This is a genomic window from Micromonospora sp. WMMD980 (assembly GCF_029626035.1).
Lineage (GTDB): Bacteria > Actinomycetota > Actinomycetes > Mycobacteriales > Micromonosporaceae > Micromonospora.
Map to the genome: position 1 here is coordinate 6,323,077 of NZ_JARUBE010000003.1, position 57,671 is coordinate 6,380,747.

General features: G+C 72.6%; 50 protein-coding genes and 1 pseudogene (2 of these 51 only partly in view). 30 read left to right on the top strand and 21 right to left on the bottom strand.

Going from position 1 to position 57,671, the window contains the following annotated elements:
* From O7618_RS30015 to O7618_RS30025, 3 genes and pseudogenes are all read right to left on the bottom strand, one after another.
* A protein-coding gene (locus tag O7618_RS30015) for a substrate-binding domain-containing protein (protein WP_278109494.1) crosses the window boundary here: on the bottom strand, nt 1-876 show its 5' portion. It extends 225 nt beyond the left edge of the window; the window shows 876 of its 1,101 coding nt (coding positions 1-876); its start codon is at nt 874-876; the stop codon falls past the left edge of the window.
* Between the two features lie 186 nt (nt 877-1,062).
* Nucleotides 1,063-1,541, bottom strand: a pseudogene (gene ybaK / locus O7618_RS30020) (Cys-tRNA(Pro) deacylase).
* Nucleotides 1,542-1,612: 71 nt separating this feature from the next.
* Nucleotides 1,613-2,845, bottom strand: coding sequence for a class I SAM-dependent methyltransferase (locus O7618_RS30025; RefSeq protein ID WP_278109495.1), 1,233 nt, complete (start codon nt 2,843-2,845; stop codon nt 1,613-1,615).
* A gap of 256 nt (nt 2,846-3,101) precedes the next feature.
* On the opposite strand from O7618_RS30025, the gene groES reads away from it, so the two are divergent.
* The 3 genes from groES to O7618_RS30040 all read left to right on the top strand — a co-directional run bounded on the left by groES (nt 3,102) and on the right by O7618_RS30040 (nt 6,955).
* The gene (gene groES, locus O7618_RS30030; protein ID WP_088998427.1) at nt 3,102-3,416 is read left to right on the top strand and encodes a co-chaperone GroES; all 315 of its coding nucleotides are present in this window, start codon (nt 3,102-3,104) and stop codon (nt 3,414-3,416) included.
* Between the two features lie 70 nt (nt 3,417-3,486).
* Nucleotides 3,487-5,133 (top strand): chaperonin GroEL, encoded by a 1,647-nt coding sequence (groL, locus tag O7618_RS30035; protein ID WP_278109496.1) that lies wholly within the window; start codon nt 3,487-3,489, stop codon nt 5,131-5,133.
* Nucleotides 5,134-5,257: 124 nt separating this feature from the next.
* Complete coding sequence (locus O7618_RS30040) at nt 5,258-6,955, top strand: sulfite oxidase (protein WP_278109497.1); 1,698 nt, start codon at nt 5,258-5,260, stop codon at nt 6,953-6,955.
* Nucleotides 6,956-7,541: 586 nt separating this feature from the next.
* On the opposite strand, the gene O7618_RS30045 is transcribed toward O7618_RS30040, so the two are convergent.
* A complete protein-coding gene (locus tag O7618_RS30045; RefSeq protein ID WP_278109498.1) occupies nt 7,542-7,925 on the bottom strand; it encodes a WhiB family transcriptional regulator in 384 nt (127 codons plus the stop codon).
* 252 nt (nt 7,926-8,177) lie between these two features.
* On the opposite strand from O7618_RS30045, the gene O7618_RS30050 reads away from it, so the two are divergent.
* Entirely contained in the window at nt 8,178-8,993 is an 816-nt protein-coding gene (locus tag O7618_RS30050) for a response regulator transcription factor (RefSeq protein WP_278109499.1), read from the top strand.
* A gap of 12 nt (nt 8,994-9,005) precedes the next feature.
* On the opposite strand, the gene O7618_RS30055 is transcribed toward O7618_RS30050, so the two are convergent.
* The gene (locus tag O7618_RS30055; RefSeq protein ID WP_278109500.1) at nt 9,006-9,410 is read right to left on the bottom strand and encodes a DUF5319 domain-containing protein; all 405 of its coding nucleotides are present in this window, start codon (nt 9,408-9,410) and stop codon (nt 9,006-9,008) included.
* A gap of 197 nt (nt 9,411-9,607) precedes the next feature.
* Between O7618_RS30055 and guaB the strand changes: the two genes are divergently transcribed.
* The 4 genes from guaB to O7618_RS30075 all read left to right on the top strand — a co-directional run bounded on the left by guaB (nt 9,608) and on the right by O7618_RS30075 (nt 15,444).
* Complete coding sequence (gene guaB / locus O7618_RS30060) at nt 9,608-11,170, top strand: IMP dehydrogenase (protein WP_278109501.1); 1,563 nt, start codon at nt 9,608-9,610, stop codon at nt 11,168-11,170.
* A gap of 36 nt (nt 11,171-11,206) precedes the next feature.
* The gene (locus tag O7618_RS30065; RefSeq protein ID WP_278109502.1) at nt 11,207-12,325 is read left to right on the top strand and encodes a GuaB3 family IMP dehydrogenase-related protein; all 1,119 of its coding nucleotides are present in this window, start codon (nt 11,207-11,209) and stop codon (nt 12,323-12,325) included.
* A gap of 95 nt (nt 12,326-12,420) precedes the next feature.
* Nucleotides 12,421-13,824, top strand: coding sequence for a M1 family metallopeptidase (locus O7618_RS30070; RefSeq protein WP_278109503.1), 1,404 nt, complete (start codon nt 12,421-12,423; stop codon nt 13,822-13,824).
* Nucleotides 13,825-13,983: 159 nt separating this feature from the next.
* Nucleotides 13,984-15,444, top strand: a complete 1,461-nt coding sequence (locus O7618_RS30075; RefSeq protein WP_278109504.1) for a M1 family metallopeptidase — start codon at nt 13,984-13,986, stop codon at nt 15,442-15,444.
* Between the two features lie 53 nt (nt 15,445-15,497).
* On the opposite strand, the gene O7618_RS30080 is transcribed toward O7618_RS30075, so the two are convergent.
* Complete coding sequence (locus tag O7618_RS30080) at nt 15,498-16,598, bottom strand: LCP family protein (RefSeq protein WP_278109505.1); 1,101 nt, start codon at nt 16,596-16,598, stop codon at nt 15,498-15,500.
* 133 nt (nt 16,599-16,731) lie between these two features.
* Here O7618_RS30080 and O7618_RS30085 point away from each other — a divergent pair, with 133 nt between their 5' ends.
* Both O7618_RS30085 and guaA read left to right on the top strand, forming a co-directional pair.
* Nucleotides 16,732-18,414: a GMC family oxidoreductase gene (locus tag O7618_RS30085; RefSeq protein WP_278109506.1), complete on the top strand. Its 1,683-nt coding sequence runs from the start codon at nt 16,732-16,734 to the stop codon at nt 18,412-18,414.
* A 118-nt stretch (nt 18,415-18,532) separates the two neighbouring features.
* Nucleotides 18,533-20,089, top strand: coding sequence for a glutamine-hydrolyzing GMP synthase (gene guaA / locus O7618_RS30090; protein WP_278109507.1), 1,557 nt, complete (start codon nt 18,533-18,535; stop codon nt 20,087-20,089).
* A gap of 7 nt (nt 20,090-20,096) precedes the next feature.
* On the opposite strand, the gene O7618_RS30095 is transcribed toward guaA, so the two are convergent.
* A complete protein-coding gene (locus O7618_RS30095; RefSeq protein WP_278109508.1) occupies nt 20,097-20,414 on the bottom strand; it encodes a PspC domain-containing protein in 318 nt (105 codons plus the stop codon).
* A gap of 144 nt (nt 20,415-20,558) precedes the next feature.
* On the opposite strand from O7618_RS30095, the gene O7618_RS30100 reads away from it, so the two are divergent.
* The 3 genes from O7618_RS30100 (at nt 20,559) to O7618_RS30110 (ending at nt 23,786) form a co-directional block, all read left to right on the top strand.
* On the top strand, nt 20,559-21,506 hold the full coding sequence (locus tag O7618_RS30100) for an NUDIX domain-containing protein (protein WP_278109509.1): 948 nt from the start codon (nt 20,559-20,561) through the stop codon (nt 21,504-21,506).
* Nucleotides 21,507-21,616: 110 nt separating this feature from the next.
* Nucleotides 21,617-22,528, top strand: coding sequence for an NUDIX domain-containing protein (locus O7618_RS30105; protein WP_278109510.1), 912 nt, complete (start codon nt 21,617-21,619; stop codon nt 22,526-22,528).
* A gap of 346 nt (nt 22,529-22,874) precedes the next feature.
* On the top strand, nt 22,875-23,786 hold the full coding sequence (locus O7618_RS30110) for a CDP-alcohol phosphatidyltransferase family protein (protein WP_278109511.1): 912 nt from the start codon (nt 22,875-22,877) through the stop codon (nt 23,784-23,786).
* Nucleotides 23,787-23,853: 67 nt separating this feature from the next.
* On the opposite strand, the gene O7618_RS30115 is transcribed toward O7618_RS30110, so the two are convergent.
* The 3 genes from O7618_RS30115 to O7618_RS30125 all read right to left on the bottom strand — a co-directional run bounded on the left by O7618_RS30115 (nt 23,854) and on the right by O7618_RS30125 (nt 27,724).
* The gene (locus O7618_RS30115) at nt 23,854-25,101 is read right to left on the bottom strand and encodes a phosphatidylserine decarboxylase (RefSeq protein ID WP_278109512.1); all 1,248 of its coding nucleotides are present in this window, start codon (nt 25,099-25,101) and stop codon (nt 23,854-23,856) included.
* Nucleotides 25,102-25,283: 182 nt separating this feature from the next.
* Nucleotides 25,284-25,847, bottom strand: coding sequence for a hypothetical protein (locus O7618_RS30120; protein ID WP_278110259.1), 564 nt, complete (start codon nt 25,845-25,847; stop codon nt 25,284-25,286).
* Complete coding sequence (locus tag O7618_RS30125; RefSeq protein ID WP_278109513.1) at nt 25,844-27,724, bottom strand: PspC domain-containing protein; 1,881 nt, start codon at nt 27,722-27,724, stop codon at nt 25,844-25,846. Before O7618_RS30125 ends, O7618_RS30120 begins: the two co-directional genes overlap by 4 nt.
* Nucleotides 27,725-27,895: 171 nt before the next feature.
* On the opposite strand from O7618_RS30125, the gene O7618_RS30130 reads away from it, so the two are divergent.
* The 7 genes from O7618_RS30130 to O7618_RS30160 all read left to right on the top strand — a co-directional run bounded on the left by O7618_RS30130 (nt 27,896) and on the right by O7618_RS30160 (nt 36,236).
* A complete protein-coding gene (locus O7618_RS30130) occupies nt 27,896-29,152 on the top strand; it encodes an ATP-binding protein (RefSeq protein ID WP_278110200.1) in 1,257 nt (418 codons plus the stop codon).
* A 2-nt stretch (nt 29,153-29,154) separates the two neighbouring features.
* On the top strand, nt 29,155-29,832 hold the full coding sequence (locus O7618_RS30135) for a response regulator transcription factor (RefSeq protein ID WP_278109514.1): 678 nt from the start codon (nt 29,155-29,157) through the stop codon (nt 29,830-29,832).
* Between the two features lie 567 nt (nt 29,833-30,399).
* Complete coding sequence (locus O7618_RS30140; protein WP_278109515.1) at nt 30,400-32,043, top strand: ABC transporter substrate-binding protein; 1,644 nt, start codon at nt 30,400-30,402, stop codon at nt 32,041-32,043.
* A 144-nt stretch (nt 32,044-32,187) separates the two neighbouring features.
* Nucleotides 32,188-33,114, top strand: coding sequence for an ABC transporter permease (locus O7618_RS30145; protein WP_278109517.1), 927 nt, complete (start codon nt 32,188-32,190; stop codon nt 33,112-33,114).
* A gap of 75 nt (nt 33,115-33,189) precedes the next feature.
* Nucleotides 33,190-34,173 (top strand): ABC transporter permease, encoded by a 984-nt coding sequence (locus tag O7618_RS30150; protein WP_278109518.1) that lies wholly within the window; start codon nt 33,190-33,192, stop codon nt 34,171-34,173.
* A 25-nt stretch (nt 34,174-34,198) separates the two neighbouring features.
* Complete coding sequence (locus O7618_RS30155; RefSeq protein WP_278110201.1) at nt 34,199-35,227, top strand: ABC transporter ATP-binding protein; 1,029 nt, start codon at nt 34,199-34,201, stop codon at nt 35,225-35,227.
* Nucleotides 35,220-36,236, top strand: coding sequence for a dipeptide ABC transporter ATP-binding protein (locus O7618_RS30160; RefSeq protein WP_278109519.1), 1,017 nt, complete (start codon nt 35,220-35,222; stop codon nt 36,234-36,236). The genes O7618_RS30155 and O7618_RS30160 overlap by 8 nt, the downstream gene beginning before the upstream one ends.
* 77 nt (nt 36,237-36,313) lie before the next feature.
* On the opposite strand, the gene O7618_RS30165 is transcribed toward O7618_RS30160, so the two are convergent.
* Nucleotides 36,314-36,667 (bottom strand): chorismate mutase, encoded by a 354-nt coding sequence (locus O7618_RS30165; RefSeq protein ID WP_278109521.1) that lies wholly within the window; start codon nt 36,665-36,667, stop codon nt 36,314-36,316.
* A gap of 287 nt (nt 36,668-36,954) precedes the next feature.
* On the opposite strand from O7618_RS30165, the gene pcrA reads away from it, so the two are divergent.
* Nucleotides 36,955-39,345 (top strand): DNA helicase PcrA, encoded by a 2,391-nt coding sequence (gene pcrA / locus O7618_RS30170; protein WP_278109522.1) that lies wholly within the window; start codon nt 36,955-36,957, stop codon nt 39,343-39,345.
* Nucleotides 39,346-39,405: 60 nt separating this feature from the next.
* Here the strand turns inward: pcrA and O7618_RS30175 are convergent, their stop codons facing one another.
* Together O7618_RS30175 and O7618_RS30180 are read right to left on the bottom strand one after the other, a co-directional pair.
* Complete coding sequence (locus O7618_RS30175) at nt 39,406-40,179, bottom strand: M23 family metallopeptidase (protein WP_278109523.1); 774 nt, start codon at nt 40,177-40,179, stop codon at nt 39,406-39,408.
* Between the two features lie 249 nt (nt 40,180-40,428).
* Nucleotides 40,429-41,145, bottom strand: a complete 717-nt coding sequence (locus O7618_RS30180; protein WP_278109524.1) for a M23 family metallopeptidase — start codon at nt 41,143-41,145, stop codon at nt 40,429-40,431.
* A gap of 386 nt (nt 41,146-41,531) precedes the next feature.
* On the opposite strand from O7618_RS30180, the gene O7618_RS30185 reads away from it, so the two are divergent.
* The 3 genes from O7618_RS30185 to sucD all read left to right on the top strand — a co-directional run bounded on the left by O7618_RS30185 (nt 41,532) and on the right by sucD (nt 44,418).
* Complete coding sequence (locus O7618_RS30185; RefSeq protein WP_269690000.1) at nt 41,532-41,936, top strand: cobalamin B12-binding domain-containing protein; 405 nt, start codon at nt 41,532-41,534, stop codon at nt 41,934-41,936.
* Between the two features lie 412 nt (nt 41,937-42,348).
* Nucleotides 42,349-43,527, top strand: coding sequence for an ADP-forming succinate--CoA ligase subunit beta (gene sucC / locus O7618_RS30190; protein WP_278109525.1), 1,179 nt, complete (start codon nt 42,349-42,351; stop codon nt 43,525-43,527).
* A gap of 3 nt (nt 43,528-43,530) precedes the next feature.
* A complete protein-coding gene (gene sucD / locus O7618_RS30195; RefSeq protein ID WP_278109526.1) occupies nt 43,531-44,418 on the top strand; it encodes a succinate--CoA ligase subunit alpha in 888 nt (295 codons plus the stop codon).
* A 56-nt stretch (nt 44,419-44,474) separates the two neighbouring features.
* Here the strand turns inward: sucD and O7618_RS30200 are convergent, their stop codons facing one another.
* Nucleotides 44,475-44,744: a DUF4190 domain-containing protein gene (locus O7618_RS30200; protein ID WP_278109527.1), complete on the bottom strand. Its 270-nt coding sequence runs from the start codon at nt 44,742-44,744 to the stop codon at nt 44,475-44,477.
* 161 nt (nt 44,745-44,905) lie between these two features.
* Here O7618_RS30200 and O7618_RS30205 point away from each other — a divergent pair, with 161 nt between their 5' ends.
* Entirely contained in the window at nt 44,906-46,240 is a 1,335-nt protein-coding gene (locus O7618_RS30205; RefSeq protein ID WP_278109528.1) for a DUF6350 family protein, read from the top strand.
* 125 nt (nt 46,241-46,365) lie between these two features.
* On the opposite strand, the gene O7618_RS30210 is transcribed toward O7618_RS30205, so the two are convergent.
* Both O7618_RS30210 and O7618_RS30215 read right to left on the bottom strand, forming a co-directional pair.
* The gene (locus O7618_RS30210) at nt 46,366-46,932 is read right to left on the bottom strand and encodes a DUF4190 domain-containing protein (protein ID WP_278109529.1); all 567 of its coding nucleotides are present in this window, start codon (nt 46,930-46,932) and stop codon (nt 46,366-46,368) included.
* Nucleotides 46,933-46,966: 34 nt separating this feature from the next.
* The gene (locus tag O7618_RS30215) at nt 46,967-47,266 is read right to left on the bottom strand and encodes a CD225/dispanin family protein (protein ID WP_091072139.1); all 300 of its coding nucleotides are present in this window, start codon (nt 47,264-47,266) and stop codon (nt 46,967-46,969) included.
* Between the two features lie 178 nt (nt 47,267-47,444).
* Here O7618_RS30215 and purN point away from each other — a divergent pair, with 178 nt between their 5' ends.
* The 3 genes from purN to O7618_RS30230 all read left to right on the top strand — a co-directional run bounded on the left by purN (nt 47,445) and on the right by O7618_RS30230 (nt 50,356).
* Nucleotides 47,445-48,065 (top strand): phosphoribosylglycinamide formyltransferase, encoded by a 621-nt coding sequence (gene purN, locus O7618_RS30220; RefSeq protein WP_278109530.1) that lies wholly within the window; start codon nt 47,445-47,447, stop codon nt 48,063-48,065.
* Nucleotides 48,062-49,633, top strand: coding sequence for a bifunctional phosphoribosylaminoimidazolecarboxamide formyltransferase/IMP cyclohydrolase (gene purH, locus O7618_RS30225; protein WP_278109531.1), 1,572 nt, complete (start codon nt 48,062-48,064; stop codon nt 49,631-49,633). Before purN ends, purH begins: the two co-directional genes overlap by 4 nt.
* A 315-nt stretch (nt 49,634-49,948) precedes the next feature.
* Complete coding sequence (locus O7618_RS30230) at nt 49,949-50,356, top strand: hypothetical protein (protein ID WP_278109532.1); 408 nt, start codon at nt 49,949-49,951, stop codon at nt 50,354-50,356.
* 130 nt (nt 50,357-50,486) lie between these two features.
* On the opposite strand, the gene O7618_RS30235 is transcribed toward O7618_RS30230, so the two are convergent.
* The 5 genes from O7618_RS30235 to O7618_RS30255 form a co-directional block, all read right to left on the bottom strand.
* Nucleotides 50,487-51,515: a dipeptide ABC transporter ATP-binding protein gene (locus O7618_RS30235; protein WP_278109533.1), complete on the bottom strand. Its 1,029-nt coding sequence runs from the start codon at nt 51,513-51,515 to the stop codon at nt 50,487-50,489.
* Nucleotides 51,499-52,536 (bottom strand): ABC transporter ATP-binding protein, encoded by a 1,038-nt coding sequence (locus O7618_RS30240; protein ID WP_278109534.1) that lies wholly within the window; start codon nt 52,534-52,536, stop codon nt 51,499-51,501. The genes O7618_RS30235 and O7618_RS30240 overlap by 17 nt, the downstream gene beginning before the upstream one ends.
* 6 nt (nt 52,537-52,542) lie before the next feature.
* Nucleotides 52,543-53,499: an ABC transporter permease gene (locus O7618_RS30245; protein ID WP_278109535.1), complete on the bottom strand. Its 957-nt coding sequence runs from the start codon at nt 53,497-53,499 to the stop codon at nt 52,543-52,545.
* Between the two features lie 72 nt (nt 53,500-53,571).
* On the bottom strand, nt 53,572-54,510 hold the full coding sequence (locus O7618_RS30250) for an ABC transporter permease (RefSeq protein WP_278109536.1): 939 nt from the start codon (nt 54,508-54,510) through the stop codon (nt 53,572-53,574).
* 90 nt (nt 54,511-54,600) lie between these two features.
* A complete protein-coding gene (locus O7618_RS30255) occupies nt 54,601-56,199 on the bottom strand; it encodes an ABC transporter substrate-binding protein (protein ID WP_278109537.1) in 1,599 nt (532 codons plus the stop codon).
* A gap of 243 nt (nt 56,200-56,442) precedes the next feature.
* Between O7618_RS30255 and O7618_RS30260 the strand changes: the two genes are divergently transcribed.
* Together O7618_RS30260 and mdh are read left to right on the top strand one after the other, a co-directional pair.
* Complete coding sequence (locus O7618_RS30260; protein WP_278109538.1) at nt 56,443-57,306, top strand: bifunctional methylenetetrahydrofolate dehydrogenase/methenyltetrahydrofolate cyclohydrolase; 864 nt, start codon at nt 56,443-56,445, stop codon at nt 57,304-57,306.
* Between the two features lie 99 nt (nt 57,307-57,405).
* Nucleotides 57,406-57,671, top strand: partial view of a malate dehydrogenase gene (gene mdh / locus O7618_RS30265; protein WP_278109539.1) — the start only. It continues 685 nt past the right edge of the window; only the first 266 of its 951 coding nucleotides appear in the window; it begins with the start codon at nt 57,406-57,408; the stop codon falls past the right edge of the window.

Sequence of the window (57,671 nt, forward strand, 5' to 3'; positions counted from 1 at the left end):
GTCCGCCTCCTTCTTGACCGCCTTGTAGACGGTCATGCACTGGTCACCGGCGAGGATGTTCTGCAGGCCCTCCTTGGTGGCGTCCTGACCGGTCACCGGGACCTTGCCGTTGAGCTTGTTTTTCTTCAGCACCGAGATGGCCGCGTTGCCGAGACCGTCGTTGGCGGCGAGCACGCCGTCGATCTTGCCGCGGGCCTTGGTGAGCTGCTGCTCGAAGATGGTGGCGGCCTGCGCGTTGTCCCACGCCGGCACCGAGTCGTCGGCGACCTTGGTGTATTCGTTGGCGTCGAACTTCGGCTTGAGCACCGAGTCGTACCCGTTCTTGAACAGGGTGGCGTTGTTGTCGGTCGGCGAGCCGTTCAGGTAGGAGATCGCCGGGTTCTTGACGCCCTTGTCGGTCAGGCACTTGACCAGGCCCTCGCCCTGGAGCCTGCCGACGGCCTCGTTGTCGAAGCTGACGTAGTACTGGGCGGAGCCGCCCAGCGTCAGCCGGTCGTAGTCGATCGTGGCCACGCCCTGCGACTTGGCCTTGTCGAGCACGGCCTTGCCGGTGCCGGAGTCCAGGTTGACGATCATCAGCACGTTCACGCCGTTGGTGATCATCTGGTCGGCGATGGTCTGGAACGCGGTCTTGTCGTTCTGCGCGTTCTGGATGTCGGACTCGACCCCGGCGGCGTCGAACGCGGCCTTGAGGAACTTGCGGTCCGCGCCCTCCCAGCGGGCGGAGGACTTGCTGTCCGGCAGGATCACGCCGATCTTCGGCTTCTTGTCGTTCGAACCGCCGGCCTGGTCGGAACCGCCGTCGTCACCGCAGGCGGTCAGGCCGCCGGTCGCGAGGAGGCCGACGGCCGCGAAGGTGAGGAAGCCCTTGCGCATGTGCACGGGTCCTTTCGGGGTGGGGGAGTTGCGTCCGGTTGTTTTGTTGTGTCCGGCAACGTATTCCGCGCTTCCCGCGCTCCGCAAGAGTGTCGAGGTCAGAAGTTTGTTGGCGGCGGTAACAATTCAGCAACGCGGTTGTCACCCCACCGACACCGGCTGCGGAAACGCTTCCAGGCGTCCGGTTCAGCCGGCCGCGATCGGGGCGGTCACGGCCCCGATCAGCGCCACCAGATCCTCCGGCGCGAGCCGCAACTGGAGACCCCGGCGGCCAGCCGAGACGTACACCGCCGGAAACGCCGACGCGGACGCGTCGACCACTGTCGGCAACCGCTTCCGCTGCCCCAGCGGGCTGATCCCGCCCCGCACGTACCCGGTGGCCCGCTCGGCGGTGACCCGGTCGGCCAGCACGGCCCGCTTGCCGCCGACGGCCGCGGCCAGCGCCTTCAGGTCCAGTTCCCGGTCACCGGCACCACCGCCACGGTCAGCCCGCCGTCCACGTCGGTGACCAGCGACTTGAACACCTGCTCCGGTGGCACCCCGAGGGCGTCGGCGACAAGCGCGCCATAGTTCGGCGCGTTCGGCGACACGTCGTACGGATGCGTGGTGAACGCGACCTTCCGCCTGGTCAGCAGCGCGGTCGCCGGAGTGCCCTGTCCCGCCATGACCGTCAAGCTAACCCGGCCGCCGGGTCGCGGCGACCCGGCACGGGCGCCGCGGCGGCGGGTGCCGCCGGTCAGCCGGCGGCCGGCACCGGGCGGCAGATCAGCACGGTGGGCGCGCCGGCCACCCGGGTCAGCACCAGGCTGGCCGGCTCGTCGCCGGCCAGCCGCAGGTCGCGGCGCAGCTTCTCCGGCTCCAGCGCCGACCCCCGCTTGAGGATCTCCACCCGGCCGATCCAGCGCTCCCGCAGCAGGGCGCGCAGCCGCTTCAACGAGAAGGGCAGCACGTCGGTGATCTCCAGGCAGCGGGCGAACGGGGTGGGTCGCGCCACGTCGGCATAGAGGTAGGCGATCGACGGGTCCGCGAGTGTGGCGTCGAGGTCGGCGGACAGCTCCGCGACCAGGTGGGCGCGCACCACGGCCGGGTCCGGGTCGTACAGGAACCGCCGGGCCGGGCCCACCGTCGCCTCGTCCGCTCCGGTGCCGGTGAGGTGATAAAAGGGGGCCCCTCCTCTACCGGAGGCGTTAACCGGGGGCCCCTCCTTGCTCCGCAGCACTGTGGCGCGGCGGGGGACGCCGGCGAGCGGGCCGCACCAGAGCGCGGCCTCCACCAGGTCGCCGTCCACGCTCACCCACTCGGCCTCGGCGCCGGCCGGGATCAGCGCGTGGTCCAGGCCGGGCGCCACCTTGACCACGGTGTGCGGCACCCGCGCGGCCAGCCCGGTGACGAAGTCCCACGGCGGCGAGTAGGCGTTCGGGTCGAAGATGCGCCGGCCGGTGCCGGCCCGCCGCCGCGCCGGGTCGCAGAACGCGCCGTCGACCCGGGACACGTCGAACGCGGTGGCGTCGCCGCACTCGACCGTGACCAACTCCGCCAGCCCGGCCGCCTCGGCGTTCGCGGCGGCCATCGCGGCGGTCACCGGGTCGGCCTCCACGCCGTACACCCGGATGCCGGCGCGGGCCGCGGCGAGCGTGTCGGCGCCCAGCCCGCAGCCCAGGTCGGCGAGGCGGGTCACGCCCGCGTCGCGCAGCCGGGCGGCTCGCCGGTCGGCTACCGGCCGGCGGGTGGCCTGCTCCAGCCCGGCCCGGGTGAGGAACATCCCGGCTGCTGCGGCGCCGAACTTGCCGGCGGCCCGGCGGCGCAGCTCCGCCTGGGTCAGCGCCGCCGCCGCGAGCCCACCCGGGATCCCGGCCGAGCGCAGCGCGGCCGCCGCCGCCAGCGGGTCGCCGCCGGCCACCTCCGCCGCCGCCGCGAGCGCGGCCGACCCCTCGGGGGTACGCAGCGCGGTGAGCTGGTCGAGATCCACCCGACCATTCTCCCGACCCGCCGTGGAGGCGACACGGTGGGCGTGGCGCTGGCACTCTCCTTGACGGAGTGCTAGCCGAGGAATAACCTGCGATTAGCACTCTCACCCTGAGGGTGCCAACCCTCGGGCTCTGGTGCCCGCGGGTTGAACGCCAGGCGGACCGGCACCCGCGACGACGGCCCCGCCCGGTGGCATGTGGCAGATTGACGCTGGTCGGCACGCCGACCGGTAACGACACCAAGTACCCCAGGAGGGTATGCCCGTGACTACCGCGACCAAGGTTGCGATCAAGCCGCTCGAGGACCGCATCGTGGTGCAGGCGAACGAGGCCGAGACCACCACCGCCTCGGGCATCGTGATCCCCGACACCGCCAAGGAGAAGCCGCAGGAGGGCACCGTCCTCGCTGTCGGCCCGGGCCGGATCGACGACAAGGGCAACCGCGTGCCGGTCGACGTGAAGGTCGGCGACACCGTTCTCTACTCGAAGTACGGCGGCACCGAGGTCAAGTACGCCGGCGAGGAGTACCTGGTGCTCTCCGCCCGCGACGTCCTCGCGGTCATCGAGAAGTAAGCAACCGATCAGTGTCGTTGCCCCGGTCCGGCTCGCCGGGCCGGGGCAACGTCGCTTCGAAGGGATACTGATGGCAAAGATCCTGAGCTTCTCGGATGACGCCCGGCACCTGCTCGAGCACGGTGTCAACGCCCTCGCGGACGCGGTCAAGGTCACCCTCGGCCCGCGCGGGCGCAACGTCGTCCTGGACAAGAAGTTCGGTGTGCCCACGATCACCAACGACGGCGTGACCATCGCCAAGGAGATCGAGCTCACCAACCCCTACGAGAACCTCGGCGCGCAGCTGGTCAAGGAGGTGGCGACCAAGACCAACGACGTCGCCGGCGACGGGACCACCACCGCGACCGTGCTGGCCCAGGCCATGGTCCGCGAGGGCCTGCGCAACGTGGCCGCGGGCACCAACCCGACCGGCCTGAAGCGGGGCATCGACGCGGCCGCCGCCAAGGTTTCCGAGGCGCTGCTCGGCAAGGCCGTCGAGGTCGCCAGCAAGGAGTCGATCGCGCACGTGGCGACCGTCTCCGCGCAGGACGCCACGATCGGTGAGCTGATCGCCGAGGCGATGGAGCGGGTCGGCCGCGACGGCGTGATCACCGTCGAGGAGGGCTCCGCGCTCACCACCGAGCTGGAGGTGACCGAGGGTCTGCAGTTCGACAAGGGCTTCATCTCGCCGAACTTCGTCACCGACGTGGAGTCGCAGGAGTCGGTCCTGGAGGACCCGTACATCCTGATCACCACGCAGAAGATCTCGGCGATCGAGGAGCTGCTGCCGCTGCTGGAGAAGGTCCTCCAGAACAACAAGCCGCTGCTCATCATCGCCGAGGACGTCGAGGGTCAGGCCCTTTCCACGCTGGTGGTCAACGCCATCCGCAAGACCGTCAAGGTCTGCGCGGTGAAGGCCCCCGGCTTCGGCGACCGCCGCAAGGCGATGCTGCAGGACATGGCGGTGCTGACCGGCGCCGAGCTGGTCGCCCCGGAGCTGGGCTACAAGCTCGACCAGGTCGGCCTGGAGGTGCTCGGCACCGCCCGTCGCGTCGTGGTCGACAAGGAGAACACCACTGTCGTCGACGGTGGCGGCCAGTCCGCCGAGGTCGCCGACCGGGTCGCCCAGATCCGCAAGGAGATCGAGGCCTCGGACTCCGAGTGGGACCGGGAGAAGCTCTCCGAGCGGCTGGCGAAGCTCTCCGGTGGCATCGCGGTGATCAAGGTCGGCGCGGCCACCGAGGTCGAGATGAAGGAGCGCAAGCACCGCATCGAGGACGCCATCGCCGCGACCAAGGCCGCGGTCGAGGAGGGTACGGTCCCGGGCGGCGGCGCCGCGCTGGCCCAGATCCTCCCGGTGCTCGACGACGACCTGGGCTTCACCGGCGAGGAGAAGGTCGGTGTCTCGATCGTGCGCAAGGCGCTCGTCGAGCCGCTGCGCTGGATCGCCCAGAACGCCGGCCACGACGGTTACGTGGTGGTGCAGAAGGTCGTCGGCCAGGAGTGGGGCACCGGCCTCGACGCCGCCACCGGCGAGTACGTCGACCTGGCCAAGGCCGGCATCCTCGACCCGGTGAAGGTGACCCGCAACGCGGTCTCCAACGCCGCCTCGATCGCCGGCTTGCTGCTCACCACCGAGAGCCTCGTGGTGGAGAAGCCGGCCGAGCCGGAGCCGGCCGCCGCCGGTGGCCACGGCCACTCGCACGGCCACGGTCACCAGCACGGCCCGGGCTTCTGACCCGAGGAGCACGGCCCGACGTCAGGGCACACCGCCACCCGGCGGTGTGCCCTGACACGTATCCGCCTTACGGAACGCTGACGAGATTGGCGGTCGGGCCGACCGGTCGACCACACTGGGCCGGGTGAGCCCGATCTCCCGCCGCCACGCGGCACTTTCCGGTGTCGTCGCCGCCGCGGTGGCGCTCGGCGTCGCCGAACCGGTGGCCGTCCTGACCGGCCCCCGGTCCGCCCCCCTGATCGCCGTCGGCGGCCTCGTGGTCGACCTGGTACCCGAGGCGCTCAAGCAGTTCGCCATCGACGTCTTCGGCACGTACGACAAGATCGCCCTGCTGGTCGGTACGGCGCTGCTGCTGGCCGGCTTCGCGGCGCTGCTCGGCCTGGCGGCGGCCCGACGCCTGGCGTTCGGCCTGGCCGGCATCGCCGCGTTCGCCGCGCTCGGCGTGACCGCCGCGCTGACCCGGCCCGGCGCGGACGCGTTCGACGCGCTGCCCTCGCTGGTCGGTGCCGGCCTCGGTGGGCTGACCCTCTGGGCCTTCGTGGCCGGCCCGCTGCGCGCGGACCGCGCCCCGGCCGGCTCCGCGACGTCCTCGGGTGTCACTGCTGCGACGGCGACGCGACCGGGGCCCGCACCGCACCCGGGCGACCCGGAGCCGGTGTCGCCTCCCGGACCGACGCCGCCGCCGATGGTCGCCGCGCTCGCCCGCGAGGAGGAGAAGCCGGGTGGTTGGGAGCCGTCGGAGAGCGGAGGTGACCAGGAGTCGCGCCGCCGGTTCCTGCGCGGTGCCGGCCTGCTGACCGGCGCGGCGGCGGTGGCCGGCCTCGGCGGGCACTGGCTGGCCGGCCGGCGCGGCGTCTCGGCGGCCCGGAAGGCGGTGACGTTGCCCGCGCCCGCCGGTCCCGCCCCGCAGGTGCCGACCGGGGCGGACCTGTCGCTGCCCCGGCTCGCCCCGTACGTCACCCCGAACCGGGAGTTCTACCGGATCGACACCGCGCTGGTGGTCCCGCAGGTGGACCCGGTCACCTGGAAGCTGCGCATCCACGGCCGGGTCCGCAACCCGATCGAGCTGAGCTTCGACGATCTGCTGGCCCGGCCGATGGTCGAGCGTTACGTGACGCTCGCGTGCGTCTCCAACGAGGTCGGCGGCGACCTGATCGGCAACGCCCGCTGGCTCGGCGTACCGCTCAAGGGCCTGCTCGACGAGGCCGGGCCGGAGGAGGGCGCGGACCAGGTGGTCGGGCGGGCGGCCGACGGCTGGACCTGCGGCGCCCCCACGTCGGCGTTGCGCGACGGGCGGGACGCGCTGCTCGCAGTCGGGATGAACGGCGAGCCGCTGCCGGTGGAGCACGGTTTCCCGGTGCGGATGGTGGTGCCCGGCCTCTACGGGTACGTCTCGGCGTGCAAGTGGCTGACCGAGCTGGAGCTGACCAGTTTCGCCGACTTCGACGCGTACTGGGTGCCGCGCGGCTGGTCCGCCGAGGGCCCGATCAAGACGCAGTCGCGGATCGACACGCCCCGCGCCCGTAGCCGCCCGGCCGCCGGCCCGGTGACGGTCGCCGGCGTGGCGTGGGCGCAGCACCGTGGCGTCCGCCACGTCGAGGTACGCGTCGACGGCGGTCCGTGGCGGGAGGCGACGCTCGCCCCGGCGGTGTCGTCGGACACCTGGGTCCAGTGGTCGTGGCGCTGGGACGCCACCCCGGGCGAGCACCGCCTCCAGGTGCGCGCCACCGACGCCGCCGGCGAGACGCAGCCGGAGCAGCGCAGCCCGGTCGCCCCGGACGGCGCGACCGGCTGGCACACCGTCACGGTGACCGTGGCCTGACCGCCGCCCGACCAGGTCGAGGCGCCCGAGCCGAAGAGTCGGGCGGAGGGTGCGCGGAGGGCGCGTGCCGACACCGGCCTCCAGGGCCACACCGGCCGGCGGTGTGGCCCGGTGGTCGGCGCGCTGGCGGGCCGGGGGACGTGCGGTCGGTGCCGCCCTTCGGAGCGCCTTTCGAGCTGATGTCAGAAGCGACTCAGGCGCCGTCCCGACCGTCGAGGCTTGGCAGCGGGCTCCGGCGCCCGGACTCGGGACCGGAAGCGGCGAGCGCCCCGGCCGTGGCTCATCTCCGGGCCGTTCCGAGGGTTCGCCCGATCCTGGGGCTTGAGTTGTTGGTGACGTCAGCTCGACAGGCTGCCCTGATTGTTCGCCGGGTCCTGGCTTGAGTTGTTGGTGCCGTCAGCTCGACAGGCGGCTCCGAGGGTTCGTCCGGTCCCGGCTCGAGTCGTTCGGGACGTCAGCGCGACAAGCCGGTCGCGGGGAATCCGGCCCATGCCCGGCGGCGACGGTGTCGGGTGGCGGGACCAGGGCACGGACGTGACACGACGCTGTGCCCCGGGTCGGGGCACAGCGTCGGGAAGCGAGCGGGTCAGGCGACCTTGCGCTGGTCGGGGACGGCGGTCTTGTGCGCGCGGCCGAGGCGTGCCTCCAGCCGGGCGATGTCCACCCGGGACTGCCGGCGGTCGGCCGCGTCCTCCCAGCCGAGGGCGAGCAGCCGCAGTCGCTCGGACTCGCTGAACCCGCCCCAGACGCCGTACGGCTCGCGGACGGCGAGGGCGTGGGCGGCGCACTCGGCGCGCACCGGGCAGGTGCCGCAGACCGTCTTGGCGCCGGTCTCGCGACGCAGTCGGGACGAGCCGCGCTCGCCGTCCGGGTGGAAGAACTGGGCGCTGTCGCGGCCCCGGCACGCTCCGAGCCGCTGCCAGTCCCAGAGGTCGACGATGGGTCCAGGCAGCCTACGTACGTTCGACATGAGCACCCCTCCTCCCGCGCGGCACCGCGGAGAATGTTCGTGGCCAGCTACCGGGCGGCGGTCCGCGCGGGATGCCGGTTCCGGATGAACGGTTCGGTACCCGAGCCGTCCCCGGCTCACACATCTGTGATCGAAAAGCTCGGACAGTCGGGGGCATATGCCCTATCTGTCGGAAAAGTTCGGATGATTGCTCGGAACCCCCTCCCGACCCCACCCGCACGTGGTCTGCTCTGAGGCGGAGAGGAGACCACAGTGCGTAGCGTTCTTGTATGCGTACGGACACCATTGGCGGCCCAGCATCTGACCTCCGCAGCGGCGCGGCTCGGGCTGTCCGGCGTCGTCCGGACGGCCGTCTCCGATCCCGAGGTGATGTTGCGGCTGGCCGAGCGCCCGGTCGACGTGGTGCTGGCCGACACCGCCCTGACCCGGCCGGACAGCGCCGGCTTCGTGCGGCGGGTGCTCGCCCGCGCGCCGCAGGCCGCGGTGCTGCTGCTCGGTGTCGAGGAGTCGGAGTCGGCGGCGGCCACCATCAGCGCGGGTGCGCGCGGGCTGATCCAGAACGCCGACCACGACCTGACCAGCGCGGTGGCCAAGGCGCTGCTGCTGCTCTCCGCACCGGGTCGGGCCAACCGGCACCGGGTGGCCGACACCGCCCGGGACGCGGCGGCGGTCGGCGGGCCGACCCGGGCCACCGCGCCGGGGCGTACCCCGGGCGGGCCGGGCTGGCCGGCGGCGGCGCCGGTGGATGCCGCGGGCCTGCCCACGATGGTGCCGGTGCAGCGGGGCGAGGACGCCAACGACCCGGCGGCGGAGGGGTCGGATGCGCCCCAGCCGAGCCCCGGCCAGCGCCCGGCGCGGACGCCGCGCAGCGCGATCGGGCTCACCGAGCGTGAGCTTCAGGTGCTGCTCGGTATGGCGGAGGGCAAGAGCAACGCGGAGATCGGGCGGGAGCTGTTCGTCTCCGAGGACACCGTCAAGACACACGCCCGGCGGCTGTTCCGCAAGCTCGGCGCGCGCGACCGGGCGCACGCGGTGGCCGCCGGTTTCCGGGCCGGCCTGGTCGCCTGAGCGCCGGTCGGGTCACTCCTGAGCGGCGTCGTCCGTGCCCTCGGTGAGCGTGTCGTGCACGCCGTCGGCGTAGCCGCGGGCGTAGTCCCAGCTCACGTAGTGGTCAGGGTCGGGGTCGAAGGCCGGCTCGTGCACCCGGGGACGCCCCGAGTTGAGCAGGTGGCGCAGGTTGCCCCGGAGCAGGTCCCAGTCGAAGTAGTGCGGCTCGCGGCAGTCCTCGCACTCGATCACCAGGCCCCGCACCCCGATCGGCTGGAGCAGGGCCTGGTAGATCTCCAGATCAGCGAGATCCTCCAGGACGTCCTGCCGCTCGACCTCGGTCAGCGGGTCGAGCGTCTCCTCCTCGCCGGAGTCGTGCAGGCCGGCAGCCGGATCGGCCGGGTCGCCGTTGAACGGGTCGATGGGCTCGTCGTGCACCCTCTCACCGTAGACCCCGCGCCGCCGGAAAGCCCGCCCCCGGCCGCGCTGTGGCCCGGCCTACCCCGGGCCCGCCGCTGCCCGGGACCGACCGGGCCAGTGGGTACGATGAGGCGACGCGCCGTCACTCCGGTGCGCGCCGGTGCCCGCGCGCGCCGCCTCGCTGCAGCCCGTTCGACCAGCTCAGGGGAGCAATCGTGGAGAATTCGCCCAGCACCGAAACCCCGACCGGCCTCGACGGCGGCGAGCTGGGCGGCCATCTGCCCGAGCTGCCGGCCGGCTCCGCCCGGGTGGTGCCGCTCGGGCTGACCTTCGACGACGTGCTCCTGCAGCCCGGCGAGTCGGACGTCGTGCCCAGCCGGGTCAACACCCGCACCCGGCTCACCCGCAACATCGAGCTGACCGTGCCGCTGCTCTCCAGTGCCATGGACACCGTCACCGAGGGTCGGATGGCGATCGCCATGGCCCGCCAGGGCGGCATCGGCGTGCTGCACCGCAACCTCTCCGTCGAGGACCAGGCGCTCCAGGTCGACCTGGTGAAGCGCTCCGAGTCCGGCATGATCACCAACCCGGTGACGGCCAGCCCGGACGACACGCTCCGCGACGTGGACGCGCTCTGCGGCCGCTACCGCATCTCCGGCGTCCCGGTGGTCGACGGGCAGGGCCAGTTGGTCGGCATCGTGACCAACCGCGACATGCGCTTCGTCTCCGACCCGGCCACGCCGGTCCGCGACATCATGACCCGCACCCCCCTGATCACCGCTTCGGTCGGGGTGAGCAAGGACGACGCGCTCGACCTGCTGCGCCGGCACAAGGTGGAGAAGCTGCCGATCGTCGACGGGACGGGCGCGCTGCGCGGCCTGATCACGGTCAAGGACTTCACCAAGAGCGAGCAGTACCCGGACGCCACCAAGGACGAGGCCGGCCGGCTCCGGGTCGCCGCCGCGATCGGCGTGGGCGAGGACTCGTACAAGCGGGCGCGCACGCTCGTCGACGCCGGCGTCGACGTGCTGATCGTGGACACCGCGCACGGCCACCAGCGGGCCGTGCTGGAGATGGTGGCCCGGCTCAAGCGGGACGTGACCATCGACATCGTGGGCGGCAACATCGCCACGTACGCGGGCGCGAAGGCGCTGGTCGACGCCGGCGCCGACGGCGTCAAGGTGGGCGTCGGGCCGGGCGCCATCTGCACCACCCGGATCGTGGCCGGGGTGGGCGTGCCGCAGATCACCGCGATCATGGAGGCGGCCCGGGCCGCCCGCCCGGCCGGCGTGCCGGTGATCGGCGACGGCGGCATCCAATACTCCGGCGACATCGCCAAGGCGCTGGTGGCCGGCGCCGACACGGTGATGCTCGGCAGCCTGCTGGCCGGCTGCGAGGAGAGCCCCGGCGAGCTGATCTTCGTCAACGGCAAGCAGTACAAGGCGTACCGGGGGATGGGCTCGCTCGGCGCGATGCAGTCCCGCGGCCAGGTCAAGTCGTACTCCAAGGACCGCTACTTCCAGCAGGACGTCACCAACGACGAGAAGCTGGTCCCCGAGGGCGTCGAGGGTCAGGTGCCCTACCGTGGCCCGCTCGCCCAGGTCGCGCACCAGCTCACCGGCGGACTGCGACTCGCCATGGGCTACGCGGGCGCGGAGAGCATCGCCGAGCTGCACGAGCGTGGGCAGCTCATCCGGATCACCGCGGCCGGGCTCAAGGAGAGCCACCCGCACGACATCCAGATGACCGTCGAGGCGCCCAACTACCACACCCGCTGACCTCTCCCTCCACCCCCGAACACAACTGGAGTCCCCATGCGTGACGTGGTCGAGATCGGGCTGGGCAAGACCGCGCAGCGCGGTTACCACCTGGACGACATCGCCATCGTGCCGAGCCGCCGCACCCGGGACGTCGACGACGTCTCCACCGCGTGGCAGCTCGACGCCTACCCGTTCGGCATCCCCTGCGTCGCGCACCCCTCGGACGCGACCATGAGCCCCGCCTCCGCGGTGCGCCTGGGCGAGCTGGGCGGCCTCGGCGTGCTCAACGTCGAGGGCCTCTGGACCCGCTACGAGAATCCCACCAAGATCCTGGAGGAGCTGGCCGGCCTCGGCGAGGACGCCCGGGCCACCAAGCGCCTCCAGGAGGTCTACGCCGAGCCGATCCGCCCCGACCTGATCGCCGAGCGGGTCCGCGAGCTGCGGGCCGGCGACGGCACGGTGGCCGTCCGGGTCTCGCCGCAGCACACCCTGGCGCTGGCCCCGGTGATCCTCGACGCGGGCGTGGACATCCTGGTCATCCAGGGCACGCTCGTCTCCGCCGAGCACGTCTCCACCACCGACGAGCCGCTGAACCTCAAGGAGTTCATCGCCGACCTCGACCTGCCGGTCATCGTCGGCGGCTGCACCGACTACAAGACCGCGCTGCACCTGATGCGTACCGGCGCGGCCGGCGTGATCGTGGGCATCGGCGGTGACGACTGGTCGACCACCGAGTCGGTGCTCGGCATCCGGGTGCCGATGGCCACCGCCATCGCCGACGCCGCCGCGGCCCGCCGCGACTACCTCGACGAGACCGGCGGCCGGTACGTGCACCTGATCGCCGACGGCGACATGCAGACCTCCGGCGACATCGCCAAGGCGCTCGGCTGCGGCGCGGACGCGGTGATGCTCGGCGAGCCGCTCTCGCTCTGCGACGAGGCCCCGGCCGGCGGCGCCTGGTGGCACTCCGCGGCCAGCCACCCGTCGCTGCCCCGGGGCGCGTTCGAGGTGGCCGGCGAGCCGATCGGCTCGATGCAGCGGCTGCTGTTCGGCCCCGCCGACGAGCCGGACGGCCAGCTCAACCTGTTCGGCGGCCTGCGCCGCGCGATGGCCAAGTGCGGCTACCGCGACCTCAAGGAGTTCCAGAAGGTCGGCCTGGTCCTGGACCGCTGAACGCCCTCCCGCGTCGAGTCGGGCCACGCCGGTCGCGGCCACCGTTTCGCCGCGACCGGCGTGGTCGACACCGTCGCGCGGCCTAGGGTCGATGGATGGCGTGGAGACGGGTCTGGACGGCGGGCGTGCTGGCGGTGGCGCTCGCGGCCGGCGGATGCACGGGCGAGGGCGGCGAGGGTGCGGGCGGCTTCCGGGCGGGGGCGGCGGACGCCGGTGACCCGTACGTGCCGGGGGCCGGCAACGGCGGCTACGACGTCGCGCACTACGCGTTGGACGTCCGCTACGAGCCGGCGGACGACCGGCTCACCGGCACCGCCACGCTAACCGTCACCGCCACCCGGGCGCTGTCGCGGTTCCAGCTCGACCTGGCCGGTCTCACCGTGGACCGGGTCCGGGTCGACGGCGAGCCGGCGACGCACCGGCACGACGGCGCGGAACTCGTCGTCACCCCGGCGCGCGGGCTGCCGGCCGGGAAACGGTTCACCGTCGAGGTGGCGTACGGCGGGGTGCCCCGCCCGCTGCCCGTCGCCGAGCTGGGCGACGGCGGGTTCCACCACACGCCGGACGGGGCGATCGCGCTCGGCCAGCCGGAGTCGGCGAGCACCTGGTACCCGGTCAACGACCACCCGTCGGACAAGGCCACCTACGACGTGGCGGTCACCGTGCCGGACGGGCTCGCCGCGATCTCCAACGGCGTGCCCCAGGGGAGGACCAGCGCCGGCGGCCGGACCACCTGGCGCTGGTCGGAACGCTCGCCGATGGCCAGCTACCTGACCACGCTGGTGATCGGCGACTACCGGGTCACCAGCGGCACGCACGCCGGCAAGCCACTCGTCACCGCCGTCGCCGCGGCGCTGCCCGCGGACGGTCCGGCCGCCGCGTCGGTGGCCCGCACCGGCGAGGTCGCCGACTTCCTGGCCGCGCGCTTCGGGCCGTACCCGTTCGACGCGTACGGGGGCGTCGCGGTCGCCGACGACCGGATCCGGTACGCGCTGGAGACCCAGACCCGCCCGGTCTACGGGCCCGGCTTCTTCCGGGGCGGCCGGCCGAACACCGAGGTGGTCGCGCACGAGCTGGCCCACCAGTGGTTCGGCGACAGCGTGTCGGTGGCCCGGTGGAGCGACATCTGGCTCAACGAGGGCTTCGCCACGTACGCCGAATGGCTCTGGGCCGAACACGACGGCGGGCGGAGCGTGGCGCGGACCGTCGCCGACCGCTACGCCGCCACCGACTGGTCGAAGCCGTCGGTGGACCCGGGTCGGGCCGGGATGTTCGGCGACGCGGTCTACCAGCGGGGCGCCCTCGCGGTGCACGCGCTGCGCCGGGCGCTCGGCGACGAGGCGTTCTACCGCGTCCTGCGCGGGTGGTTGGCCGAGCGCCGCGACGGCAACGCCACGACCGCGGACTTCGTCGGCTACGCGGAGCGGGCCGCCGGCCGGCCGCTGCGCGCGCTGCTCGACGCCTGGCTGATCGGCGCGACGCCGCCGGGTCTGCCGTGACGCCGCTGTGCCCGGACCCGGCGGTCGCCGTGACACCGGGCCGGGCGGCCGGCGGTCGGGCCGGCCGTGACGCGGACGTGATCGACAGTCGGTAGGCTGCCGCGGGCGGAACGGCCCGCGGGCAGGGCCGCCGTTCGGGCCCCGGGAGGGATCGAGGCGATGGCGCGGCGCGGCGGACGACGACGGCTCGGGCTGCTGGCCTGCGGGACGCTGCTGCTGGCCGGCTGCGGATCGGCCGAGCCGGACCGGAGCGCGGCGGCGCCCAGCGAACCCGGACCGACGGCGAGCCGCAGCTTCGCGCCCGGCGCGGCCGGTGCCGGCGACAGCTACTTCCCGAGCTACGGCAACGGCGGCTACGACGTCGCGAACTACACGATCAAGGTGCGCTACGACCCGGCCACCGACAAGCTGACCGGCACCACCACGGTGCGGGCCACCGCGACCACCGACCTGTCCGCGTTCAACCTGGACCTGGCCGGGCTGACGGTCCGCGCGGTCACCGTGGACGGCGTCGCGGCCCGGCACGCCCGCGCCGACGACGAGCTGGTCGTCACGCCGGCCACCGGCCTCACCTCGGGCAACGGCTTCGTCACCGAGATCCGGTACGACGGCAGGCCGGCGGCCCTGAGCACCGAGGCGCTGGGCGCGGGCGGTTGGCTGCACACCGCCGACGGGGCGATCGCGCTCGGCCAGCCGGAGTCGGCGAGCACCTGGTTCCCGGTCAACGACCACCCGTCGGACAAGGCCACCTACGACATCGAGGTCACCGTGCCGAAGGGACTCACCGCGGTCTCCAACGGCGTGCCGAAGGGAAAGTCGACGGCCGGCGACTGGACCACCTGGCGCTGGGCGGAGGGCTCGCCGATGGCCAGCTACCTGAGCATGGTGGCGATCGGGAAGTTCCGGGTCACCACCGCCGAGCACAAGGGACGGCCGGTCTTCAGCGCGGTCGCCGCGCAGCTACCCGAGGGCGGCGCGCCGGACCGCTCGATCGCCCGCACCGTCGAGGTCGCCGACTACCTGGAGAGCATCTTCGGGCCCTACCCGTTCGACGCGTACGGCGGTGTGGTGGTCGCCGACGACCGGATCCGGTACGCGCTGGAGACGCAGGTCCGGCCGGTCTACGCCGCCAGCTTCTTCCGGCGGGGCGACAACACCGACGTGGTGGCGCACGAGCTGGCCCACCAGTGGTACGGCGACAGCGTCTCGATCCAGCGCTGGCAGGACATCTGGCTCAACGAGGGGCTGGCCACGTACGCGGAGTGGCTGTGGGCCGAGCACAGCGGGTCGTCGACCGTCCAGCGTACGTTCGAGCAGACGTACGCGGCCGCGTCCGGGCTGGTCTGGCGGACGCCGCCGGGCAAGCCGGGGGTGGAGAACCTCTTCGGCAGCTCGGTCTACGACCGGGGCGCGATGACCGTGCACGCGTTGCGGGTGGCGGTGGGCGACACCGCGTTCTTCACCATCCTGAAGACCTGGGCGGCGGAGCGGAAGAACGGCAACGCCACCACCGCCGACTTCGTGGCGCTGGCGGAGCGGGTGTCCGGGAGGAAGCTGGACAAGCTCTTCGACGCCTGGCTGTTCGGCACCGAGCGGCCCGCCCTCCCCAAAGCGAAGTAAGGCGGGGCCCCTTGTTAACGCATTCTGCATAACAGGGGGCCCCTGCTAACACCTCAGGTCTTGACACGCAGGGAAGGGTGGGCGGCCAGGTAGGCGTCGACCTTGCCACCGCGCAACGCGGCGAGGAAGTCGCGGCCCGCCTGCTGGAGTTGCTCGCCGCGGTAGGACCCGCCGCTGCCCACCCCGGTGCCGGGCAGCCCGACCAGGGTGATCCGGTCCGCCGGCATACCGCCCAGGGCGTACGCGAAGTCGATCAGCTTTCGGCCGCCGCCGACGTACACCAGGGTCTTGCCGAGCGCGGCGACCACCTGCTCGACCCGCTGCGGGTCGCGGGGCGTGCCCTGGCCGAGGAGCTTGCCGGCCAGCGCGCGGATGAGCTGCTGCTGGTGCCGCTGCCGGGTGTAGTCGCCGCCGGCGGTGTAGCGCTGCCGGGCGTAGTCGAGCGCCTGCCAGCCGACCAGGTGCCGGTCGCCCTTCTGGTAGACCATCTGCGGCCCGGTGTAGCCGCCGCCGCCCAGCGGTCGCATCTTTCCGTCCGGCCGGCGGTGCCGGGAGGAAACCTTCTGGTCGACGTAGAGGTCGACGCCGCCGAGCGTGTCCACCAGCTTGTCGAAGCCGCCGAAGGTGATCACCGCGCCGGCGTCGATGCGCAGCCCGGTGTAGCGGGAGACGGTGGCGCGCAGCAGCTCGTACCCCTGGGCGGTGCTGGGGTGGGCCTTGTCGCCCGGCACCCGGCTGCCGTAGCTCATCGCGTGGGTGAGCTTCGTCTTCCCGCCCGGGTAGTGGGCCTTGGGGAAGGCCGGGATGTCGACCACCAGGTCGCGGGGGAGCGAGAACAGGTACGCGCGGTCCAGCCCGGCGGGCACGTGCAGCACCAGCACGGCGTCGGCGTGCGGCTCCCAGCCGGGGATGCTGACCCGGGTGTCGACGCCGACGAGCATCAGGTTGAGCGGGCCGGTCAGGTCGGCGCCGGGCGGCGGGGTGGGGCTGGCGCTGGTCGGCGCCGGGGTGGGCGAGCCGGGTGACGAGGTGGCCGGCGCGGCGGCCCGGGTCGGCGCGTGGTTGCCGACCAGCCGGGTGGTCACCACCGTGCCGCCGGCGAACAGCAGTGCCGCCATGAGGGCGGCCAGGCCGAGCAGGCGTCGTCTCGTCACGCGTTCTTTCCTCTCCCCGTGGTGCTCGACGCGTCCGGGCACCCCGAAGGTTGCACCGGTGGCCGGAGCGCTCTGCATGATCTGCGAAAAACCCGTGCTGGCGCCATAGCTACTCGTCGGTAATGATGCGTTCATGCGCTATGACGTGGTCGTCATCGGTTCGGGCTTCGGCGGCAGCGTCACCGCGCTCCGGCTGGCCGAGAAGGGCTACTCGGTGGGCGTCCTGGAGGCCGGCCGACGCTTCGCCGACGAGGAGTTCCCGAAGACGTCCTGGCAGGCGCGGCGCTTCCTCTGGGCGCCGAAGCTCGGCTGCTTCGGGCTGCAACGGATCACCCTGCTCCGCTCCGCCGACCGGAAGGCCGGCGGCGGGGTGATGGTGCTCTCCGGCGCCGGGGTCGGCGGCGGGTCGCTGGTCTACGCCAACACGCTCTACGAGCCGCTCGACGCGTTCTACGCCGACCCGCAGTGGCGGGACATCACCGACTGGCGCGACGAGTTGGCCCGCCACTACGACCAGGCGAAGCGGATGCTCGGCGTCACCACGTACCCGATCGACACCGGCGCGGACCGGGCCATGCGGGCGGTGGCCGAGCGGATGGGGGTGGCCCACACGTTCCACCCGACGCCGGTCGGCGTGCACATCGGACGGCCGGGCCAGCGCGTGGCGGACCCGTACTTCGGCGGCGTCGGGCCCGACCGCACCGGGTGCAGCCACTGCGGCTCGTGCATGACCGGCTGCCGGCACGGCGCGAAGAACACGCTGGTGAAGAACTACCTCTGGCTGGCCGAGCGGCTCGGCGCGCAGGTGCACCCGCTGACCACGGTGACCGCCGTGCGGCCGGAGGAGGCCGGCGGCTACGCGGTGCACACCGGGCGCACCGGCGCGTGGCTGCGCAAGCGCCGCGCGGTGATCCACGCCGACCAGGTGGTCTTCGCGGCCGGCGCGCTGGGCACCCAGCGGCTGCTGCACGAGATGAAGGCGACCGGCGCGCTGCCGGCGCTCTCACCCCGGCTGGGCGAGCTGACCCGGACCAACTCGGAGGCGATCCTCGGTGCCTCGGTGGGATCCGGGGCGGCCCGGCGGCGCGGCCTGGACTTCTCCGCGGGGGTGGCGATCACCAGCTCGTTCCACCCCGACCCGCAGACCCACATCGAGCCGGTCCGCTACGGCAAGGGCTCCAACGCGATGGGCCTGCTCCAGTCGCTGCTCGTCGACGGCGGGCCGCACCGCGTCCGGCGGTGGCTGGGCAGCATCGTCCGGCAACCGGGGCTGGCCGCCCGGATGCTGTCCGTGCGCGGCTGGTCCGAGCGCACCGTCATCGCGCTCGTCATGCAGTCGGTCGACAACTCGCTCACCACCCGCTGGCGGGGCCGCCGGCTGGTCTCCGGCCCCGGCCACGGTGCGCCCAACCCGACCTGGATCCCGGCCGGCAACGAGGCGGTCCGGATGCTCGCCGAGGAGATCGACGGCACCCCGGGCGGCGCGGTGACCGAGCCGTTCAACATCCCGATGACGGCGCACATCCTCGGCGGGGCGGTGATCGGCGCCACCCCGGCCGACGGCGTGGTCGACCCCTGGCACCGGGTGTACGGCCATCCGGGGCTGCACGTGGTGGACGGCGCGGCGGTCTCGGCGAACCTGGGCGTCAACCCGTCGCTGACGATCACCGCGCAGGCCGAGCGGGCGATGTCGTTCTGGCCCAACAAGGGCGACGCGGACCCGCGCCCGACGCCCGGCTCCGCGTACACCCGGGTCGCCCCCGTCCCCCCGCGCACGCCGGCGGTGCCGGCGCACGCTCCCGCCGCGCTGAGGTGAAAGGCGGGGCCCCTGTTAACGCCTCCGGTAGAGGCGGGGCCCCTTCTTAACACCTGGCGAGCGACGCGCCGCCGGGGCGCGTCCGCGTGGCCGGTGACTGTCGGTAGGCTTTGCGCACATGAGCACGCCTCGCCCCGTCCTCGTGGTGGACTTCGGAGCCCAGTACGCCCAGCTCATCGCGCGCCGCGTCCGCGAGGCGAAGGTCTACTCGGAGATCGTCCCGCACTCCATGCCGGTGTCCGAGATGCTGGCGAAGAACCCGGCCGCGATCATCCTGTCCGGCGGCCCGGCCAGCGTCTACGCGCCGGAGGCGCCGCAGATCGACGCCGGGGTGTTCGACGCCGACGTGCCGGTCTTCGGCATCTGCTACGGCTTCCAGGCGATGGCCCAGGCGCTCGGCGGCACCGTGTCCCGCACCGGCAACCGCGAGTACGGCGGCACCCCGCTGCGCCCGCGCCTGACCGAGCCCGGCGTGCTGCTCCGCGACCTGCCGGCCGACCTGCCGGTCTGGATGAGCCACGGCGACTGCGTGACCGAGGCGCCGGCCGGCTTCACGGTGACCGCCGAGTCGGCGGGCGCCCCGGTGGCCGCGTTCGAGGACCTGGCCGGTCGCCGGGCCGGTGTGCAGTTCCACCCCGAGGTGGGGCACACCGCGCACGGGCAGGAGATGCTGACCCGCTTCCTCTACGACATCGCCGGCGTCGCGCCGACCTGGACGCCCGAGAACATCATCGACGAGCAGGTCGCCCGGATCCGCGAGCAGATCGGTGACAAGGAGGTCATCTGCGGGCTCTCCGGCGGCGTCGACTCGGCGGTCGCGGCCGCGCTCGTGCACCGGGCGGTGGGCGACCAGCTCACCTGCGTCTTCGTCGACCACGGGCTGCTGCGCGCCGGCGAGGCCGAGCAGGTCGAGAAGGACTACGTGGCGGCGACCGGCATCAGGCTCAAGGTGGTCGACGCCCGGGAGCGGTTCCTCGGCGCGCTCGCCGGGGTGACCGATCCGGAACAGAAGCGCAAGATCATCGGTCGGGAGTTCATCCGCGTCTTCGAGGCCGCCGCCCGGGAGGTCGCCGCCCACGGCGACGTCGAGTTCCTGGTGCAGGGCACCCTCTACCCGGACGTGGTGGAGTCCGGCGGCGGCACCGGCACCGCCAACATCAAGAGCCATCACAACGTCGGCGGCCTGCCCGAGGACCTGAAGTTCTCGCTGGTCGAGCCGCTGCGCACGCTGTTCAAGGACGAGGTCCGCACGATCGGCCTGGAGCTGGGCCTGCCCGAGGCGATGGTGTGGCGGCACCCGTTCCCCGGCCCCGGCCTGGCCATCCGGATCATCGGCGCGGTCGACGAGGAGCGCCTCGCCGTGCTCCGCAAGGCCGACCTGATCGCCCGGGAGGAGCTGACCGCTGCCGGCCTGGACCGGGGTGTCTGGCAGTTCCCGGTGGTGCTGCTGGCCGACGTGCGCAGCGTGGGTGTGCAGGGCGACGGGCGCACCTACGGGCACCCGGTGGTGCTGCGCCCGGTCTCCAGCGAGGACGCGATGACCGCCGACTGGTCCCGGTTGCCCTACGAGGTGGTGGCCCGGATCTCCACCCGGATCACCAACGAGGTCGCCGAGGTCAACCGCGTGGTCCTGGACGTGACCAGCAAGCCGCCGGGCACCATCGAGTGGGAGTGACGCCGGGTCAGGCGGCGGGCGGCGGCCCGGCCTGCGGCCCCGGGCCGGCCGGGGGGACCGGCGTCCAGCCGGGCGCGGTGCCCGGCGGATGCGGCCAGGCGGGCGCGCCGGCCGGCTCCTCCGGCATCAGGAACCACATGATCGGGTACGCGAGCGCGGCGAGCCCGCCGGTGAGCACGGTGGCGGTGGCGAAGACCACCCGGACGAGGGTGGGGTCGAGCGCGAAGTAGCGGCCGAGCCCGCTGGCCACCCCGGCGATCATGCGGTCGCTGACCGGGCGGCGGAGCTGCTTGTACGGGGCCTGCGAGGGGTTCGTGGAGGTCATGTCTCCACGGTCCCGCGCCGGCCGGCGGGTGACCTCGGTGACCGCCCGGAGGCTTAGCCTGACCCGCCCCTGAGACGCCAGCGAAGAGTCAGGAATCTGACTCTTTTCGATGGAGGTAACCCGGTCCGGGGAGAATTTGCTTCCGTGACCACCTCGCTGGAGCCGCTGCGCAGGATCGCGGCATACGCAGTTTGTGCTGATTCAAACGGCCGAGTGTTGCTGGTCCGCGCATCGGAGCGCTCCGGCACCCCCGGCACCTGGTCCCTCCCCGGAGGGGCGGTCGACCACGGTGAGGACCCCAAGCACACCGTCGTCCGGGAGACCGCGGCCGAGACCGGGCTCTCGGTCGCCGTCGCCGGCCTGCAGGATGTGCTCGCCGACATGCGGGCGCTGCCCGAGCGGCGCATCACGATCCACACCGACCGCCTGCTCTACACCGTCTCGGTGCGCGGCGGGACGCTCACCGAGCGGGTCGACCGCCCCACCGACCTGGCTCGCTGGTTCACCATCGACGAGGCCCGGGAGCTGCCGCTGCGGTCGTTCACCGCGCGCGCCCTGGGGCTGCCCACCTCCAGCGCCGACGTCGTGCCGGAGGAGGTCCCCGAGTTCCCGTCGTTCTACGCCGTCCCCGGCCCGGACGGGCTGCACCGGGCGCAGCGCTTCGCCGCGTACGCGGTGGTGACCGACCCGGAGGAGCGGGTGCTGCTGACCCGGGTCTCCGACGGCTACCCCGGCGCCGGCTGCTGGCATCTGCCCGGTGGCGGCACCGACTACGGCGAGCAGCCGGCCGCCGCGCTGATCCGGGAGCTGGTGGAGGAGACCGGGCAGACCGGCCGCCTGGTCGAGCTGCTCGGGGTGGCCAGCCACCGCGACGCCGCCTCGCTGGGCCCGGAGGGCTACCCGATCGACTGGCACGGCGTGCGCGCCTTCTACCGGGTGGTGGTCGACCAGCCGGCCCCGCCCACCGTGGCCGACGTCGGCGGCTCCACCTGCGAGGCCCGCTGGTTCCGCCGCGAGGAACTCGGCGCCCTCCCCACCGACCGCCTCACCGAGGTGACCGCCGAGGCGGTCCAGGCCGCCCACCTCCTCTGACTCCCACCCCCACCCCCCGGTCCGTCGATCATGAGGTTGACGGGACGAAATGTCCGTCCCGGTGCCGCTAACCTCATGATCGACGCAGGAGCGGGTGAGGGAGGCACGGGGTGGAGCAGCGGCGACGGGTGGCGGCGTTCGGGATTCTGCGGGACGAGCACGGACGGGTGCTGCTGGCGCGCGGGGGGCCCGGCTGCCCCTATCCGGGGGTGTGGCAGCTGCCGGGCGGCGGAGTCGAGCACGCCGAGCACCCGGCCGACGCGGTGGTGCGCGAGTTCGCCGAGGAGACCGGGCTGACGGTGGCGGCCGGCCGGCTCTCCGACGCGGTCGCCGACGTGTCCTTCCATCCGCCCGACGGCGTCGCGATGCACACCGACCGGCTGATCTTCGAGGTCGAGCCGCGAGGTGGGCGGTTGCGGCCGGAGGAGGCCGGCGGCAGCGACGAGGTGGGCTGGTTCGCCCCCGATGAGGCCGTGACCCTGCCGCTGATGCCGTTCACCGCCGAGCTGCTCGGCCTGCCGGTGTCGCCGCTCCCGGCCGACCTGCCCCGGGCGCTGCCGCCCGCCCCGGTCGGTCCGGCCGCCGACCGGAGGCAGCGCTTCGCCGCGTACGGGCTGGTCACCGACCCGGACGACCGGGTGCTGCTCACGATGATCGCCGACGGATACCCGGGCGCGGGCCTCTGGCACCTGCCCGGCGGCGGCACCGACCACGGCGAGCAGCCGTCCGCCGGCCTGCGGCGCGAGCTGGTCGAGGAGACCGGTCAGCTCGGCCGCGTGATCGACCTGCTGGCCGTGGACAACCTGCACACGCCGGCCGCGCTCGGCCCGGAGGGCCGCCCGTTGGACTGGCACGGCATCCGGGTGGTCTACCGGGTGCGGGTGGACGTGCCGACCGAGGCGGTGGTGACCGAACTGGCCGGCGGTTCGACCGCCCGGGCCGCCTGGTTCACCGCCGAGCAGTTGGTAGGCATGTCGATGACCGAGGTGGCGGTCCAGGCCACCCGGCTGCGGGTGAGCTGAACCGCTCACCGAGCCGCCCTGGGCCACCTCCGGTACAGTCAGGAGTTGGGACAGGCCGATAAAATTGGGCGTTGAGGTCCGAGATGGGAATGATTGAGCGGTTCGCGCGGTTAAGGGAGTTATAAGTACCGCCGGCAGCTATACCCGCGCCCTTGTTTCCTGTGCAATGGTGTACTCCGCAAATGGGCTGCCGGGCCCGAAAGGTCCGGCACGAGACAGCCGGACACCCGCCCCGACGTGGGCGGACCGTCGATCCGGTGATGGAGGAAACGTGCCGAGAGCCCCATGGCGCCGGCGTCGTACGACTGACAGTCCGCGCCCCGCAGGGCGTCGCTGGGCGGGCCGGTTGCGCCGCAGCAGCACGTTCGCCCGCCAGGTGCTGCTGGTCCGGGTGGGCCGCCGGGACGGCCTGGCCGGTCCCCGGGCCGACCTGGTCACCCCCGACCACCGCTACGCCGACCGCCAGCGCATCCGCTACGCCCGGCTCGACGCCGACGTCGAGGCGCTACGCCCGATCAGCCCGGCGCTGCCGGCGACCGCACCGGTCGACGAGTCCCCGGCGATGTCGATCCCGCTGCTGCCGGGTGAGCGCACCGCCGCGCGGCGTGCCAAGTTCGCACTCGTCAACGCGTGCACCCTGAGCAGCCTCATGCTCGGCATGCTGGCCATCTTCCTGGCCATGCAGGGCGAGGTGCGGCTGGCCGCGGTCTGCCTGATCGCGTGCGTCGCGTTCGACGGCCTCGACGGCGCGCTGGCCCGCAAGCTCGGCGTGGCCAGCCCGTTCGGCGCGCAGATGGACTCGCTCGCCGACATGTGCTCGTTCGGCCTCGCCGCGCCGGTGGTGGTCTACGCCTCGCTGGCCGGTTCGGTGCCGCCGGCGGCCGCCGCGGTCGCCTGCGCGCTGGTCGCCGCGTGCGCGGCCATCCGGCTCGCCCGCTTCAACGTCTCGCCGAAGGACGGCCGCTTCTTCTGCGGCGTGCCCACCACCATGGCGGCCATGGTGCTCGCCCTGACCGTGGCGATCGGCGTGCCGGTCCCCGGCCTGGTCATGGTCGCCGGCGTGGCGCTGCTCGCCTTCGCCATGGTGTCGAGCTTCCCCTACGCCAAGCTCGCCCGGCTGCTGAAGCTGCCGCCGTGGCTCTGGTTCGTCCCGGTGGTCGGCGCGCTCGTCGACATCCGGCTCACCTTCGCCCTCGTGGTGATGGGCTACCTGGTCAGCGGCCCGCTGCTCTGGCTGCACCAGCGTCGCGCCGCCTGAGCCGACGACACGTACGACACGAAGGGCGCCGCTCGCGAGCGGCGCCCTTCGTCGTGTGCTTCCGGCGTCAGCGCCAGCGGGCGATGACGGTGGACCCGCCGACCACCTTGTCGCCGGGGCCGACCAGCGGATCCGCGGTGTCGGCCGGCAGGTAGACGTCGGTGCGCGAGCCGAACCGGATCAGGCCGAACCGCTCGCCCTTCGCCAGCAGCGAGCCGACCGGCGCGCGCTGCACGATCCGGCGGGCGATCAGCCCGGTGCGCTGGGCCACGACCACGGTGCCCCGGTCGGTGTCCAGCACCGTGTACGCCGCCACGTTGTGCTCGGCGTCCGGCTTCATGGCGTTGACGAACCCGCCGTCGGCGACGAAGTAGTCGACCACCTTGCCGGCCACCGGCGCGCGGTTGACGTGCACGTCGAGCACCGACAGGAAGACCGCGATCCGCAGCCACTCGCCGTCGCCGAAGCGCTCGTCCTGCAACCGCTGGACGGACAGCACCTGGCCGTCCGCGGAGGCGACCACTGCCGACGGGTCCTCCGGGACGTCCCGCTCCGGGTCGCGGAAGAACGCGGCCACCGGCCCGGCGGCCAGCGCCGGCAGCAGCCACAGCTTGGACTTCGGCCGGACGGCCCGGGTCAGGGCGGCCAGGCCGAGCGTGACACCGGCGGCGGCCACCCCGTTCGAGTCGATGTGCATCCGCCGGCTGAGCGGCACGCTCGACGGCCGGTACGCCGGCGAGAGCGAGGCGGCCAGCGCGGCCGGCGCCGGGGTGAAGCGCAGGTGGTGGACGCGCACCGGCGGGGAGTTGCGCAGCACCAGGTCGGTGCGGACGCCGTGCAGCACGCCCTGCCGGTCCAGCTCGGCGCCGGCGCCCTCGGTGCGGAACAGTGGCGCGCAGACGCTCAGCACCCCGCCCTCGGCAAGGTAATTGGACAACCCGTCCACCGCCGCGCGGGCCTCGTCGCCGGTGCCGGTGAACGGCTCGGCGACGACCACCACGGCGGCGGCGTCCGCCTCGGCGAGCGTGTCGACCACGCGGACCCGGTCGGCGACCCAGCGCCCCTGGGCGGTCACGTGCTCGCGCAGCGTCGCCGCGGAGAACCCCTTGGCCGGCACGACGACCAGCCGGTCGCCCGGGAGCAGCGCCTCGATCGTCGCGGCCAGCACCGCGGACTCCGGGGTCGCGCCGACCAGCAGGCCGGCCTTCGAGTCGTTACGCCGGGCGAACTCGGCGGCGAGCGTACGGGCGGCGCGCTCGCCGAGGCGGACCGCACCGGAGGGACCGGTGACGCGCACGGCGGGGGACTGGGTCATGTCGGATGGACTCCTGACGAGGTAGCGACGGACGGGGCCGCGGGCGGTGTCGCGGCCGACCGGCCGGACGGGGCGGGGGCCGGGAGCGCCGGGCACGGTCGGGGTGGCACGGACCGGACGGCAGCGGCGAGATCTCCCGCGACCAGCATAGGCCGCGGCGCGGAGCCGCCGCACCGGTGCGGTCAGACCGGCGGCTCCGCCGAGGTACGCCGGCCGGCGGGCGGCTCGCCGGCCTTGGGGTCGACCGACGGCAGTTCGCGGGTGACCGGGGTGGACCGGTCCTCGGGATCGAGCACTGACGGTTCCCCGGTCGGCGACCGCAGCCGCTCCCCGTCGGTGAGCGGGTCCTCGTGCGCCGGGGCGGGCAGGTCGCGCACGGCGTCGGTGGGCCACTCGTCAGCCCTGGTCGGGGCCGCGCCGGCGTCGGCCGGGGTGCCGTCCCGCCACGGCGCAGCCACGGTCGCCTCCGGCTGGCCGGGCCCGTCCGGCTGGCCGGGCCCGTCCGGCTGGCCCGGCCCGTCCGGCTGGCCGAGCGCGTCCGGCCGGGCCGGCTGGTCCGGACCGCGGACCGAGCGCAGCGCACCGACCAGGCCGAGCAGGCCGATCACGACCAGCCCGCCGGCCAGGAACCAGCCGACCGGGGGCACGGCCAACCCGAGGATCCGGGCCAGCAGCCACCAGAGCGCGAGCCCCAGGAAGACGAGACCGAAGGCGAACGACACGATGTCCGTCCGGTGGGCCTTCACCGGGTCACCTCCAGATTTCCGGCGTTCAAGTGGACGTAGAGGCGCAGGGTGCCCCCGCCGGGGCCGTCCGCGCCGGCGTCGGTGCTCTCCCAGTGACGGCCGTTCAGCCCGCCGGTGCGCCGGCCGAAGACGGACGCCTCGCCGGCGTTGACGTCGGCCACCGTGGTCACGTCCACGTTCGGCGGCACGACCACCGTCGCGTTGCCGAGGTTCACGTCGACGGTCACCTGGATGTCCTGCTTGTCGAAGTCGAGGCCGCGTAGGTCGAGCACCGCGTCGCCGAAGTTGTTCTCGTAACGGTCGGCCAGGTCGCGGCGGTCGGTCGGGGCCCAGGTGACGTTGCCGTCGATGCCCCGGACCCGGTCGTAGGACTCGGCGACGGTGGCGACGCCGAGCGCGGCGGCGGTCACCAGACCGAGAGCGATCAGCCAGCGCGCCCTACCGAACCAGGTGCCCACGAGCAGCCCGAGGCCGATGGTGGCGAGCGCCGCGGCGAAGTAGCCGGCGGCGCCGACCGGGAACACGTCCAGCAGGTCGAGCATCGCCACCAGGCCGAGCGCCAGGAAGATCAGCGAGAAGGTGATCGCGCCGAGCGGGGAGCGCTCCTTCGGCCGCTTCGGCGGTCGCGGTGGCCGGGCGGGCGCCGGGGTCGGCGGCGGCCCGGCGTACGGGCCGTGCGGGGCGAAGGGCGGGCGGTAACCGCCCGGCGGCAGCGGGGCGCCGACCGGCGTGGGCGGCGGCACGGCAGCCGGCTCGCCGACCGGGGCGCCGGTGGTCGGCGCGGCGGCCCAGACCGGCGTGGGGCCGGAGGCCGGCCACCCGGCGGTGTCACCGGCGCTGCCGGCCACCCCCGGCATCGCGACCGTCGTCCGCTCCGGCCGGCCCGGCCGGGTGCCGGCCGCGGCGGGCCACCCGGGGGCGGGCAGCGGCGTGGCCGGGTAGCCGGGTTCGGTGAGCGTCGGGGGTGCGAGTGGGTAGCCGGGCTCGGTGAGCGTCGGGGGCGCGGGTGGGTAGCCGGGCTCGGTGAGCGTCGGGGGCGCGGGTGGGTAGCCGGGCTCGGCACGGGTGGAGGACGCGGGCGGGTAGCCGGGCTCGGCGAGCGTGGCCGGGTGGCCGGTGTCGGGCCGGCGGGGTGACGTGAGGTCTTCCGCCCCGGTCCGGACGCCCGCGCCCGAGGGCGCGCTCCCCGCCGGCCAGGTCGACGGTGTGACGCCGACCGGTCCGCCGGGTCCGGACGAGCCCGGGGCTCCGGCCGGGGGCGCGTACCCGCCGGGCCAGGGCGTCCCGGGCGGGCCCGGCGCCGCGCCGGCGCGGGCGCCGAAGCCGCGCTGGTCGCGGTTGAGCATCAGCGCGCCGCCGATCAGGATCACGGCGCCCAGCAGGATGGCCCGGAACCCGTCGGTGACGACGTACGCGAAGCCGACCGCGACCACGATGCCGAGCACGATGACGGTGATCGGGGACATGCTGGAGCGGCCCCGGCCGAGCATCGACTCCACCGGCGAGGCGGTGTCCCCCTCGCCCGGGATGATCAGCCAGGCGGCGACGTAGACGAGCAGCCCGATGCCGCCGAAGAAGCCGAGCACGGCCAGCAGGACGCGCCAGAGCACCGGGTCGGTGTTGGTGGCCCGGCCGACGGCCGCGCACACCCCGGCCAGGTAGCGACCCTCCCGGGGCCGGATCAGCCCGTAGCGGGTGGTGAAGCCGGCGGCGCCGGGCGGTGGGGCGTACCCACCGGGTGGTGGCTCGGCGAACGGCGAGCCGCCGGGCGGCGGAGGCGTCCCGTCGGCGGCGGACGCCGCCCCCGGCGGGGGCGGCGGCGGGTCGTCAGGTGCTGCCGCCCAGGGGCGGGGCGGACGGGCAGCGTCGTCGGTCATGCCTCCGATACTGCTGCCCCGGCCGCCCGGACGACCTCAGGAACCGACCCTGACGCCACCCTGAGATCCGCCGATGGTGAATGTCCGGGGCGTCCCCGTGGTCCCTGGCGATCCTGGCGTGTGACGATCGGGGCGTCGGCCGTCGCCGGCACCTCCGCGCCGACCCGGGAGCTGAAGATCAGCAGCACCGTCACCCCGCATCCCCCGCGCCTCTACCGGGCCACCGAGCACCGGTTGGCCGCCGGGGTGGCCGCCGGCATCGCCGAGCACCTGGGCATCCCGGTGCTCCGGGTCCGGGTGGCGTTCATGGTGCTGCTCGGGCTGAGCGGTCTCGGCCTGTTGCTCTACGCCGCCTTCTGGGCGGTGGTCCCGCCCCGGCCCGGCGACACCGCCGCCCCGCCCCGCCGCGACCTGGCCCAACTGCTGCCGTTCGTGGCGATCGGGCTGGGCGTGCTGCTGCTCCAGGTGGTCGCGTTCGACTCGGTCGGCGCGGCCGGCACCGCCGGTTGGCTGGTGGCGATCATCGCGGTCGGCGCCGGCGTCATCTGGCACCAGTCCGGGCCGGAGCGACGCCGGCAGTGGGGCGACTCGGCGGTGCCCTGGCTGGGCGCGGTGGTGGAGGAGAGCGACCGGCGGGCGTTCGTGCTCCGCTTCATCGGCGGCGGCGTGCTCGTCGCGGTCGGCATCATCGGTGTGGCCGCGGTCTACTCGCCGGCGCAGAACTTCGACGCGGTGCTCAACGGCGTCATCTTCGCGCTGGTCGGGCTGGCCGGCGTCGGTCTGGTGACCGGCCCCGTGCTCTGGCGCACCTGGAACCAGCTCCGCTCGGAGCGGGAGGGGCGGATCCGCGAGCAGGAGCGGGCCGAACTGGCCGCCATGGTGCACGACCAGGTGCTGCACACGCTCGCCCTGATCCAGCGCAACGCCAGCGACGTCAAGACCGTGCAGCGGCTGGCCCGGGGTCAGGAGCGCTCGCTGCGCAACTGGCTCTACAAGCCGACCGCCTCGCCGACCGAACGCTTCGCGGCCGCCCTGGAACAGGCCGCGGCCGAGGTGGAGGACACCTTCGCGATCACCGTCGAGGCGGTGGTGGTCGGCGACCGGGAGACCGACGAGCGGGTCGGGGCGCTGGTCGCCGCCGCCCGCGAGGCGCTGGTCAACGCGGCCCGGCACGCCGGGGTGCGGACCGTGTCGCTCTACGCCGAGGTGGAGCCGGAGCAGGTGAGCGTCTTCGTGCGGGACCGGGGCAAGGGCTTCGACCCCGATACGGTGGAGAATCACCGGCACGGTGTCCGGGGCTCGATCATCGGACGGATGAAACGGCACGGCGGCCGGGCGGAGATCCGGTCCGAGCCGGGAGAAGGGACCGAGGTCCGGCTGATCCTGCCGATCAGCGGCTCCGGCGCCACGGCGGAAAGGGACAGATGACCATGTCCGAGCAGGAACCGGTCGAGGGCGCGGCGCCGCGCGGGCCGCTGCGGGTGTTCCTCGTCGACGACCACGCCATGTTCCGCGCCGGCGTCCGCGCCGAGCTGGGCACCCGGGTCGAGGTGGTGGGCGAGGCCAGCTCGGTGGCCGAGGCGGTGGCCCGGATCGCGGCCACCCGGCCGGACGTGGTGCTGCTCGACGTGCACATGCCCGACGGTGGCGGCCGGGCCGTGCTGGAGGCGATGCGGCGGTCCCACCCGCAGGTGAAGTTCCTGGCGCTGAGCGTCTCCGACGCGGCGGAGGACGTGATCGGCCTGATCCGGGCGGGTGCCCGGGGCTACGTCACCAAGACCATCTCGCCGGAGGAGCTGACGGACGCGATCCGCCGGGTGGCCGACGGGGACGCGGTGTTCAGCCCACGGCTGGCCGGGTTCGTGCTGGACGCGTTCGCGTCCCGGCCGGACGCGCCGGTCGCCGACCCGGAGCTGGACCAGCTCACCAACCGGGAGCGCGAGGTGCTCCGGCTGCTCGCCCGGGGGTACGCGTACAAGGAGATCGCCAAGGAGCTGTTCATCTCGATCAAGACGGTCGAGACGCACGTCTCCAACGTGCTGCGCAAGCTCCAGATGTCGAACCGGTACGAGCTGTCCCGGTGGGCGGCCGACCGCCGGCTGGTCTGAGCCCCGCCCTCGATCCTCTCGCCCACCTGGGCGGCGACGATGTCCGCACAGCCGAAGGTGCCCTCGGCCGGACGGACAAAACTGTGCGTGTCGGATGCCACTCCGGCAGGCGTCGGCGGGTGTCCGAGCGCGCTCCCCGCCGCGTGGCTGCTGGGCGGTGTGGATAAGTGTGGGCACGTCTTACCTGTTCAGGGCCGCCCGGTCCGCGATCTTTGTGATCTTTTCTCAAGTATCGGCAACGTGGCGAGCAACTAACGGCTTGATAACGGCACCTTCACGGAAAGGGCCGGTGGGTGTCACAGTGGCAGCACCTCACCCCCCGGTGTGAGGCATCTCGTCGGGCCCGCCGACCACGTGACGCCGTTACCCGCGTCGCCCCGTGGTTGTCGACCCTGCGCGGTGTCGTCGTCGAAGGGTGTGGCGCCCGGCGGATCGGTGCCCCTGGGGTGTCCCGATTTCCTCTGCGGTAAACCGGCGTCCCGCGGTTCGGGCCGTCGGCGGTGTCACCCCCCACACGTGCGTGAAACCCACGACGGAACCAGGTTAAGAAAGAGGAGGCCCCTCGGAATGAGAGTCTCGAAGCGGGCGAGCGGCGCGCTCGCGGTGGGCGCGGCGTTCGCGCTCATCGCGTCCGGCTGCTCCAGCGGCGACAACGACGGTGGCGAGAGCGGCACCAGCTCGGACGGCGCGATCGTCATCGACGGCACCCAGCCGGAGAACCCCCTGGTTCCGGCGAACACCACCGAGACCGGTGGCGGCAAGATCATTGACTGGATGTGGAGCGGTCTGATCGAGTACCCCAACAACGGTGGGGCGCCGCAGAACCTGCTCGCCGAGTCGATCGACACGAGCGACTCGAAGGTCTTCAAGATCAAGATCAAGCAGAACACCAAGTTCCACGACGGCACCACCGTCAAGGCCGAGAGCTTCGTCAAGGCCTGGAACTGGGCGGCGTACGGGCCGAACGGCGCGCAGAACGCCTCCTTCTTCTCCGACATCCAGGGCTTCGGCGACGTCTACACCGAGGACCCGGACGGCCCGGACGGCCCGCAGAAGGCCCCGGAGCCGAAGGCCAAGGAGATGTCCGGCCTGAAGGTCGTCGACGATTGGAACTTCGAGGTCACGCTCGCCGCGCCGACCGCCGTGTTCCCGGTGAAGCTCGGCTACAGCGCCTTCATGCCGCTGCCGGACGCGTTCTTCTCCACCACCCCGGCGGAGTTCGGCAAGAAGCCGATCGGCAACGGCCCGGTGAGCCTCGTCTCCTGGCAGGACGACGTCGAGATCAAGCTCACCCGGTTCGACGACTACGGCCTGCGCGACAAGATGAAGATCAAGGACGTCACCGTCAAGATCTACCAGGACGACACGGCGGCCTACAACGACCTGGTCTCCAACAACCTGGACTTCCAGCAGCAGGTCCCGGTCTCGTCGCTGGCCGGCGAGAAGTGGAAGACCGACCTGGGCGAGCGGGCCGTGGCGACGACGACCCCGTCGACCGGCATCATCGCCTTCCCGATCTACGACAAGCGCTTCACCAACCCGAAGCTGCGTAAGGCGATCTCGCTCTCCATCGACCGGCAGGCCATCACCGACAAGATCTTCTTCGGTAACCGCAAGCCGGCCGACAGCTGGGCCAACCCGCTCACCCCGGGCGCCGAGCCGGGCAACTGCACCGCCTGCAAGTTCGACCCGGCGCAGGCCAAGCAGCTGCTCCAGGAGGCCGGTGGCTTCCAGGGCAAGCTGACCCTGTCGTACAACGCGGACGCCAGCCACAAGGAGTGGATGGAGGCCGTCGCCCAGCAGATCAAGACCAACCTGGGCATCGACGCCGTCGCCGTCGGCGTGCCGACCTTCGCGGTCTTCCGGGCCAACATCAACAACTACAAGATGACCGGCGCGTACCGGGCCGGCTGGCAGCAGGACTACCCGGACGTGGAGAACTGGATCAACCCGCTCTACGTGACCGGCGGTTCCTCGAACGACGGCAAGTACAGCAACCCGCAGGTGGACGCCCTCGCCAAGGAGGCCTCCGCGGCCCCCAGCCTCGACGAGGCCCACCAGAAGTTCGGCGAGGCCGTCAAGCTGATCGACCAGGACGTGCCCACGATGCCGATCTACTTCGGTGGCCAGCAGTCCGGCTACTCGGAGAAGATCAAGAAGATGGAGCTGACCAACGTCGGCGAACTCGACATCACCTCGGTCGAGCTCTGATCCGAACGGTCTGACCCCGGGTCGGGCTCGCCTCACCGGTGAGCCCGGCCCGGGGCCGTTCCGCGAGGGGGTGTACAACGAACCCCTCGCACGTTGTCGTCACCGCGTCGGGTGCCCGGCGCTCCCTGTCTGGAGGACCACCCCATGGGCCGTTATCTCGTGAGACGGCTGCTGCAACTCGTGCCGGTGTTCATCGGCACGACGTTCCTGATCTATTGGCTCGTCTGGTCGGTGCCCGGCGACCCCTTCGCCGGCAAGTGCGGCGACCGTGGCTGCCCGCCGAACTACCGGGCCATGATGACCGAGAAATACCATCTCGACGATTCGATCTGGGTGCAGTACGCCAGCTACATGAAGAACCTTTTCCAGGGTGACTTCGGTATCACGTTCGGCGGTCGCGAGATCAGCGACATCATCGCCACCTCGTACCCGAACACCCTGAAGCTGGCGGTGGTCGCCCTCGCCATCGAGGCCGTGATCGGCCTCGGCGCGGGCGTCCTCACCGGGCTGCGACGCAACGGCTTCCTGGACAATTTGGTCCTGGTCTCCACCCTCTTCCTGATCGCCCTGCCGGTCTTCGTCATCGGCTTCGTGCTCCAGTGGGTGCTGGGCGTCAAGTGGGGCATCATCAACCCGACCGTCTCCAACGAGATGCGGTTCAGTGAGCTGATCGTGCCCGGCTTCGTGCTCGGCAGCGCCTCGATGGCGTACATCGCCCGGGTGGCGCGCACGAGCATCGCCGAGAACCGGCGGGCCGACTACGTGCGTACCGCGATCGCCAAGGGGCTGCCCATGCGCCGGGTGGTCGGCGTGCACCTGCTGCGCAACTCGCTCATCCCGGTGGTCACGCTGCTCGGCACCGACCTGGGCGCGCTGATGGGCGGCGCGATCGTCACCGAGGGCATCTTCGGCATCAACGGCATCGGCCGGCAGGTGCTCCGCTCGATCGTCACCAAGGAGAGCGCTACCGTTGTCGGCATCGTGGTGGTGCTGGTGGTCGTCTACCTCGTGATGAACCTGCTGGTGGACCTGCTCTACGCCGCCCTCGACCCGAGGATCCGCTATGAGTGACCGGCGCAGCGAACGAATCGTCCCAGCAGTCTGCGCGGGCAACCACGCCCGCGCCGAGCGCAGCGAGGTGCGGGCATGAGTGAACCGAACAGCGCGTCGGTCGTGGCGCCACCGCCGTCGACCATGCCCACCGAGGCCGGTTCCGGCGCGCCCACCGACGCCGGCCTGCCGAAGAACGCCAAGCAGCAGAAGCCCCGTGGCCTGCTCGGCGACGCCTGGCTCGACCTGCGGCGCAAGCCGCTGTTCTGGATCTCGGCGACGTTCATTCTGATCTTCCTGGTGATGGCCGCGTTCCCGTCGCTGTTCACCTCCGGTGACGCGGTCAACGGCGCGTTGCAGCGCAGCCGCGTCGAGCCCTCGTCCGACGCCTGGTTCGGCTATGACGTACAGGGCCGCGAGGTCTACGCCCGGGTCATCTACGGCGCCCGCGCGTCGATCGTGGTGGCCGTCGTCTCCACCCTGCTCACCCTGCTGTTCGGCGGCGCGATGGGCATCATCGCCGGCTACCGCGGCGGCTGGGTGGACGCGCTGCTGTCGCGCGTGGCGGACATTTTCTTCGGCCTGCCGTTCGTGCTCGGCGCGATCGTCATCCTGACCACGTTCAACGGCTCCGGCACCGACAACGGCGAGTGGACGATCATGGGGCTGGTCATCCTGTCCCTGAGCGTCCTGAGCTGGCCGGTGGTGATGCGGCTGATGCGCTCCTCGGTGCTCGCCACCAAGGAGGCCGACTACATCGTCGCCGCCCGCGCGCTGGGCGCCGGCACCGGCCGGATCATCCTCAAGCACCTGCTGCCCAACTGCCTGGCGCCGCTGCTGGTCTACGGCACCATCATGGTCGGCTCGTTCATCGGCGCCGAGGCCACGCTGTCGTTCCTGGGCATCGGCCTGAAGAGCCCGGTGGTCTCCTGGGGCATCATGATCAGCGAAGCCCAGAACTACATCCGGGTCTCGCCCTTCCTGCTGTTCTTCCCCGCCGCGTTCCTCGTCACCGCCGTGCTGAGCTTCGTGATGCTCGGCGAGGCGGTCCGCGAGGCCCTCGACCCGAAGCTCCGATAGGGGAACTGAGTTGTCCGACATTCTCGTGTCCGAGCAGTCCTCGGCGGGCGTCGACGGATCCGGCCGCCCCTCGGGCCGCCTGCTCGAGGTCGACGACCTGCGGGTGGAGTTCCGCACCCGGGACGGCGTCGCCAAGGTCATCAACGGAGTGACGTACCACGTCGACGCGGGGGAGACCCTCGCCGTGCTCGGCGAGTCCGGCTCCGGCAAGAGCGTCACCGCGCAGACCGTCATGGGCATCCTGGACACCCCGCCCGGGTTCGTCACCGGCGGCCAGGTGCGCTTCCACGGCAAGGACATGCTCACGATGTCCGCCGAGCAGCGGCGACGGATCCGTGGCGAGGGCATCGCCATGATCTTCCAGGACTCGCTCTCGGCCCTCAACCCGGTTTTCACCGTCGGCTTCCAGATCGCCGAGCAGTTCCGCATCCGGCGCGGCCTCAGCCGCGCGGACGCCAAGAAGCGCGCGACCGAGATGCTCGACCAGGTGAAGATCCCCAATGCCAAGGGTCGGTACAGCAACTACCCGCACCAGTTCTCCGGCGGTATGCGGCAGCGCGCCATGATCGCCATGTCGCTGGCGCTGGACCCCGAGGTGCTGATCGCCGACGAGCCGACCACCGCGCTTGACGTGACCGTGCAGGCCCAGATCATGGACCTGCTCGGCGAGCTCCAGCGGGAGCGGCAGATGGGCATGATCCTGATCACCCACGACCTCGGCGTGGTCGCCGACGTCGCGGACCGGATCGCGGTCATGTACGCCGGCCGGATCGTCGAGGAAGCCAACGTCTACGAGCTGTACGCCAAGCCGGCGCACCCCTACACGCTCGGCCTGCTCAACTCGATCCCGCGAATGGACGAGAAGGGGCACGAGCTCCGCACCATCAAGGGGCTTCCGCCGAACCTGATGAACATCCCGCCGGGCTGCGCCTTCAACCCGCGCTGCCCGATGGCGCAGCCGGTGTGCCGGGAGAAGGTCCCGCCGCTGCTACAGCTGGGCAACGGCCGGGCCAGCGCCTGCCACTTCGCCGAGGAGCTGGTGAACCGTGACTGAGAACATCATCGAGGTCCGCGACCTGGTCAAGCACTACCCGGTGACCCAGGGCATCGTGTTCAAGAAGACCATCGGCCAGGTCAAGGCGGTCGACGGCGTCTCCTTCGAACTCAGGACCGGTGAGACGCTGGGCGTCGTCGGCGAGTCCGGCTGCGGCAAGTCGACGCTGGCCCGGGTGCTGATGAACCTGGAGAAGCCGACCGCGGGCCAGGTGCTCTACAAGGGTCAGGACATCTCCAAGCTCTCCGGTGGCGCGCTGCGGCGGCTGCGCCGGCAGATCCAGCTGGTGATGCAGGACCCGTACACGTCGCTCAACCCGCGGATGACGGTCGGCGACCTGATCGGCGAGCCGTTCGAGATCCACTCCGACGTGGCTCCGCGCGGCAGCCGGCGGAGCAAGGTCAAGGAACTGCTCGACCTGGTCGGCCTCAACCCGGAGCACATCAACCGCTATCCGCACCAGTTCTCCGGCGGTCAGCGGCAGCGCATCGGCATCGCCCGGGCGCTGGCGCTGCGGCCCGAGGTGATCGTCTGCGACGAGCCGGTGTCGGCCCTGGACGTGTCCATCCAGGCCCAGGTGATGAACCTGCTGGAGAAGCTCCAGGCCGAGCTGGGCCTGTCGTACGTCTTCATCGCCCACGACCTGTCGGTCGTGCGCCACCTGTCCGACCGGGTCGCCGTGATGTACCTGGGCAAGATGGTGGAGATCGGCACCGAGGACGAGATCTACGAGCGCCCGACCCACCCGTACACCCAGGCGCTGCTCTCGGCGGTGCCGGTGCCGGACCCGACCCTGCGGGAGACCAAGGCGATCATCCGGCTCCAGGGCGACGTGCCGTCGCCGGTCAGCCCGCCCTCGGGCTGCCGGTTCCGCACCCGGTGCTGGAAGGCACAGGACGTCTGTGCCCAGGAGGTGCCGCTGCTGGAGATCCGGCCGGGCTCGGACCACCCGAGCGCCTGCCACTTCGCGGAGAAGCGGGAGATCGTCACCGCCCACCCGATGGCCTGAGCCAGACCGAACCGCCTGCCGTCGTCACCTCGACGTCGGCAGGCGGTTCGTCGTTTCCGGCACCCGCGCCGGGCCGGTCACAGCGGGCCGCGGCCGGCGCGCAGCAGCAGCAGCGCGAGCTGGGTGCCGTCGGCGCCGAGCTCCGCCCGGAACCGTTCCAGGATCTCCCGCTCCCGGGAGAGCACCAGCCGGGTCCCGCCGGAGGCCATCCGGGTCGCGCCGACCTCCTGGGACAGCGCGGCCCGTTCCTGCCAGAGCGTGACGAGCGTGCGGTCGATCTCGTCGATCCGCCGCCGGATCTCGCCGATCCGCTCGGCCGCCGCCGAGTCGTCGGTGCCGGTACGCGCCGCCGCGGCGCCGGTCGGGTCGCTGCCGGTCGGCCGCTCGTGCCGCGCCAGGCTGCCGCTGGACTCCACCACGTCAGTCATCATCGTCGTCCCTCTCAGGGCTCGGGCCCGGTACCCGGATCCCGGGACGGAAAAGCCCCGGGCTCTGGGAGCCCGGGGCTTTTCCGTAGGTCTGACGATCAGGCGCGACCCACGGCTGCCGGAATCCCGGAGCCGTAGTAAAAAGAGCGCTGATCGAACACGCCGTCGAGTATGCCGACCGCCGGGGCGGGCGCGCAAGGAAACCGGCCAACAGGTGGGACGCGACGCCGTACGCGGACCGGCGGCGCGGGCGGGGAAGTGTCCGGGCGGCGGCATAGACTCGGACTGCGATGCATCCTCTCTTCGACATTCCCGCGTCCCCGCCCGCGCCGGAGTCCCGGCCGACCCCGCCACGCCGCCCCGGGGGCGCGCGGTCGGATCCGCAGGCTCTCCTCGACGGGCTGAACGGCCCGCAACGGGACGCGGTGACCCACGCCGGCTCCCCGCTGCTGATCGTGGCCGGCGCCGGCTCGGGCAAGACCCGGGTGCTGACCAACCGGATCGCCTACCTGCTCGGCGCCCGGGACGTGCACCCCGGCGAGATCATCGCGATCACCTTCACCAACAAGGCCGCGGGCGAGATGAAGGAGCGGGTGGCCGCGCTGGTGGGCCCGCGCGCCCGGATGATGTGGGTGTCGACGTTCCACTCGGCCTGCGTGCGCATCCTGCGCGCCGAGCACGAGCACGCCGGTCTCAAGTCGACCTTCTCGATCTACGACGCCGACGACTCGCGTCGGCTGATGCAGATGGTGGCCCGCGAGCTGGACCTGGACCCGAAGCGCTACCCGGCCCGGGGGCTCGCCGCCCAGGTCTCCAACCTGAAGAACGAGCTGGTCGACCCGGAGGAGTTCGCCGGCCGGGCCAAGGGCCCCAACGAGCGCGCCCTGGCCGAGGCGTACACGCTCTACCAGCGCCGGCTGCGCGAGGCGCACGCGCTGGACTTCGACGATCTGATCATGACCACGGTGCACCTGCTCCAGTCGCACCCGCACGTGGCGGAGAGCTACCGGCGTCGGTTCCGGCACGTGCTGGTGGACGAATACCAGGACACCAACCACGCCCAGTACGTGCTGATCAAGGAGCTGGTCTCCGGCACCGAGGGGATCCCGCCGGCGGAGCTGTGCGTGGTGGGCGACGCCGACCAGTCCATCTACGCCTTCCGCGGCGCCACCATCCGCAACATCCTGGAGTTCGAGCGGGACTTCACCGACGCCCGCACCATCCTGCTGGAGCAGAACTACCGCTCGACCCAGACCATCCTCAACGCGGCCAACGCGGTCATCGACCGGAACACGTCGCGCAAGCCCAAGCGGCTGTGGAGCGACGCCGGCGCCGGTGAGCAGATCGTTGGCTACGTGGCCGACACCGAGCACGCCGAGGCGGACTGGGTGGCCCGGGAGATCGACCGGCTGGTCGACGCCGGCGACACCCGCCCGGGCGACGTGGCCGTCTTCTACCGCACCAACGCCATGTCCCGGGTGTTCGAGGAGGTGTTCATCCGGGTCGGCCTGCCCTACAAGGTGGTCGGCGGGGTGCGATTCTACGAGCGCAAGGAGGTCCGCGACGCGCTTGCCTACCTGCGTGCCGTGGTGAACGACGACGACACGGTCAGCCTGCGCCGGGTCCTCAACACTCCGCGCCGGGGCATCGGCGAGCGGGCCGAGGCGTGCGTCGAGGCGCTGTCCGCGCGGGACCGCGTCTCCTTCGGCGCCGCGCTGCGTCGGGCCCGCGAGGCGCCCGGCATCTCCACCCGCGCGGCCAACGGCATCGCCGAGTTCGTCGCGCTCTTGGAGTCGGCGCGTGAGCTGGCCGACACCGGCACCCCGGAGGAGGTGCTGGAGGCGGTGCTGACCCGCTCGGGCTACCTGGCCGAGCTGGAGGAGAGCCTCGACCCGCAGGACGCCGGCCGGGTGGACAACCTCCAGGAGTTGGTGAGCGTCGCCCGGGAGTACACCGAGCGGATCGAGGCGCTGGGCGCCGACGACGAGCGGGCCACCCTGGCCGGCTTCCTGGAGCAGGTGGCGCTGGTCGCCGACGCCGACCAGATCCCCAGTGACGACCCGGACCATCAGGGCGTGGTCACCCTGATGACGCTGCACACCGCCAAGGGGCTGGAATTCCCGGTGGTCTTCCTGAGCGGCCTGGAGGACGGCGTCTTCCCGCACCTGCGCTCGCTCGGCGACACCCGCGAGCTGGAGGAGGAGCGCCGCCTGGCGTATGTGGGCATCACCCGCGCCCGGCAGCGGCTCTACCTGTCCCGGGCGGTGACCCGCTCGGCCTGGGGCGCGCCGGCCTACAACCCGCCGTCGCGGTTCCTGGAGGAGCTGCCGCCGGAGCTGGTGCGGTGGGAGCGCACGGAGGGGTCGTACACCTCGTGGGGTGGTGGCGGAGGTGGCGTCGGTGGCCGGGCGGACCGGTTGTCGGGTGGGTTCACCGGCGGCACGCCCAAGGCGGCCCAGCTCGCCAAGCGGCTCGGGGTGGACGCCAGCCGGCTGTCCACGGCGAGCGAGCTGAAGCAGGCGCCCAAGGTGTCGGCCGGCGACCGGGTCAACCACCAGCGCTACGGCCTGGGCCGGGTGCTGGCGGTCGAGGGCGCCGGGCCGGGCGCCCGGGCCCAGATCGACTTCGGTGACCAGACCATGTGGCTGGTGCTGCGGCACGCCCCGATCGAGAAGCTCTGATCGACGGGAGGGCCCGGTCCGGCACCGCGCCGGACCGGGCCCCTGCTCGTGCGGCAGCCGTCAGCAGGCCACGTCGACGCCCCGGGCGCGGAGGAACGGCGCCGGGTCGATCTGGTTCCACATCGCGCCCTGGTGCACCTCGAAGTGCAGGTGCGGGCCGGTGGCGTCGCCGGTGGCGCCCTCGTAGCCGATGACCTGACCGGCCCGCACCCGATCGCCGACCTCGACGAGGAGCCGGCTCTGGTGGGCGTAGTGGGTCAGGTAGCCGTTGTGGTGGTCGACGAAGACGGAGTTGCCGTATCCGTCGCCCACGTCACCGGCCTTGACCACGGTGCCGGCCGCGGCGGCCCGGATCGGGGTGCCGGCGGGCATGGCGAAGTCGATGCCGGCGTGCAGGGTGCCCCACCGCTGCCCGTAGCAGGAGGTGATGTCGGCGCCCTGCATCGGGATGACCCAGCTCGGCTTCGGCGCGGCCTTCTTCTTCGGCTTCGGCTTCGGCTTCGCCGTCTTCCTCGGCTCGGGGCTGGTGGTGCTGGGGCTCGGCGTCGGGCTGGACGGGGTGGCGGACGGCAAGACCGGGCTGACCGACTCGCGGGCCGACCGGTCGGCCCGGCCGGCGGCCTCGGCGCGTGCCCGGGTGTCGACGTCGATCGCGGCGGGGGCCGGGGCGGGGTCGTCGCCGGTGGCCACCACGACGCCGCCGAGGCCGAGCAGGGCGACCGCACCGGTGACCAGGTAGGCGGTGCGCCGGCCGGAGCGGCGGTGCCGGGCGGGGGCGTGGTCCAGGGTGTTGCCGTTCGGGGTGGGACTGCTGTGTTGCACGAGAACCTTCACCGGTCGAGGGGCACACGGACCTGGAAATACTGGTGTCGGTCCCGGGGATGGCGGGTGGCGGGTTCGGGGCTTCCACGGGGGCCCCGTCGGCCGTTGTCCGGCTTCGCGTCGACTGGGTGGTTCCCGAGAAGAGTCGATCACGAGGCGATGTGGTCCCGCTCACACTTCCCGATGTGACGTGCCAGACTTGTCGACACGCGAAACCGCCCGGATCGAGGGATCCGGGCGGTTGTCGGGCGATGCGGAGAGTCAGGAGGCGGCCACGTCGCCGTAGAGTGCCTCGGTTTCGAGCTTGATGTCCACTCCGCGGTCCACGAGCCACGGCACCGGGTCCAGCGGCTGACCGTTGACATGGACCTCGAGGTGCAGGTGCGAGCCGTAGGAGTGGCCGGTGTTGCCGACCAGGCCGAGCTGGTCGCCGGCCTTCACCTGCTGGCCCTCCTTGACCGTCACCGCGGAGGAGTGGCCGTAGATGGCCTCACTGCCGTCGGCGTGCTTGACGATCACCGCGTAGCCGTAGCCGCCGAACCAGCCGGCCTTGGTGACCGTGCCGGCGTGGATGGCCTGGTAGGGCGTGCCCTCCGGAGCGACCAGGTCGACTCCGGTGTGCAGCTTGCCGAAGCGCACGCCGTAGGGCGACTTGAAGTCGTAGCCGTGCAGGGGGAGGAGCCAGGTGTCCTGCTCCGTGGCGTCCACGCCGCCGCCGGTGCGCTCGTCACGGGTGGCGCGGTCGATGGTGTCCGCCCGGTCGGCGGCGTCCTGGCTGGCGACCGAGGCCTGCCGGAGCTCGTCGAGGACCGAGGGGCTGACGCTCTTGGCGTCGGGAAGGGCGTTCGCGCCGAGGGCGACGATGCCGGCGCCGACGAAGGCGGTGGTGACGACCGCCGCGTAGCGGCTCCGCGGGGGGGTGGGTACGCGACGACGGCCGCGATATCTATCGGGCTCAGACGACAGGCGCTGGCGCACGCACACCCTCCGTTGTCGGGGATCCGATGCGACCTCGGACCGTTCGGTGAAGCTTGGTCGAACCTCCGGTGCCGCGTCGTCACCCGTCCGTGGACTCGATGACAACCGTGGACACGTTAGCCAACCGCCACTCCTGTCACAAGCCGAAGCGCCGAACCAGCGATTCTTTATGTCCAGCTCCGTCCGAGCTTGTCATAGCTCGTGCCCCCGGACGGACGGCCCGTCGACTGTCCATTCGTCGCGGACGGTGACCATTCGGCGGAGGTGTCCGGCTTCCCGACCGCGCGATCGGGCGGTAGGGGTCGGCCCGGCTTCCGGCCCGCCCTCCGGCCGGGTTACCGTTCGTTCAGGTCAGGAGTGCCGGTGCCGGGGAAAGGTGTACGCGAATGAGCTCTCGTATCCGGGTCGTCGTCGCGAAGCCCGGCCTGGACGGCCACGACCGGGGCGCGAAGGTCGTCGCCCGCGCCCTGCGGGACGCGGGCATGGAGGTCATCTACACCGGCCTGCACCAGACTCCCGAGCAGATCGTCGAGACGGCGATCCAGGAGGACGCGGACGCGGTCGGCCTCTCGGTGCTCTCGGGCGCGCACATGACCCTCTTCCGGCGGGTCCTCGAACTGCTCACCGAGCGCGAGGCCGCCGACATCGTGGTCTTCGGCGGCGGCATCATCCCGGAGGGCGACATCCCGGAACTCCAGCGGCTCGGCGTCGCGAAGATCTTCACCCCGGGCGCCACCACCGGCTCGATCGTCGACTGGGTGCGGGAGAACGTGGCCCAGCCGGTCGGCTGAACGCCACCGGAGCCGATCGCGGGCAGGGGGAGGGGCCGGACGCACCCCTCACACGCCCGGCCCCTCTATGCACGATGCCCCGCCGCCACCCCTCGACCGACAGGGCATCGGCCGCTCCCGTCATCGCGCTTGACCAGCGCTCCGACATCAGACTCAACGACGCCCCGGACAGGTGGTTACGCCCCGGTGCGGACATCCCCCGGACGGCTGACGTCGCGCCGTGCCGGCACCGACCGTGGCGTCGACGGCTGTGCATTACCGCACACCACGCACCCGCTCGGTTGCCGCCGGTTCCCATCTCGTTAGGCTGCGGCAAATGGCCTGTCTGTTGTGATGACAGGCGTCAAACTGATTTTCCAACGCTGGTGGCGGCGCGACGGCGCGCCGCGGAGACGGGACGGGACGCGCAATCGTGGACCTGTACGAGTACCAGGGGCGGGACCTGTTCGAGCGGCACGGCTTGCCCGTGCTCGCCGGCGGCGTCGCCACTACCCCGGAGGAGGCCCGCGCGATCGCCGAACGCCTCGGCGGCCGGGTGGTCGTCAAGGCGCAGGTGAAGGTCGGTGGCCGCGGCAAGGCCGGCGGCGTGAAGCTGGCCGAGGGCGCGGAGGAGACGGTGGCCCGGGCCACCGACATCCTCGGCATGGACATCAAGGGTCACACCGTCCACAAGGTCATGATCACGGTGACCGCGGACGTGGCCGAGGAGTACTACTTCTCGTACCTGCTCGACCGGGCGAACCGCACCTTCCTCTGCATCGCCAGCGTCGCCGGCGGCATGGACATCGAGGCGGTCGCCGCCGAGACGCCGGAGAAGGTCGTCAAGGCCCCGATCGACGCCAACACCGGCGTGGACGAGGCCACGGCGCGCGAGATCGTCGACGCGGCCGGCTTCCCGGCCGAGGTCGCCGACCAGATCGTCGACGTCGCGGTCGGGTTGTGGCAGGCGTTCGTCGCCGAGGACGCCACCCTGGTCGAGGTGAACCCGTTGGCCACCACCAAGGACGGCAAGCTGCTGCTCCTGGACGCCAAGGTCACCCTGGACGAGAACGCCGCGTTCCGGCACCCGGACCACGAGGCCCTGGTCGACCAGGCGTCGGTGGACCCGCTGGAGCAGGCCGCCAAGGAGAAGGACCTCAACTACGTCAAGCTCGACGGCGAGGTCGGCATCATCGGCAACGGCGCCGGCCTGGTCATGTCCACGCTCGACGTGGTCGCCTACGCGGGCGAGCGGCACGGCGGCGTCAAGCCGGCCAACTTCCTGGACATCGGCGGCGGCGCGAGCGCCGAGGTGATGGCGAACGGCCTGGAGATCGTCCTGTCCGACCCGTCGGTGAAGAGCGTCTTCGTCAACGTGTTCGGCGGCATCACCGCCTGCGACGCGGTCGCCAACGGCATCGTGCAGGCGCTGGCGCTGCTCGAGCAGCGCGGCGAGAAGGCCACCAAGCCGCTCGTGGTCCGCCTCGACGGCAACAACGCCGAGGCCGGTCGGGCCATCCTCGACGGCGCGGCCAACCCGCTCATCCAGCGGGTCGACACCATGGACGGCGCGGCCGAGCGGGCCGCCGAGCTGGCAGCTGCGGGGGTGTAGACAATGGCTATCTGGCTGACCAAGGACTCCAAGGTCATCGTGCAGGGCATGACCGGCTCCGAGGGTTCGAAGCACACCCGGCGGATGCTCGCCGCCGGCACCACCGTCGTCGGCGGCGTGAACCCGCGCAAGGCCGGCACCACCGTCGACTTCGACGGCACCGAGCTGCCGGTCTTCGCCTCCGTCGCGGACGCGATGAAGGACACCGGCGCCGACGTCACGGTCATCTTCGTGCCGCCGCAGTTCACCAGGGCCGCGGTGGTCGAGGCGATCGACGCCGGCATCGACCTGGCCGTGGTGATCACCGAGGGCGTGCCGGTGCACGACACCGCCGCGTTCTGGGCGTACAACGTGGCCAAGGGCGAGCGGACCCGGATCATCGGCCCGAACTGCCCGGGCATCGCCTCGCCGGGCGCGTCGAACGCCGGCATCATCCCGGCCGACATCACCGGCGCCGGCCGGATCGGCCTGGTCAGCAAGAGCGGCACGCTGACCTACCAGATGATGTACGAGCTGCGCGACATCGGCTTCTCCACCTGCGTCGGCATCGGCGGTGACCCGATCATCGGGACCACCCACATCGACGCGCTCGCCGCGTTCGAGGCGGACCCGGAGACCGAGGCGATCGTCATGATCGGCGAGATCGGTGGCGACGCCGAGGAGCGGGCGGCCGAGTTCATCAAGGACAACGTCACCAAGCCGGTCGTCGGCTACATCGCCGGCTTCACCGCGCCGCCCGGCAAGACCATGGGCCACGCTGGCGCCATCATCTCCGGCTCGGCGGGCACCGCCGACGCCAAGAAGGCGGCGCTGGAGGCGGTCGGCGTCAAGGTCGGCAAGACCCCGACCGAGACCGCCGAGCTGATGCGGGAGCTCATGTCCGGCCGCTGAGCGGTCCTGTGACGTGCCGAGGGGGTCGACCGGTTCGCCGGCGGCCCCCTCGTCGCTCAGCGGTACCAGTACGGGTAGTAGTAGTGCCCGCGGGCCCGGACGATGGCGCTGGCCACGATGTTGATGACACCCACCGCGATGGCCAGCCAGCCGAGCAGTTGCGACTTGCCGTTGCGGCGCGCGTCGCGGAGCGACAACCAGCCGAAGACGATGCCCAGGATGCCGCAGCAGAGCAGGCCGAGCACGATGCCGAGGACGCCCCAGAGCGTGGTCCGGTCCCGGCCGGCGGCCGGCGGCGGCGGGGGCGGCGGATACGGAGCGTTCACGGCTTCCTCCGAGCGGTCGGTGCCGCGACAGGAAAAGGTCGCGCCTCAAGCCGAGGCTAGACCGGATCACCGGGGCCGATCCGCAGGTTCGGCGAACTCACCACCGGCACGGCCCGGTATCGGACTGCCGTCCTCAGCGCGGCGTGCCAGAGTAGACGGCGATGTCACGTGTCACCCCTGACCAGCCCCGCCGCGCGACCGCCGGCCCGACCGCCGGCGCCCGGCCGCGCGGCCGGGCCCGCCCGACCGCGCGAGGGCCCGTGCCCCGGCCCGGCGACCCGTCCCGCAACCGGGCCCCGCTGCCCGTCGCCGCCGGGGTGGCCGCGCTCTGGGCCGCGGTGACCTCATGGCTGCCGGTCACCGTGGTGCTCGGCCTGGCCCAGCTCACCGAGGACGCCGGCTCGCTCGCCGGCGCGCTGCGCGCCGGGCTCGCCGGCTGGCTCCTCGGGCACGGGGTGCCGCTGCAGACCGCCGCGGGCCCACTCGGCCTGGCGCCGCTCGCGCTGAGCGTGCTCGTCGTCTGGCGGCTCACCCGCGCCGGGGTGCACGTCAGCCGCGCCGTGGGCGCCCGTGGTGGCGGCTCGCCCCGGCAGGCGCTCACCGTCGCGGTCGCGGTCGGCATCGCGTACGCGCTGCTCGGCGCGCTCGCCGCGCTGACCGTCAGCGCCGGCGGGCTGCGGGTCTCCCCGGCCACCGCCGCGCTCGTCTTCGCCGCGTTCGGCGCCCCGGCCGCACTGGTCGGCGCGTTGCGCACCACCGGGGTGTGGGCGTTGCTGGCGCGGCGCAGCCCACCACCGGTCCGCGACGGGCTGCGCGCCGGCGTGGTCGCCGCGCTCCTGCTGTGCGGCGCGAGCGCCGGCGCGGCCGGGCTGTCGGTGGCCACCGGCGGGGGCGACGCGGCCGACATGATCGGGGCCTACCGGACCGGGGTGGCCGGTCAGGCGGGCATCACCCTGGTCAGCCTCGCCTACGCGCCGAACGCCACCGCCTGGTCGGCCAGCTACCTGCTCGGGCCCGGGTTCGCCGTCGGCACGGACACGGCGGTCCGCACCAGCGAGGTGTCGGTCGGCGCGCTGCCGGCCGTACCCCTGCTGGCCGGCCTGCCGCGCGGCCCGGTGGACGGGGCCGGCGCCGGGCTGCTCGCGGTCCCGGTGCTGGTCGCGATGGCGGCCGGCTGGCTGCTGGCCCGGCGGTCGCTGCGGGCCGCGGCCGAGGAACGGGCCGAGGTCGGCTGGCGGGCGCTCCTGGTCCCGGCCGCGCTCGCCGGTCCGGTCGCCGGCGCGTTGCTGGGGCTGGTCGCGGCGGCTTCGGGCGGGCCGCTCGGCGGCGGCCGGCTGGCCGAGATCGGGCCGCCACCCTGGCCGGTGTTCGGCGTGGCCACGGTGGTGGTCGCGGTCGGCGCGATGCTCGGCGCCGCGGCGACCCGCACCCTCACCCGGCCCGCGCCGCCGGCCCGCCCATCGGCCCCGCCCCGCGCCACCCCCGACCCGCGCTGACCCGCGCCGGGAGGCGCGAGCGGGCCGGAGCCCTCGCCGTCGCCGACGACCTGGGCCGGCGAGCACGCGGCAGGGACGCGCGAGGGGCGCCCGGCCAGTCGCCGGACGCCCCTCGTGGGAACCGGTCAGGAACCGAAGTTGCCCATGTTGATAGCGGCACCGGCGATGGCGCTGATGATGCCGACGACCACGCCGACCGCACCGCAGATCAGGGCGGCCCGGGCCTGGCCGGCGTTGCTGGCCTCGCCGGCCTGCACCTTCTTCTGGCCGAGCACACCGAGCACCACGCCGGCGATGCCGGCCGGGACGCCCAGCAGCGGGCAGCATAGGCCGAGCACGATCGACGCGATGCCGACGATCATGCCGATCAGGCCCAGCGTGTTGTTCTGGCCCTGACCCGCGCCCGGGCCGGTTGGGTAGCCCGCGGCCGGATACTGCGGCGCGGCGCCGTACGGCTGCTGCTGCGCGTACGGGTCCTGGCCATAGGGCTGGCCGGAGGTGGGCTGCCCGTAGGGCTGGCCCGAGGTCGGCTCGCCGTAGGGCTGACCGGAGGTCGGCTGCTGCCCGTACGGCGGCTGCTGCCCGTACTGCGGGGGCTGCGGCGGCTGGCCGTACGGGTCGTGCGGCTGGGCGGTCGGGTCCTGGTTCGGCTGCTGGCCGTACGGGTCCTGTCCGGGGTAACCGGGCTGCATGTCAGGGAACTCCTCAGATTGGTTCGGCTGTCGGTCAGTTCGTGCCGCTGCTGCCGCCGACGAGACCCGCCAGGCCACCGAACAGGCAACACACCACAATGATGCCGATCCAGACCAGGCCGACGATCAGGGCCCACTTGGACCACTTCTTGGACTCGGCCGCGGCGGCCTGGGCGCCCGCGTAGTCGCCCTGCTGGATCAGCGGGTTGACCTTGGAGGCGTTGATGATCGCCGGGATGGCGAGCGGCCAGAACAGGAAGATCGCCACGATCGACATGGTCATGTTGTTGTCGATCTGCTGCGGGGGCTGCTGCTGGGGGTAACCGGGCTGCATGGGGTGACTCCTAGGTCCGGCGGCACGGGCGAGGTGCCGGGTTCTCTGGGGATGCGGGTCGGGCGTAGGCCGGACACCGGGCGACCGGCAGCGTACCGCGACGGTGCCACCGGGGAGATCACCCGACAAGCCGCCGCCCGACGGCCGGACCGGCCGGCCTGCCCGATAGGGTTGCCGCGTGACCGAGCCCGCGTCCGTCGCCCGCCTCGTCGTCCTCGTCTCCGGCTCCGGCAGCAACCTCCAGGCGCTGCTGGACGCCGCCGCCGACCCCGGCTACGGGGCGCGGGTGGTGGCCGTCGGCGCCGACCGGGACGGGATCGCCGGCCTGGACCGGGCCGCCGCCGCCGGCGTGCCGTCCTTCGTCGAGCGGGTCAAGGACCACCCGACCCGGGAGGACTGGGACAAGGCCCTCACCGCCCGGGTGGCCGAGCACCGGCCGGACCTGGTGGTCAGCGCGGGGTTCCTCAAGCTGGTCGGGCCGGAGTTCCTGACCGCGTTCGGCGACCGCTACCTGAACACGCACAACACGCTGCTGCCGGCGTTCCCCGGCATCCACGGTCCCCGCGACGCGCTGGCCTACGGCGTGAAGGTCACCGGGGCCACGTTGTTCTTCGTCGATGCCGGGATGGACACCGGCCCGATCGTCGCCCAGGTCGCCGTTGCGGTGTTCGACGACGACGACGTGGAGACGCTCACCGAGCGCATCAAGTCCGCCGAGCGGCGCCAGCTCGTCGAGCAGGTCGGCCGCCTGGTCCGTGAAGGTTGGACGATCACCGGCAGAAAGGTCAGCATTCCGTGAGCACCACTGAGGAAGGTCGCCGCCCGATCCGGCGCGCGTTGGTCAGCGTCTACGACAAGACCGGCCTGGCCGAGCTGGCCCACGCCCTGCACGAGGCCGGCGTGGAGATCGTCTCGACCGGCAGCACCGCCTCGACGATCTCCGGCGCGGGCGTGCCGGTCACTCCGGTCGAGCAGGTCACCGGCTTCCCGGAGATCCTCGACGGCCGGGTGAAGACCCTGCACCCGAAGATCCACGGTGGTCTCCTGGCCGACCTGCGCAAGGACACCCACGCCGGCCAGCTCGACGAGCACGGCATCGCCGGGATCGACCTGCTGGTCTCCAACCTCTATCCGTTCCAGGCCACGGTCGCCTCCGGCGCGGGCGCCGACGAGTGCGTCGAGCAGATCGACATCGGTGGCCCGGCGATGGTGCGGGCGGCCGCGAAGAACCACGCCTCGGTGGCGGTGGTGACCGACCCGGCCGCGTACCCGGCGGTGGTGGCCGCGCTCGCCGACGGTGGCTTCACCCTGGCCCGCCGGCGCGCGCTCGCGGCCCGGGCGTTCGCCGACATCGCCGACTACGACGTGGCGGTGGCGGACTGGTTCGCCACCACTGTCGCCCCGGCCGAGGACGGCTTCGGCGAGTTCGCCGGGCTGGCGCTGCGTCGCCAGGCCGTGCTGCGCTACGGCGAGAACCCGCACCAGACGGCGGCGCTCTACGCCGACCCGGGCGCGCCGGCCGGGCTGGCCCAGGCCGAGCAGTTGCACGGCAAGGAGATGTCCTACAACAACTACGTCGACGCGGACGCCGCCTGGCGGGCCGCGCACGACTTCCCGGACCAGCCGGCGGTGGCGGTCATCAAGCACGCCAACCCGTGTGGCATCGCGGTCGGCGCGGACGTGGCCGAGGCGCACCGCAAGGCGCACGCCTGCGACCCGGTCTCCGCGTTCGGCGGCGTGATCGCGGTGAACCGGCCGGTGAGCGTCGAGCTGGCCGGGCAGGTGGCGGAGATCTTCACCGAGGTGCTGGTGGCGCCGGGCTTCGACGACGGCGCGCTGGAGCTGCTGCGGGCGAAGAAGAACATCCGGCTGCTGCGGGCGCCCGCGTTCGCGCCGCGGCCGGCGGAGTGGCGGCAGGTCAGCGGCGGCATGCTGGTGCAGGCGCGGGACGCGGTGGACGCGCCCGGCGACGACCCGTCCGGCTGGACGCTTGCCACCGGCGACCCGGCCGACGAGGCGATGCTGCGCGATCTGGCGTTCGCCTGGCGGGCGGTACGCGCGGTGAAGAGCAACGCGATCCTGCTGGCCCGCGACGGCGCCACCGTCGGCGTGGGGATGGGCCAGGTCAACCGGGTCGACTCGGCGCGGCTCGCGGTCAGCCGGGCCGGCGAGGACCGGGCCCGCGGCGCGGTCTGCGCCTCGGACGCGTTCTTCCCGTTCGCCGACGGGCCGCAGATCCTCATCGACGCCGGCGTCCGGGCGATCGTGCAGCCCGGCGGCTCGATCCGCGACGAGGAGACCATCGCGGCCTGCAAGGAGGCCGGCGTGACCATGTACCTCACCGGGACCCGGCACTTCTTCCACTAGGTCGGGTCCGCGCGTCGCACCTCACCGCCGGTGACCGTGGGTGAGCCCCAACGAAGGAACAGCCGGGTTTGAGCGGTATACCCCGCAGGCATGGTGGTGCCTCTGAGGCATACCGCTTCCACCACGTCGATTCCGCCGGGGCCCCCGACACACCGGAGGCCGGTGGCCCCGGCGACCACGGAGGAAGACCGGGGTGGCCCGCCATCCGTCGCGTCCGACCGTGCTCCGTTGCCGGCCGCCGTGGCCGGTTGCTAGCGTGTGCCGGCGGCGGTCGATCGACCGTCTCCACTGTTCATGAGCCCCGGCAGGTGTGCCATGCGCGTGCGCGACCGGTCGGCCGCCGTCGTCGTCACGCTGGCCTTCGTCCTCGTGGCACTCGGCTCCGCCGCCGGCCCGGCCGCCGCCGCGCCCCCGCCCGGAAACCGGCCCGCCGCCGGGCCGCTCGGCGCCGCACCGGCCGCCGGATGCCGGGCCGGGTCGGACCCGGTCGCGGTGGTCGGGGCGTACCCGGGACGGCCCTGCGCGGAGCTGTCCGGCGGGTGGTGGGGCGACCGGCGCGGCGGCGTCGCCTACGGCGACGGGCCGGACGAGCCGCTTCCGGCCGCGCCCCCGAGCGTGGCCGGCCCGGTCGTGTCGGCGCGGTCCGTGCCCGCGCGCCGGCCGCCGGCCCCGCCGCTGCGCCCGCGCGGCGTGCGCGCCGCGCGGGCACCGCCCACCGCCTGAGCCGCACCGGAACCCGCCGCGTCGACCCGGCGGTTCCGTAGCGGGCCGTCGTCGCCCACGGGGGCGCGCCTCACGCACCCCGTCCGCGTCTCGCGAGGCCTCGTCCCCACTTCCTCCGGGGGACGGGGCCTCAGACGTCCGCGCGCACCTCGGCGAAGTGGCAGGCCGACGGGTGCGGGTCGGCCGCGCGGGGCACGGTCTGCGGGTCCTGGACGGCGCACACCTCCTCCGCCTTCCAGCACCGGGTGCGGAACCGGCAGCCGGACGGCGGGTCGGCCGGGCTGGGCACGTCACCGGTGAGCCGGATGACGGTCCGCCGGTCGCGGGCCTCCGGGTCGGGCACCGGCACCGCGGAGAGCAACGCCTGGGTGTACGGGTGGGTGGCGCGCTGGTAGATCTGCTCCTCGGTGCCGATCTCCACGATCCGGCCCAGGTACATCACCGCCACCCGGTCGCAGATGTGCCGGACCACCGACAGGTCGTGCGCGATGAAGATGTAGGAGAGCCCGAACTCGTCCTGGAGCTGCTCCAACAGGTTGATCACCTGGGCCTGGATGGAGACGTCGAGGGCCGACACCGGCTCGTCGCAGACGATGATCTCGGGCCGTAGCGCGAGCGCCCTTGCGATGCCGATGCGCTGCCGTTGGCCACCGGAGAACTGGTGCGGATAGCGGTTGACGTGCTCCGGGTTGAGCCCGACCACGTCGAGCAGCTCCCGCACCCGCTGCCGCCGACTGCCCTTCGGCGCGGCGTCCGGGTGGATCGCGAACGGTTCGCCGACGATGTCGCCCACGGTCATCCGCGGGTTGAGCGAGGTGTAGGGGTCCTGCATCACCATCTGCATGTTCCGCCGCAGCCGGCGCAGCTCCCCGCCGGACGCGGCGAACAGGTCCCGTCCCTCCAGCGTGGCCCGGCCGGAGGTCGGCGTCTCCAGCCGCATGAGCAGCCGGGCCAGCGTGGACTTGCCGCAGCCGGACTCGCCGACCACGCCGAGTGTCTCGCCCCGACGCAGCTCGAAGCTCACCCCGTCGACCGCCCGCACCGCGCCGATCTGCCGCTTGAACAGGACGCCCTGGGTGATCGGGAAGTGCTTCACCAGATCGTCGACCGCGAGGACTGTCTCGCCCCGGAGCTTGGTGGAGCTAGCGGGCACGGTCATCGTGGACCTCCTGCGCGAAGTGGCATGCGCTGGTCCGGCCGTCGCCGAGGACCAGGTCGTGCGGCACCTCGTCCACGCAGACCTGCCGCGCGTAGGGGCAACGGGGGTGGAACGGGCAGCCGGCCGGGATCCGCATCAGGTTCGGCGGCAGCCCCCGGATGGTCGACAGCGCCTGGCCGCGCACGTCGAGCCGGGGGATCGACTCCAGCAACCCCTTGGTGTACGGGTGGGCGGGCGCCCGGTAGAGCGGGCGCACGTCGGCGTGTTCGACGATCCGGCCGGCGTACATGACCGCGATCCGGTCCGCCACGCCGGCCACCACACCGAGGTCGTGGGTGATCAGGATCAGCGCCATGCCGAGGTCCCGCCGCAGGTCGGCGAGGAGGTCCATGATCTGGGCCTGCACGGTGACGTCGAGCGCGGTGGTGGGTTCGTCCGCGATCAGCACCTTCGGGTCCAGCGCCAGCGCCATGGCGATCATGACGCGTTGACGCATGCCGCCGGAGAACTGGTGCGGGTGGTCGCCGAGCCGCTTCGCCGCGGCCGGGATCCGGACCAGGTCCATCAGTTCGACGGTGCGTCGGCGCGCGTCGGCGCGGGACAGCCCGGCCCGCTGCCGCAGCGACTCGCCGATCTGCCACCCAACCGGGAACACCGGGTTCAGCGCGGACAGCGCGTCCTGGAAGATCATCGCAATCTCCGCGCCGCGGATCCGACGGCGCTCCTCCTCCGACCGGGTGAGGAGGTCCCGCCCCTGGTAGAGGATCTGGCCGGAGCGGACGCGGGCGGGCGGGGTGTCCAGGATGCCCATGATCGCCTGAGCGGTGACCGACTTGCCGGAGCCCGACTCGCCGAGCACGGCGAGCGTCTCGCCGGCGTCCAGGTGGTAGGTCACCCCGTTGATCACCCGGGCCACCCCCTCGCCGGTGCGGAACTCGACGTGCAGGTCCCGCACCTCCAGCAGGTGCCCGTCGGGCGGAGTGGGGGAGGCCGGCGTCGGCCGGACCGCGGGTTCGGTCATGGTCTCTCACCGCAGCTTCGGGTCGAAGGCGTCGCGGATCGCGTCGCCGAGCATGATGAACGCGAGCACGGTCAGCGCGAGGAAGGCCGACGGCACGATCAGCGGCGTCGCCGACTCGCGCATGTGCACCCGGCCCGCGTCGATGTCGATGCCCCAGGAGATGGTCGGCGCCTTCAGGCCGATGCCGAGGAAGCTCAGCGTGGCCTCGGCCGCGATGAACGAGCCGAGCGCGATGGTGAGCACCACGATGGCCGGTGCGAGCGCGTTCGGCAGGATGTGCCGCCACATGATCCGGCCGTTGCCGGCGCCCAGCATCCGGGCGGCGGCCACGTAGTCCTGCTCCCGGGCGGTGATCACCGAGGAGCGCACCACCCGGGCCGCGGTGGTCCAGCCGAGCAGCGCCAGCACCAGGATGACCGCGAACAGGCGTACCGTCTCGCCGCTGGTGCTGACCCGCTTGAGCAGCACGATCGCGGCCAACAGCAGCGGGATGCCGAGCACGATGTCGATCACCCGGGAGAGCACCGCGTCGACCCAGCCGCCGAAGTAGCCGGCGAGCATCCCGACCACGAGCGCGATCACCCCGGTGATCAGCGCCGAGAACGCACCCACCAGCAGCGAGGCGCGGGCGCCGTAGACCGCGCGGGCGAACGTGTCGCAGCCCTGGAAGTCGTACCCGAAGATCGCCCCGCCGGACGGCCCGGCGTGCTGGCGGGAGAGCACGCAGTCGCGCGGGTCGTTGGCGGTGAACAGCCCGGGCGCGACGGCCATCGCGGCGACCAGCACCACCAGCAGGAGGCTGAGCCAGAAGACCGGGTTGCCGCGCAGGTCGCGCCAGGCGTCGCCGGCCAGGCTGCGCGGCCGACGCGGCTCGCCGGCCCGGTCCGGGGTGCCGGGCTCGCCGGAGACCCCCCGCCGCGCCGACTGGTCCTCGGTCGCCGCGACCGTCTCGAAATCGCTCATGCCCGCGCCCCGCTCCGCTCGGCGCGGTCACGAGCGACCGGACACGCTGCGTTGATGATTCGTTCGCTGCGCTCACTCATAGCGGATCCTCGGGTCGAGTACGGCGTAGAGCACGTCCACCACCAGGTTGGACAGCAGGTAGACCACGACGAGCACGCTGACGATGCCGACCACCAGCGGGCCGTCCTCGGTGCGGATGCCGCGGAACAGGTTGAAGCCGACGCCAGGGATGTTGAACACGCCCTCGGTGATGATCGCGCCGCTCATCAGGTTGCCGAGTTCGACGCCGAGGAACGTGACCACCGGGATGAGCGAGTTGCGCAGCACGTGCACGCCGACGACGCGGCGTCGGGCCAGACCCTTCGCGCGGGCGGTCCGCACGTAGTCGGCGCGCAGGTTCTCCGACACCGACGTCCGGGTCAGCCGCAGCGCGGTGGCCAGCGACAGTGAGCCGAGCACGATGCCGGGCAGCAGCAGCGCCCAGAGCGACGGCTGCGCGCCGGCGGTGGGCGGGAAGATCGGCCAGCGTACGCCGAGGAAGTACTGCGCCAGCGGGGCCAGCACGATGGTCGGGATGCCGAGCACCAGCAGCGTGAGCACGAGCGTCGCGTGGTCGAAGACGCCGGCTCGCCGGATCCCGGCGATCACCCCGGCGGTGACCCCGACGAGAACGGTCACGGCCATCGCGATCAGGGCGAGCTTCACGGTGACCGGCCAGGCGGCGGCGAGGATGTCGCCGATCTGCCGGCCGGTCAGCGACTGGCCGAGGTCGCCCCGGAGCAGGCCGCCGAGATAGTTGAGGTAGCGGTAGAAGAACCCGCCGACGCCGGTCGCGTCCAGGTGGTACTTCTCGGTCAGGTAGGCGCGTTGGGCCGCGGTGACCGGTCGTTCCCCGGCGAGCGCCTGGATCGGGTCGCCCTGCCCGGCGAACATCAACGCGTAGACGATCAGCGTGGTCCCGAAGAAGGCGAGGACCATCTGGAGCAGTCGCCGCAGGATGAACCGGAGCATGCTGGCCAGTGTGCCGAAAACAGGAGAAATGCGGGCCAATGCCAGGGCCGGGCCACCCGGTGGGGGTGGCCCGGCCCGTGGTCGGTCAGGTCAGGCGCGTTCGATCTTCAGCAGGTCCACCCGGTCGAAGAGGTCCACGTGGACGTTCTTGACCTTGGTCGAGTGACCGAAGTTGTTCTGCCCGTACCGCAGCGGGATCACCGGCAGGTCCTGCGCGAGCAGGTCCTCCGCCGCCTGGTACTTCTTGATCGCCTCGTCCTCGGTCGCCGCGCGGGCGCCCTCGGCGAGCAGCCTGTCGAACTCCGGGTTCGAGTAGCCGTAGTAGTTCGACGAGCCGTTGGTGCTGTACAGCGGGCCCAGGTAGTTCTCCATGGACGGGTAGTCCATCACCCAGCCCATCCGGAACAGGCCGACCGACTGCTTCTGCTTGAGCTTGGTCAGCAGGTCCGCGAACTTCGGCTCGGCGTTGCCCACGCACTCCACGCCCAGGTTGGCCTTGAGCTGGTTGCAGGTGGCGTCGATCCAGTCCTTGTGGCCGCCGTCCCCGTTGTAGGACAGCTCGATCTTCTTCGGGCCGCCCGCGGCCTCGTACATGGCCTTGGCCTTGGCCGGGTCGAACGCGCCGGCGGTGCCGATGGTGTTCTCCCGGTAGCCCGCGACCACCGGCGAGACGAACGAGCGAGCCGGCTGCTGGGAGTCCTTGAAGATCGACTTGGTGATCTCGTCCCGGTCGATCGCCATCGAGATGGCCTTGCGCACCTCGGGCTTGCTGAACTCCTTCTGGAAGGTCGGGAACGCCAACACCTGGAGCGACGAGGCCGGGCTCTGCTGGAACCGGTCGCCGAGGTCGGTGGCGGCGGTGGACAGGTTCTCGGTCGGGATCGTCTTGATCACGTCGAGGTTGTCCGACAGCACGTCCGCGTACGCGGCGGTCGGCTGCTGGTAGATCCGGAACTCGACGCCACCCACCTTGGGCTGCTGGCCCGGGAACGCGTCGTACTTCTCCACCTCGACCTTGGCGTCGTGCTGCCAGTTGCCCTTCATCTTGAACGGGCCCTGGCCGATCGGCGCCTGCTCGTAGCCGTCGGCGAGCACGCCCGGCGCGGAGAACGCCGCCTTGGGCAGCGGGTAGAAGGCGGTGTAGCCGAGCATGGTCTTGAAGTCCACGTACGGCTCGGTGAGCGTCACGGTGAAGGTGAGGTCGTCGACCTTCTTCAGGCCGCTCAGCGTCTGGGCCTTCGGCTTCTCGCCCTGGAGGTCCTCGTAGCCGGCGATCTTCTCGAAGAAGTAGCTGGAGTTCTGGCCGTTCGGCGCGTACGCGCCGTAGTTCCAGGCGTCGACGTAGTTGTCGGCGGTGACCTTCTCGCCGTTGTGGAAGGTGTAGCCGGGCTTCAGCTTGATCGTCCAGACCTTGTTGTCCGACGACGTCGCCGAGTCCGCCGCCACCTCGTGCGGCTTGTTCGCCTCGTCGTAGTCGACGAGCGGGCTGAACAGGGCCGACAGCACCTGCGAGCCACTGGTCTCGTTGGTGTTGGTCGGCACCAGGTGCTGCGGCTCGGCGATCTCGATCCGCACGGCCGCGTCGGGGTCGCTTGCGCCGCCGCTGCCGCCGCCCGTGCCGCAGGCCGCCAGGCCCAGGGTCACCGCGAGCGGGAGAGCGGTCCAGGCCGCGAGCCTACGAACACGCATGGAGTCTCCTCTTCTCCTCACGCTGCGCGGTCGGCCCGGCGCTGGGTGACGCTGCGCAACGAGCCGTAACGGTAGGTCGCGATGCGGCGGGTCGACAACGGTTGGGTAACGGAGAGGTGACGCATCGTGCCCGAATGTTCCGTTTCAAGGCATGTCTCGTGACTCTGAGTGGCGAAGGCCACGTGCCGGCGCGATGTCGGCGGGCGTCGCGGTCCCGCGACCCGGACGTGAGACGATCACCTGGTGACGGCGACGATCCTGGACGGCAAGGCCACGGCGGCGGAGATCAAGGACGAACTGCGGGCGCGGGTCAAGGCGCTCGCCGAACGCGGCATCACCCCGGGCCTCGGCACGGTCCTGGTCGGGGAGGACCCCGGCTCCCAGGCGTACGTCAACGGCAAGCACCGCGACTGCGCCGAGGTCGGCATCGCCTCGCTGCGGGTCGCGCTGCCCGCCGACGCCAGCCAGGAGCAGCTCGACGCGGCGCTGGCCGAGCTGAACGCCGATCCGGCCTGCCACGGCTACATCGTCCAGCTTCCGCTCCCGGCCCACCTGGACACCCAGCGGGCACTGGAGTCCATCGACCCGGACAAGGACGCCGACGGCCTGCACCCGGTCAACCTGGGTCGGCTCGTGCTCGGCTACGACGCCCCGCTGCCCTGCACGCCGCGCGGCATCGTCGAGCTGTTGCGCCGGCACGACGTGCCGCTGCGCGGTGCGAACGTCGCCGTGGTCGGCCGGGGCAACACGGTCGGCCGGCCGCTCGGCCTGCTGCTCACCCGGCGCAGCGAGAACGCCACCGTCACGCTCTGCCACACCGGCACCCTCGACCTCGCCTCGCGCACCCGCGCGGCCGACGTCGTGATCGTCGCCGCCGGGGTGCCCGGCCTGCTCACCGCCGACATGGTCACCCCCGGCGCGACGGTGGTGGACGTCGGCATCACCCGGGTGATCGGTGACGACGGCAAGGGGCGCTACACCGGCGACGTCGACCCGGAGGTGGTCGAGGTGGCCGGCAAGGTGGTGCCGATGCCGGGCGGCGTCGGCCCGATGACCCGGGCCATGCTGCTCACCAACGTGGTCGAGCGGGCCGAGCGGGACGCCTGACCACCCAGACAGGTCATAACCGTCCGCCCCTCGCCCGTTCGGTGCCAGGATGGCTGATACGGTCCGGGAAACCGACTGGTATCAGGGAGTGGGACGACCATGGGTAAGAAGGTCACTGTCGTCGGGGCCGGCTTCTACGGCTCCACCACCGCACAGCGTCTGGCCGAGTACGACGTCTTCGACACCGTCGTCATCACCGACATCGTGGAGGGCAAGCCGGCGGGCCTCGCGCTGGACCTCAACCAGTCGCGGCCGGTCGAGGGCTTCGAGACCACGATCGTCGGCGTCACCACCGGCCCCAACGGTGAGGGCTACGAGGCCATCGAGGGCTCCGACGTCGTCGTCATCACCGCCGGCCTGCCGCG

Coding starts and splice junctions, on each gene's coding strand:
- O7618_RS30255 (WP_278109537.1), bottom strand. CDS start 56,199: ATGCGTGTTCGTAGGCTCGCGGCCTGGACCGCTCTCCCGCTCGCGGTG.
- O7618_RS30085 (WP_278109506.1), top strand. CDS start 16,732: ATGCGCTATGACGTGGTCGTCATCGGTTCGGGCTTCGGCGGCAGCGTC.
- O7618_RS30185 (WP_269690000.1), top strand. CDS start 41,532: ATGAGCTCTCGTATCCGGGTCGTCGTCGCGAAGCCCGGCCTGGACGGC.
- O7618_RS30135 (WP_278109514.1), top strand. CDS start 29,155: ATGTCCGAGCAGGAACCGGTCGAGGGCGCGGCGCCGCGCGGGCCGCTG.
- O7618_RS30150 (WP_278109518.1), top strand. CDS start 33,190: ATGAGTGAACCGAACAGCGCGTCGGTCGTGGCGCCACCGCCGTCGACC.
- O7618_RS30045 (WP_278109498.1), bottom strand. CDS start 7,925: ATGTCGAACGTACGTAGGCTGCCTGGACCCATCGTCGACCTCTGGGAC.
- sucD (WP_278109526.1), top strand. CDS start 43,531: ATGGCTATCTGGCTGACCAAGGACTCCAAGGTCATCGTGCAGGGCATG.
- O7618_RS30240 (WP_278109534.1), bottom strand. CDS start 52,536: ATGACCGAACCCGCGGTCCGGCCGACGCCGGCCTCCCCCACTCCGCCC.
- guaA (WP_278109507.1), top strand. CDS start 18,533: ATGAGCACGCCTCGCCCCGTCCTCGTGGTGGACTTCGGAGCCCAGTAC.
- O7618_RS30125 (WP_278109513.1), bottom strand. CDS start 27,724: ATGACCGACGACGCTGCCCGTCCGCCCCGCCCCTGGGCGGCAGCACCT.
- O7618_RS30145 (WP_278109517.1), top strand. CDS start 32,188: ATGGGCCGTTATCTCGTGAGACGGCTGCTGCAACTCGTGCCGGTGTTC.
- O7618_RS30230 (WP_278109532.1), top strand. CDS start 49,949: ATGCGCGTGCGCGACCGGTCGGCCGCCGTCGTCGTCACGCTGGCCTTC.
- groL (WP_278109496.1), top strand. CDS start 3,487: ATGGCAAAGATCCTGAGCTTCTCGGATGACGCCCGGCACCTGCTCGAG.
- O7618_RS30075 (WP_278109504.1), top strand. CDS start 13,984: ATGGCGCGGCGCGGCGGACGACGACGGCTCGGGCTGCTGGCCTGCGGG.
- O7618_RS30205 (WP_278109528.1), top strand. CDS start 44,906: ATGTCACGTGTCACCCCTGACCAGCCCCGCCGCGCGACCGCCGGCCCG.
- O7618_RS30115 (WP_278109512.1), bottom strand. CDS start 25,101: ATGACCCAGTCCCCCGCCGTGCGCGTCACCGGTCCCTCCGGTGCGGTC.
- O7618_RS30165 (WP_278109521.1), bottom strand. CDS start 36,667: ATGATGACTGACGTGGTGGAGTCCAGCGGCAGCCTGGCGCGGCACGAG.
- O7618_RS30070 (WP_278109503.1), top strand. CDS start 12,421: ATGGCGTGGAGACGGGTCTGGACGGCGGGCGTGCTGGCGGTGGCGCTC.
- O7618_RS30065 (WP_278109502.1), top strand. CDS start 11,207: ATGCGTGACGTGGTCGAGATCGGGCTGGGCAAGACCGCGCAGCGCGGT.
- O7618_RS30140 (WP_278109515.1), top strand. CDS start 30,400: ATGAGAGTCTCGAAGCGGGCGAGCGGCGCGCTCGCGGTGGGCGCGGCG.
- O7618_RS30235 (WP_278109533.1), bottom strand. CDS start 51,515: ATGACCGTGCCCGCTAGCTCCACCAAGCTCCGGGGCGAGACAGTCCTC.
- O7618_RS30215 (WP_091072139.1), bottom strand. CDS start 47,266: ATGCAGCCCGGTTACCCCCAGCAGCAGCCCCCGCAGCAGATCGACAAC.
- groES (WP_088998427.1), top strand. CDS start 3,102: ATGCCCGTGACTACCGCGACCAAGGTTGCGATCAAGCCGCTCGAGGAC.
- O7618_RS30095 (WP_278109508.1), bottom strand. CDS start 20,414: ATGACCTCCACGAACCCCTCGCAGGCCCCGTACAAGCAGCTCCGCCGC.
- O7618_RS30245 (WP_278109535.1), bottom strand. CDS start 53,499: ATGAGCGATTTCGAGACGGTCGCGGCGACCGAGGACCAGTCGGCGCGG.
- O7618_RS30210 (WP_278109529.1), bottom strand. CDS start 46,932: ATGCAGCCCGGTTACCCCGGACAGGACCCGTACGGCCAGCAGCCGAAC.
- O7618_RS30250 (WP_278109536.1), bottom strand. CDS start 54,510: ATGCTCCGGTTCATCCTGCGGCGACTGCTCCAGATGGTCCTCGCCTTC.
- pcrA (WP_278109522.1), top strand. CDS start 36,955: ATGCATCCTCTCTTCGACATTCCCGCGTCCCCGCCCGCGCCGGAGTCC.